Origin of the sequence: Paramesorhizobium leguminum, assembly GCF_003217235.1 — a bacterium.
Lineage (GTDB): Bacteria > Pseudomonadota > Alphaproteobacteria > Rhizobiales > Rhizobiaceae > Paramesorhizobium > Paramesorhizobium leguminum.
Map to the genome: position 1 here is coordinate 1 of NZ_QJTF01000004.1, position 56,517 is coordinate 56,517.

At 60.5% G+C, this 56,517-nt stretch carries 55 protein-coding genes and 2 pseudogenes (1 of these 57 only partly in view); 35 read left to right on the forward strand and 22 right to left on the reverse strand.

Annotated elements, in window-relative coordinates:
* Window positions 1-133 precede the first annotated feature (133 nt).
* The 3 genes from dnaK to C7477_RS04330 form a co-directional block, all read right to left on the reverse strand.
* On the reverse strand, window positions 134-2,044 hold the full coding sequence (dnaK, locus tag C7477_RS04320) for a molecular chaperone DnaK (protein WP_110749411.1): 1,911 nt from the start codon (window positions 2,042-2,044) through the stop codon (window positions 134-136).
* Window positions 2,045-2,239: 195 nt separating this feature from the next.
* Complete coding sequence (locus C7477_RS04325; RefSeq protein ID WP_110749413.1) at window positions 2,240-3,226, reverse strand: Gfo/Idh/MocA family protein; 987 nt, start codon at window positions 3,224-3,226, stop codon at window positions 2,240-2,242.
* A gap of 86 nt (window positions 3,227-3,312) precedes the next feature.
* Window positions 3,313-4,197, reverse strand: a complete 885-nt coding sequence (locus C7477_RS04330) for a LysR family transcriptional regulator (RefSeq protein WP_110749415.1) — start codon at window positions 4,195-4,197, stop codon at window positions 3,313-3,315.
* 96 nt (window positions 4,198-4,293) lie between these two features.
* On the opposite strand from C7477_RS04330, the gene C7477_RS04335 reads away from it, so the two are divergent.
* Entirely contained in the window at window positions 4,294-5,298 is a 1,005-nt protein-coding gene (locus C7477_RS04335) for an aldo/keto reductase (protein WP_110749417.1), read from the forward strand.
* A gap of 166 nt (window positions 5,299-5,464) precedes the next feature.
* Here the strand turns inward: C7477_RS04335 and C7477_RS04340 are convergent, their stop codons facing one another.
* The 8 genes from C7477_RS04340 to C7477_RS18720 all read right to left on the reverse strand — a co-directional run bounded on the left by C7477_RS04340 (window position 5,465) and on the right by C7477_RS18720 (window position 12,629).
* Window positions 5,465-6,214, reverse strand: coding sequence for an ABC transporter permease (locus C7477_RS04340; protein ID WP_110749420.1), 750 nt, complete (start codon window positions 6,212-6,214; stop codon window positions 5,465-5,467).
* The gene (locus C7477_RS04345; protein ID WP_110749422.1) at window positions 6,211-7,146 is read right to left on the reverse strand and encodes an ABC transporter ATP-binding protein; all 936 of its coding nucleotides are present in this window, start codon (window positions 7,144-7,146) and stop codon (window positions 6,211-6,213) included. The genes C7477_RS04340 and C7477_RS04345 overlap by 4 nt, the downstream gene beginning before the upstream one ends.
* Window positions 7,143-8,309: an ABC transporter permease gene (locus C7477_RS04350; RefSeq protein ID WP_110749424.1), complete on the reverse strand. Its 1,167-nt coding sequence runs from the start codon at window positions 8,307-8,309 to the stop codon at window positions 7,143-7,145. Before C7477_RS04350 ends, C7477_RS04345 begins: the two co-directional genes overlap by 4 nt.
* 37 nt (window positions 8,310-8,346) lie before the next feature.
* Window positions 8,347-9,270 (reverse strand): glycine betaine ABC transporter substrate-binding protein OsmF, encoded by a 924-nt coding sequence (gene osmF, locus C7477_RS04355; RefSeq protein WP_110749426.1) that lies wholly within the window; start codon window positions 9,268-9,270, stop codon window positions 8,347-8,349.
* Window positions 9,271-9,435: 165 nt separating this feature from the next.
* A complete protein-coding gene (locus C7477_RS04360; RefSeq protein WP_110749776.1) occupies window positions 9,436-10,551 on the reverse strand; it encodes an ABC transporter substrate-binding protein in 1,116 nt (371 codons plus the stop codon).
* A 20-nt stretch (window positions 10,552-10,571) separates the two neighbouring features.
* Window positions 10,572-11,726, reverse strand: a complete 1,155-nt coding sequence (locus C7477_RS04365) for a CaiB/BaiF CoA transferase family protein (protein WP_110749428.1) — start codon at window positions 11,724-11,726, stop codon at window positions 10,572-10,574.
* A 160-nt stretch (window positions 11,727-11,886) separates the two neighbouring features.
* Entirely contained in the window at window positions 11,887-12,174 is a 288-nt protein-coding gene (locus tag C7477_RS04370) for a hypothetical protein (protein ID WP_146226070.1), read from the reverse strand.
* Window positions 12,175-12,422: 248 nt separating this feature from the next.
* The gene (locus C7477_RS18720) at window positions 12,423-12,629 is read right to left on the reverse strand and encodes a hypothetical protein (protein ID WP_146226071.1); all 207 of its coding nucleotides are present in this window, start codon (window positions 12,627-12,629) and stop codon (window positions 12,423-12,425) included.
* A 44-nt stretch (window positions 12,630-12,673) separates the two neighbouring features.
* On the opposite strand from C7477_RS18720, the gene dnaJ reads away from it, so the two are divergent.
* On the forward strand, window positions 12,674-13,804 hold the full coding sequence (dnaJ, locus tag C7477_RS04375; RefSeq protein ID WP_110749432.1) for a molecular chaperone DnaJ: 1,131 nt from the start codon (window positions 12,674-12,676) through the stop codon (window positions 13,802-13,804).
* 46 nt (window positions 13,805-13,850) lie between these two features.
* Here the strand turns inward: dnaJ and C7477_RS04380 are convergent, their stop codons facing one another.
* On the reverse strand, window positions 13,851-14,483 hold the full coding sequence (locus tag C7477_RS04380; protein ID WP_110749434.1) for a UdgX family uracil-DNA binding protein: 633 nt from the start codon (window positions 14,481-14,483) through the stop codon (window positions 13,851-13,853).
* A 181-nt stretch (window positions 14,484-14,664) separates the two neighbouring features.
* Here C7477_RS04380 and pmtA point away from each other — a divergent pair, with 181 nt between their 5' ends.
* The 3 genes and pseudogenes from pmtA (at window position 14,665) to pyrF (ending at window position 16,661) form a co-directional block, all read left to right on the forward strand.
* Window positions 14,665-15,264: a phospholipid N-methyltransferase PmtA gene (gene pmtA, locus C7477_RS04385; protein ID WP_110749436.1), complete on the forward strand. Its 600-nt coding sequence runs from the start codon at window positions 14,665-14,667 to the stop codon at window positions 15,262-15,264.
* A gap of 24 nt (window positions 15,265-15,288) precedes the next feature.
* Window positions 15,289-15,855, forward strand: a pseudogene (locus C7477_RS04390) (histidine phosphatase family protein); the annotation flags it as partial.
* A 104-nt stretch (window positions 15,856-15,959) separates the two neighbouring features.
* Window positions 15,960-16,661 (forward strand): orotidine-5'-phosphate decarboxylase, encoded by a 702-nt coding sequence (pyrF, locus tag C7477_RS04395; protein ID WP_110749778.1) that lies wholly within the window; start codon window positions 15,960-15,962, stop codon window positions 16,659-16,661.
* Here the strand turns inward: pyrF and C7477_RS04400 are convergent.
* From C7477_RS04400 to C7477_RS04415, 4 genes are all read right to left on the reverse strand, one after another.
* A complete protein-coding gene (locus C7477_RS04400; RefSeq protein ID WP_110749440.1) occupies window positions 16,658-17,527 on the reverse strand; it encodes an SMP-30/gluconolactonase/LRE family protein in 870 nt (289 codons plus the stop codon). The two genes, pyrF and C7477_RS04400, sit on opposite strands and share 4 nt — an antisense overlap.
* Window positions 17,524-18,168 carry a 2-dehydro-3-deoxy-6-phosphogalactonate aldolase gene (locus C7477_RS04405; protein ID WP_110749442.1) on the reverse strand — a complete coding sequence of 215 codons (645 nt, stop codon included), beginning with the start codon at window positions 18,166-18,168 and terminating at the stop codon, window positions 17,524-17,526. Before C7477_RS04405 ends, C7477_RS04400 begins: the two co-directional genes overlap by 4 nt.
* Window positions 18,169-18,241: 73 nt before the next feature.
* A complete protein-coding gene (locus tag C7477_RS04410) occupies window positions 18,242-19,174 on the reverse strand; it encodes a 2-dehydro-3-deoxygalactonokinase (protein WP_245411720.1) in 933 nt (310 codons plus the stop codon).
* Entirely contained in the window at window positions 19,171-19,938 is a 768-nt protein-coding gene (locus tag C7477_RS04415) for an SDR family NAD(P)-dependent oxidoreductase (RefSeq protein WP_110749446.1), read from the reverse strand. Before C7477_RS04415 ends, C7477_RS04410 begins: the two co-directional genes overlap by 4 nt.
* Before the next feature lie 336 nt (window positions 19,939-20,274).
* Here C7477_RS04415 and gshB point away from each other — a divergent pair, with 336 nt between their 5' ends.
* Together gshB and C7477_RS04425 are read left to right on the forward strand one after the other, a co-directional pair.
* The gene (gshB, locus tag C7477_RS04420) at window positions 20,275-21,222 is read left to right on the forward strand and encodes a glutathione synthase (protein ID WP_110749448.1); all 948 of its coding nucleotides are present in this window, start codon (window positions 20,275-20,277) and stop codon (window positions 21,220-21,222) included.
* Window positions 21,223-21,303: 81 nt separating this feature from the next.
* Entirely contained in the window at window positions 21,304-22,836 is a 1,533-nt protein-coding gene (locus C7477_RS04425; protein ID WP_110749450.1) for a YifB family Mg chelatase-like AAA ATPase, read from the forward strand.
* Between the two features lie 111 nt (window positions 22,837-22,947).
* Here C7477_RS04425 and C7477_RS04430 read toward each other — a convergent pair whose 3' ends face one another.
* On the reverse strand, window positions 22,948-23,466 hold the full coding sequence (locus C7477_RS04430) for a transglutaminase-like cysteine peptidase (RefSeq protein WP_245411727.1): 519 nt from the start codon (window positions 23,464-23,466) through the stop codon (window positions 22,948-22,950).
* A 233-nt stretch (window positions 23,467-23,699) separates the two neighbouring features.
* Window positions 23,700-24,938: a polyhydroxyalkanoate depolymerase gene (locus tag C7477_RS04435; RefSeq protein ID WP_110749454.1), complete on the reverse strand. Its 1,239-nt coding sequence runs from the start codon at window positions 24,936-24,938 to the stop codon at window positions 23,700-23,702.
* Window positions 24,939-25,227: 289 nt separating this feature from the next.
* Between C7477_RS04435 and C7477_RS04440 the strand changes: the two are divergent.
* Together C7477_RS04440 and C7477_RS04445 are read left to right on the forward strand one after the other, a co-directional pair.
* Window positions 25,228-26,316 (forward strand): annotated as a pseudogene (locus tag C7477_RS04440) (peptidase C39 family protein); the annotation flags it as partial.
* Window positions 26,317-26,552: 236 nt separating this feature from the next.
* Window positions 26,553-28,013 (forward strand): RimK family protein, encoded by a 1,461-nt coding sequence (locus C7477_RS04445; protein ID WP_110749456.1) that lies wholly within the window; start codon window positions 26,553-26,555, stop codon window positions 28,011-28,013.
* A 98-nt stretch (window positions 28,014-28,111) separates the two neighbouring features.
* On the opposite strand, the gene C7477_RS04450 is transcribed toward C7477_RS04445, so the two are convergent.
* The gene (locus tag C7477_RS04450; RefSeq protein ID WP_110749458.1) at window positions 28,112-28,483 is read right to left on the reverse strand and encodes a septal ring lytic transglycosylase RlpA family protein; all 372 of its coding nucleotides are present in this window, start codon (window positions 28,481-28,483) and stop codon (window positions 28,112-28,114) included.
* 460 nt (window positions 28,484-28,943) lie between these two features.
* On the opposite strand from C7477_RS04450, the gene C7477_RS04455 reads away from it, so the two are divergent.
* The 9 genes from C7477_RS04455 (at window position 28,944) to C7477_RS04495 (ending at window position 38,275) form a co-directional block, all read left to right on the forward strand.
* Window positions 28,944-29,360, forward strand: a complete 417-nt coding sequence (locus tag C7477_RS04455; protein ID WP_110749783.1) for a YbaN family protein — start codon at window positions 28,944-28,946, stop codon at window positions 29,358-29,360.
* 10 nt (window positions 29,361-29,370) lie between these two features.
* Entirely contained in the window at window positions 29,371-30,675 is a 1,305-nt protein-coding gene (gene guaD / locus C7477_RS04460) for a guanine deaminase (RefSeq protein WP_110749461.1), read from the forward strand.
* A gap of 185 nt (window positions 30,676-30,860) precedes the next feature.
* Window positions 30,861-31,907: a PstS family phosphate ABC transporter substrate-binding protein gene (locus tag C7477_RS04465; protein WP_110749463.1), complete on the forward strand. Its 1,047-nt coding sequence runs from the start codon at window positions 30,861-30,863 to the stop codon at window positions 31,905-31,907.
* Between the two features lie 75 nt (window positions 31,908-31,982).
* Complete coding sequence (gene pstC / locus C7477_RS04470) at window positions 31,983-33,449, forward strand: phosphate ABC transporter permease subunit PstC (protein WP_110749465.1); 1,467 nt, start codon at window positions 31,983-31,985, stop codon at window positions 33,447-33,449.
* Window positions 33,446-34,765: a phosphate ABC transporter permease PstA gene (pstA, locus tag C7477_RS04475; RefSeq protein ID WP_110749467.1), complete on the forward strand. Its 1,320-nt coding sequence runs from the start codon at window positions 33,446-33,448 to the stop codon at window positions 34,763-34,765. Before pstC ends, pstA begins: the two co-directional genes overlap by 4 nt.
* 64 nt (window positions 34,766-34,829) lie before the next feature.
* Window positions 34,830-35,603: a phosphate ABC transporter ATP-binding protein PstB gene (gene pstB / locus C7477_RS04480; protein ID WP_245411721.1), complete on the forward strand. Its 774-nt coding sequence runs from the start codon at window positions 34,830-34,832 to the stop codon at window positions 35,601-35,603.
* Between the two features lie 110 nt (window positions 35,604-35,713).
* A complete protein-coding gene (gene phoU / locus C7477_RS04485; protein ID WP_110749785.1) occupies window positions 35,714-36,436 on the forward strand; it encodes a phosphate signaling complex protein PhoU in 723 nt (240 codons plus the stop codon).
* A 26-nt stretch (window positions 36,437-36,462) separates the two neighbouring features.
* Window positions 36,463-37,149, forward strand: a complete 687-nt coding sequence (gene phoB / locus C7477_RS04490) for a phosphate regulon transcriptional regulator PhoB (protein ID WP_110749471.1) — start codon at window positions 36,463-36,465, stop codon at window positions 37,147-37,149.
* 145 nt (window positions 37,150-37,294) lie between these two features.
* Entirely contained in the window at window positions 37,295-38,275 is a 981-nt protein-coding gene (locus C7477_RS04495; RefSeq protein ID WP_181418352.1) for a cell wall hydrolase, read from the forward strand.
* A 7-nt stretch (window positions 38,276-38,282) separates the two neighbouring features.
* On the opposite strand, the gene C7477_RS04500 is transcribed toward C7477_RS04495, so the two are convergent.
* Window positions 38,283-39,179 carry a LysR family transcriptional regulator gene (locus tag C7477_RS04500; RefSeq protein ID WP_110749473.1) on the reverse strand — a complete coding sequence of 299 codons (897 nt, stop codon included), beginning with the start codon at window positions 39,177-39,179 and terminating at the stop codon, window positions 38,283-38,285.
* Window positions 39,180-39,274: 95 nt separating this feature from the next.
* On the opposite strand from C7477_RS04500, the gene C7477_RS04505 reads away from it, so the two are divergent.
* Window positions 39,275-40,024, forward strand: coding sequence for an SDR family NAD(P)-dependent oxidoreductase (locus C7477_RS04505; protein ID WP_110749476.1), 750 nt, complete (start codon window positions 39,275-39,277; stop codon window positions 40,022-40,024).
* Between the two features lie 10 nt (window positions 40,025-40,034).
* On the opposite strand, the gene C7477_RS04510 is transcribed toward C7477_RS04505, so the two are convergent.
* Window positions 40,035-40,301 (reverse strand): hypothetical protein, encoded by a 267-nt coding sequence (locus tag C7477_RS04510; RefSeq protein WP_110749478.1) that lies wholly within the window; start codon window positions 40,299-40,301, stop codon window positions 40,035-40,037.
* Between the two features lie 66 nt (window positions 40,302-40,367).
* Between C7477_RS04510 and C7477_RS04515 the strand changes: the two genes are divergently transcribed.
* Window positions 40,368-41,624: an aminopeptidase gene (locus C7477_RS04515; RefSeq protein WP_110749480.1), complete on the forward strand. Its 1,257-nt coding sequence runs from the start codon at window positions 40,368-40,370 to the stop codon at window positions 41,622-41,624.
* A 98-nt stretch (window positions 41,625-41,722) separates the two neighbouring features.
* On the opposite strand, the gene C7477_RS04520 is transcribed toward C7477_RS04515, so the two are convergent.
* A complete protein-coding gene (locus C7477_RS04520; RefSeq protein ID WP_110749483.1) occupies window positions 41,723-42,019 on the reverse strand; it encodes a DUF982 domain-containing protein in 297 nt (98 codons plus the stop codon).
* A 243-nt stretch (window positions 42,020-42,262) separates the two neighbouring features.
* Between C7477_RS04520 and otsB the strand changes: the two genes are divergently transcribed.
* The 15 genes from otsB to C7477_RS04595 form a co-directional block, all read left to right on the forward strand.
* Window positions 42,263-43,096 carry a trehalose-phosphatase gene (gene otsB / locus C7477_RS04525; RefSeq protein ID WP_245411722.1) on the forward strand — a complete coding sequence of 278 codons (834 nt, stop codon included), beginning with the start codon at window positions 42,263-42,265 and terminating at the stop codon, window positions 43,094-43,096.
* Window positions 43,093-44,535, forward strand: a complete 1,443-nt coding sequence (otsA, locus tag C7477_RS04530; RefSeq protein WP_110749485.1) for an alpha,alpha-trehalose-phosphate synthase (UDP-forming) — start codon at window positions 43,093-43,095, stop codon at window positions 44,533-44,535. Before otsB ends, otsA begins: the two co-directional genes overlap by 4 nt.
* 30 nt (window positions 44,536-44,565) lie before the next feature.
* Window positions 44,566-45,264: a tRNA (adenosine(37)-N6)-threonylcarbamoyltransferase complex dimerization subunit type 1 TsaB gene (gene tsaB / locus C7477_RS04535; protein WP_110749486.1), complete on the forward strand. Its 699-nt coding sequence runs from the start codon at window positions 44,566-44,568 to the stop codon at window positions 45,262-45,264.
* On the forward strand, window positions 45,261-45,767 hold the full coding sequence (gene rimI, locus C7477_RS04540) for a ribosomal protein S18-alanine N-acetyltransferase (protein WP_110749488.1): 507 nt from the start codon (window positions 45,261-45,263) through the stop codon (window positions 45,765-45,767). The genes tsaB and rimI overlap by 4 nt, the downstream gene beginning before the upstream one ends.
* Window positions 45,764-46,567, forward strand: a complete 804-nt coding sequence (olsA, locus tag C7477_RS04545; protein ID WP_110749490.1) for a lyso-ornithine lipid O-acyltransferase — start codon at window positions 45,764-45,766, stop codon at window positions 46,565-46,567. The genes rimI and olsA overlap by 4 nt, the downstream gene beginning before the upstream one ends.
* 46 nt (window positions 46,568-46,613) lie before the next feature.
* Entirely contained in the window at window positions 46,614-48,056 is a 1,443-nt protein-coding gene (gene miaB, locus C7477_RS04550) for a tRNA (N6-isopentenyl adenosine(37)-C2)-methylthiotransferase MiaB (RefSeq protein ID WP_110749492.1), read from the forward strand.
* Window positions 48,057-48,066: 10 nt separating this feature from the next.
* Window positions 48,067-49,095 carry a PhoH family protein gene (locus C7477_RS04555; protein ID WP_425373510.1) on the forward strand — a complete coding sequence of 343 codons (1,029 nt, stop codon included), beginning with the start codon at window positions 48,067-48,069 and terminating at the stop codon, window positions 49,093-49,095.
* 43 nt (window positions 49,096-49,138) lie between these two features.
* Window positions 49,139-49,633, forward strand: coding sequence for an rRNA maturation RNase YbeY (ybeY, locus tag C7477_RS04560; protein ID WP_110749793.1), 495 nt, complete (start codon window positions 49,139-49,141; stop codon window positions 49,631-49,633).
* Complete coding sequence (locus C7477_RS04565) at window positions 49,626-50,642, forward strand: hemolysin family protein (protein ID WP_110749494.1); 1,017 nt, start codon at window positions 49,626-49,628, stop codon at window positions 50,640-50,642. Before ybeY ends, C7477_RS04565 begins: the two co-directional genes overlap by 8 nt.
* A 136-nt stretch (window positions 50,643-50,778) precedes the next feature.
* Window positions 50,779-52,377, forward strand: coding sequence for an apolipoprotein N-acyltransferase (gene lnt / locus C7477_RS04570; RefSeq protein WP_110749497.1), 1,599 nt, complete (start codon window positions 50,779-50,781; stop codon window positions 52,375-52,377).
* A gap of 143 nt (window positions 52,378-52,520) precedes the next feature.
* Window positions 52,521-52,934, forward strand: coding sequence for a helix-turn-helix domain-containing protein (locus C7477_RS04575; protein WP_110749499.1), 414 nt, complete (start codon window positions 52,521-52,523; stop codon window positions 52,932-52,934).
* A gap of 154 nt (window positions 52,935-53,088) precedes the next feature.
* Window positions 53,089-54,360: a methionine adenosyltransferase gene (gene metK / locus C7477_RS04580; RefSeq protein WP_110749795.1), complete on the forward strand. Its 1,272-nt coding sequence runs from the start codon at window positions 53,089-53,091 to the stop codon at window positions 54,358-54,360.
* A 7-nt stretch (window positions 54,361-54,367) separates the two neighbouring features.
* Window positions 54,368-55,069, forward strand: a complete 702-nt coding sequence (gene trmB, locus C7477_RS04585; RefSeq protein WP_110749797.1) for a tRNA (guanine(46)-N(7))-methyltransferase TrmB — start codon at window positions 54,368-54,370, stop codon at window positions 55,067-55,069.
* A gap of 188 nt (window positions 55,070-55,257) precedes the next feature.
* Window positions 55,258-56,169 (forward strand): Bug family tripartite tricarboxylate transporter substrate binding protein, encoded by a 912-nt coding sequence (locus C7477_RS04590; protein ID WP_110749799.1) that lies wholly within the window; start codon window positions 55,258-55,260, stop codon window positions 56,167-56,169.
* Window positions 56,166-56,517, forward strand: the 5' portion of a protein-coding gene (locus C7477_RS04595; RefSeq protein ID WP_110749502.1) for a tripartite tricarboxylate transporter TctB family protein. It continues 134 nt past the right edge of the window; only the first 352 of its 486 coding nucleotides appear in the window; it begins with the start codon at window positions 56,166-56,168; its stop codon lies beyond the right edge, outside the window. Before C7477_RS04590 ends, C7477_RS04595 begins: the two co-directional genes overlap by 4 nt.

Sequence of the window (56,517 nt, forward strand, 5' to 3'; positions counted from 1 at the left end):
CGATAAAATTCCACAACAGAATGCTTGAAAGCAGTGCTGTGCCTGGACATGAAAAACCCCCGAAGGTTGACATCCAACTTTCGGGGGTCAGTTCAGCGAGGCCGGGCTTTCATGGTTTTAAGATCGCGCGTTGTTATGCGGATTTCTTCTTGTCGTCGTCGATTTCCTCGTAATCAGCATCGACCACATCGTCATCCGACTTGTCGGAGGCTGCGGCTTCTTCGCCGCCTTCCGAAGCTTGAGCGGACTCATACATGGCCTGGCCAAGCTTCATCGAGACTTCCGCAAGCGTCTGCGTCTTCGCCTTGATGTCCTCGGCGTCGTCGCCTTCCAGCGCTGTCTTCAGCGAGGCGAGCGCATCCTCGATCGACTTCTTGTCATCCGCGGAAACCTTGTCGCCATAATCCTTGAGCGACTTTTCCGTCGAATGCGCAAGCGCTTCGCCCTGGTTCTTGGCCTCGACCGTCTCGCGGCGCTTCTTGTCGGCTTCGGCATTCGCCTCGGCGTCCTTGACCATCTTTTCGATGTCCGCGTCGGAAAGGCCACCCGATGCCTGGATACGGATCTGGTGCTCCTTGCCCGTGCCCTTGTCCTTGGCCGAGACGTTGACGATGCCGTTAGCGTCGATGTCGAAGGTCACCTCGATCTGCGGTACGCCGCGCGGTGCGGGCGGGATGCCGACGAGATCGAACTGGCCGAGCATCTTGTTGTCCGCCGCCATCTCGCGCTCGCCCTGGAAGACGCGGATCGTCACGGCGGACTGGTTGTCCTCAGCCGTGGAGAAGGTCTGCGACTTCTTGGTCGGGATCGTCGTGTTGCGGTCGATCAGGCGGGTGAACACGCCGCCCAGCGTCTCGATGCCCAGCGACAGCGGGGTCACGTCGAGAAGCAGCACGTCCTTGACGTCGCCCTGTAGCACGCCAGCCTGGATCGCGGCGCCGATGGCGACCACTTCATCCGGGTTGACGCCCTTGTGCGGCTCCTTGCCGAAGAAGGCCTTCACCACTTCCTGCACCTTGGGCATGCGCGTCATGCCGCCGACGAGAATGACCTCGTCGATTTCGGCTGCCTTGAGGCCGGCATCCTTGAGCGCTGCCTTGCAGGGCTCGATGGTGCGCTGGATCAGATCATCCACCAGGCTTTCGAACTTGGCGCGGGTGAGCTTCATCGTCAGGTGCTTCGGACCGCTGGCATCCGCCGTGATGAACGGCAGGTTGATTTCGGTCTGCTGCGCGGAGGAGAGCTCGATCTTGGCCTTTTCCGCAGCTTCCTTGAGGCGCTGCAGGGCAAGCTTGTCGTTCTTGAGATCGATGCCCTGTTCCTTCTTGAACTCAGCCGCCAGATATTCGACCAGACGCATGTCGAAATCCTCGCCGCCGAGGAAGGTATCGCCATTGGTTGACTTCACCTCGAACACGCCGTCGCCGATTTCAAGAACCGAGACGTCGAAGGTACCGCCGCCAAGGTCATAGACAGCGATCGTCTTGCCTTCCTTCTTTTCAAGCCCGTAGGCGAGAGCGGCAGCGGTCGGCTCGTTGATGATGCGCAGCACTTCGAGGCCGGCGATCTTGCCCGCGTCCTTGGTTGCCTGGCGCTGGGCGTCGTTGAAATAGGCGGGAACCGTGATGACGGCCTGTTCGACCTTTTCGCCAAGATAGGCTTCGGCGGTTTCCTTCATCTTCTGAAGGATCATCGCGGAAATCTGCGAAGGCGAATATTTCTTGCCGTGCACCTCGACCCAGGCATCGCCATTGTCACCCTTGACGATCTTGTAAGGCACAAGGTCCTTGTCCTTCTTGACCATCGGGTCGTCATAGCGGCGGCCGATCAGGCGCTTGACGGCGAACAGCGTTCCCTCCGGATTGGTCACGCCCTGACGCTTGGCGGGCTGACCCACCAGGATTTCGTCGCTATCCGTAAACGCCACGATCGAAGGCGTGGTGCGCGCGCCCTCGGCATTTTCGATGACCTTCGCGTTTTTGCCATCCATGACGGCGACGCAGGAGTTGGTCGTTCCCAGATCGATACCAATTACTTTTGCCATATCACGTTCTCCATTCAGCAGGCTGCCGGGACCTCTGCCGAGCGTTCCATTCAGCAGCCCCTACGGGGTTTAAACAGCACGTGGGCCCGTTGCCCGGAAACCAGCACGCCGCACGCGGCGTATATAAGTAGGGCGGTTTTTCCCTGCAAGCCGCGAAGCCGCGACGGGCGGTAAAAACCTTGGGATTGGGTAGACTTAGATATCTTCCCAGCCGCAGCTTTCTCCCGCACGATAGATGGCATCGATAAATTTTTGGTTTTCAAGCGAATTTTCCAATGTGAAGACCGGTACGTCTTCGCCCGCCACAGCCTTGGCGAAGTTCTGCGCTTGAAGCTGGTAGTGGTTAACGTCCTGGAAATTCCATTCGCGCGCTTCCGTGTGACTGGCATCGTGGAGCGTTATACGGGCGTGGCCGTATTTGCCGGTATTGAAGGGCGCATGGACCTCGATGAAGCCCTTGTCGCCATGGAAAACCATGGACTGGCGCTGCGCCATCTGGGTGGAAACGTAAAAGCTAAGATCGAATCCTTCGAATTCCGCCGTGACATTGGCATAGCGGTCAGTACCGAAATCCGGGTCACGCTCGACCGTTGCCCGCACGCGCTTGGGTTCCAGCCCCGTGCTCATACGGGTGGCGACAACAGGATAAACGCCGATATCGGGCAGCGCCCCGCCGCCGAGCGCCGGTTGATTGCGCATATTGCCGGGATCCTTGTTGAAATAGGTGAAGGCGCCCTGCACATGGCGGAGCGCACCGATGGCGCCGGAAGCGATCAATTCGCGCACCTTGATCCATTGCGGGTGATGATAGACCATGAACGCCTCGGCGATCAGAACATTGTGAGCATCGCGCGCGCTGATCAGCGCTGCGATTTCGCTTGCATGAAGCGCGATCGGCTTTTCGCACAGCACATGCTTCCCCGCTTCCGCCGCCTTTATCGCCCATTCCACATGCTGGGAGGTCGGCAGCGGAATATAGACGCCGTCGATGGTTTCGGAGGCGAGCATTTCCTCATACGAGCCCAAAGCATGCGGCGCGCCGAACCGATCAGCCACGGCGCGGGCCTTGGCGATATCGCGGCTGGCGATCGCCGTCACCACGCCGTTATCTGCCGCGCAAAGCGCTGGAATCACTTGGCTAACGCCGATTTTTGCCGTCGAAAGAACACCCCAGCGGAACATGGCAACTCCTCAATGTTTGTTTGGGGCAAGCTATCCACCGACATGACAAAAAGAAAGGCTGGACAAAATGAAAGGCTGGAGGCCACTCAGGATTTGTAGAAATCGATGAAGGCGCGCAGCGCCGGGCGCATCCGCCTGCGGCTGGGATAATAGAGATAAAAGCCGGGGAAGGGCGCGCACCAATCCTCCAGCACCCGCACCAGTCGGCCATCGGCAACGGCGTCGGCCACATGAAGATCGAACAGGAACGCCAGACCGGCGCCCTGAAGCGCGGCTTCGAGGGCGAGCCTGTCATCATTGAGGATCAGGGGGCCATTGACTGCCATGTCGATGGTTTCATCGCCTTTTTCGAATTCCCAGCGATAAATGCGGCCGGATGAAAAGCGATGGTTGATGCAGCGGTGGTGTATGAGATCCGATGGATGCTGCGGAATGCCATGTCGTGCGAAATAGGCGGGCGTGGCGACGACCGCGCCGCATATCGACGGCCCGAAACGCACAGCCACCATGTCGCGCTCAAGACTTTCATTGAGCCTTATTCCAGCATCGAAGCCTTCGGCGACGATATCGACGAAATTATCCTCGATGCAGATATCGAGCGTGACATCGGGATACGTTTCGCAGAATTCGCCGAAGCGCTGCGCCACCATAAGATGACCGACCGCTCGCGGCACGCTCAGCCGCAGCGTGCCGGCGACGGTATCCTTCATTTCCACTGCAGCGCCGAGCGCCAGTTCGATTTCGCTGAGCGCCGGTGACAGGCGCTCGAGAAGCCGTCTGCCCGCCTCCGTCGGCGCGACGCTGCGAGTCGTGCGCGCAAGCAGCGCCACACCGAGACTTTCCTCCAGTGTTGAGATGGCATGGCTGACGGCGGATGGCGCGATCTGCAGTTCCCTGGCTGCGGCGCGAAAGCTGCCATGCGCGGCGACGGAGGCGAGAACGGCGAGTTGTGAGAGCTGGTTTCGGTTCATTGTTCTAAATTATAGAACGGCCCGTAAAATTAAAGCGATATTATCGAATAGTGCCTACAACCCTATCTATGGCATCCCATCCAAAGGAGCTTCCAGATGAAAACACGCAAACTTGGGCAAGAACTCACTGTATCCGCTGTCGGCCTCGGCTGCATGGGCATGAGCTTCGCTTATGGCGGGCAGGAGGAGAAGGATGCGATCCGGACATTACACCGGGCGGTGGAAATCGACGTCACCTTTTTCGATACGGCGGAAGTCTACGGACCCTTCGAAAACGAGAAACTCGTCGGCAAGGCATTGAAAGACGTGCGCGACCGCGTCGTCATCGCCACCAAATTCGGCTTCAGGATCGACCCATCTGGAAGCGGTATTGTCGGCCTCGGCAGGCGTCAGGAACTCGATAGCCGGCCGGAAAATGTGAAGGCGGTCGCCGAGGCATCGCTCAAGCGGCTTGGCATCGATGTGATCGATCTCTTCTACCAGCACCGCGTCGACCCGAACGTGCCGATCGAAGAGACCGTCGGCGCCATGGCCGAACTGGTACGGGAAGGCAAGGTGCGGACGCTTGGGCTTTCGGAAGCAAGCGCGGCCACCATCCGCCGCGCCCATGCGGTGCATCCTATCGCCGCCGTGCAGAGCGAATATTCGCTGTGGACCCGCGATCCGGAGGAAGAAGTCCTCGCCACCTGCCGCGAGCTTGGCATCGGCTTCGTGCCCTACAGCCCGCTTGGACGTGGACTCCTGACCGGCACGATCCGCAAGGCGGACGAACTTGGCGCGGATGACTGGCGCAAGACCCAGCCACGCTTCCAGGCTGAAAATCTGGCGGCCAATGTGGCGCTTGTCGATACGCTGGAGGAAATCGCAAAAGAGAAGGGCGTAACGACGGCACAGCTCGCGCTCGCATGGGTTCTGCACCAGGGCGATTTCATCGTGCCGATTCCCGGCGCGCGCAAGATCAAGCATCTGGAAGAAAACGCGGTGGCGGCCGATATCGTACTCGACAGCGCCGAAATCGCCCGGATCGGCGAGGCGCTCTCACCGTCGCGCGTAGCGGGCAAGCGCTATGCGGAAGCGATGCTGGCGCTGGTGGATAAGTAACTCTGGATACCTCCTTCCCCCTTGCGGGGAAGGTGGCCGCGTAGCGGACGGATGGGGGTGGTAAAGGCAGCGCGCTGTGATCGTCTGTTAGAGTGCAAACGTCACCACCCCCACCCGACCCTACGGGCCACCCTTCCCGCAAGGGGGAGGGAAGGGGCCGTGCCTATTATTTCCCCACCAACCCCATTCTCCGCGCCAGCCTGCGCTCGATTGCCGAAAGTCCGTCGTAAATAAGCACTGCCAGTACCCCGACGATCAACCCACCCTGCAGGATGAAGGCGAGGTTGTTGGAGATGAGGCCGGCGATGATGACCTCGCCCAGCGTCTTTGCCGCCACCGTGGACCCGATGGTGGCGGTGGAAAGGCTGATCACTACGGAAAGCCGGATGCCAGCCAGAATAACGGGAAGCGCCAGCGGCAGCTCGACCTTGAAAAGCCTCTGGCGCTCGTTCATGCCCATGCCCTTGGCCGCCTCCATCACGGTGCCGGGCAAATTGGTGAGGCCGGTTAGCGCGTTCTCGAAAATCGGCAGCAGCCCATAGAGGAACAGCGCGATCAGCGTCGGCTTGGCGCCGAAGCCGATGGCTGGGACCGCAAGCGCCAGCACGGCGACAGGCGGAAAAGTCTGGCCCACATTGACGAGGCTGCGCGACAGGGGCAGGAATTCCGCGCCGATGGGCCTCGTGACGAGGATTGCCAGCGCCAGTGCCACAAAAATGGCGGCAAGCGTGGCGGCGAGGACGATGCCAAGATGCTCGAGCGTCAGCATCAGGAGGCTGCCCTGATTGTAGATCGCAGGCGCGCCGTTTTCCGTCAGCGGCTGCAGAACCGGCTCGAACCAATGCGGCCGCAGGAGAAAGACCACCAGCAAAGCGAGCACGCAAAGCCGTAGGACAAGCGGCAGGGAAAGCCTCATGCCGGCCTCGCCGCGCGCTTGACAAGGCCCTGCACGGTGACACGCCCGATGCGTTTGCCATCTGCCTCCACCGGCAGCGCTTCGCGCCCGGACCAGAGCAGTTCTGCGAGAGCGTCGCGCTGCGTCGCCGCGGCCGGCAAAGCCGGGCCCTTCGCTGTTCCCGGCTCCACCGCATCGCGAATTTGGTTCAGCGACAACAGCCGGAAGGCCCTGTCGCCCGCGCCGACCAGCGTTTCGACGAAGGGCGTGGCGGGCTTTTTGAGGATTTGCGCCGGCGTCGCATATTGAATCAGTTTGCCCTCATCCATGACGGCGATGCGGTCGCCCAGAAGAATGGCTTCCTCCATGTCGTGGGTGACGAGGATGATGGTGGTGCCGAACCGTTTGTTGATGGCGAGAATGTCTTCTTGCGCCTTGGCCCGGATCACCGGATCGAGCGCGCCGAAGGGCTCGTCCATGAGAAGCACGTTCGGCTCCGCCGCCAGCGCACGCGCGACGCCCACGCGCTGTTGCTGGCCGCCCGAAAGCTCGCGCGGGTAGCGCGGGCCGAAAGTGGCGGGATCGAGCTGGAACAGTTCCAGAAGCTCGCCCACCCGCGCGGCTATGCGGGCCTTGTCCCAGCCGAGCAGGTCAGGCACGGTGGCGATATTCTGCGCCACCGTGCGATGCGGGAAGAGCCCGTTGCCCTGGATGGCATAGCCGATATGGCGGCGCAGCTCATAGGCCGGCACGTCTCTATTGTCGCGGCCATCGAGCTTGATTACGCCTGAGGTCGGCTCGACCAGGCGGTTGATCATGCGCAGCAGCGTGGTCTTGCCGGACCCTGAGGTGCCGACGACCGCGGTGATGGTGCGCGGCTCGACCACGAAGGACACATCCTTCACGACTTCCTCGTCGCCATAGCGCTTCGTTATGTTTTCGATCTCGATCATGCGGACACCTTTCGGCTGCCGTTGAATGTGCTCATTTCGGTAATGGCATCGAGTATGACGGCGGCGGCAAAGGCGAGCGCCACGGTGGGCACCGCGCCAAGCAGCACCAGATCCATCGCCGTCTGGCCGATGCCCTGAAAGACGAAGACCCCGAAACCGCCGCCGCCGATGAGCGCGGCGATGGTGGCAAGGCCGATATTCTGCACCAGCACGATCCTTATCCCGGTCAGGATGACCGGAAAGGCGAGCGGAAACTCGATCTGGAAGAGGCGCTGCCAGGTGGTCATGCCCATGCCGCGCGCCGCTTCGTTCGCCGCCGGCGGCACGCCTGCAAGCCCCGCCACGGTGTTCGCCACCACGGGGAGGAGCGAATAGAGGAACAGCGCTATAAAGGCGGGCGGCGCGCCGATGCCGCGAATGCCAATGGCGCTTGCGCCCGGCACATGCAGGGCGATCCAGCCGAGCGGCGCGATCAGGAGACCGAAAAGCGCGATGGATGGGATCGTCTGGATGATGTTGAGGACGTTCAGCACCGCGTCACGCAGCACCGGCACGCGGTGGCAGAGAATGCCGAGCGGTATGCCCACCGTCACCGCCGCCGCGAGCGAGCCGAGCGCCAGTTCCAGATGCGTGGCGCCCTCGGTCCAGAAACTGTCGGCGCGGTTGGCATATTCCTTGAGGATCGACAGGCCGTTCCAGCTGCCTGAAAGAAGAATCGCGCCAAGCGCCAGCGCGGCGAGCCCGAGCGCGCCGACGCGTGCGGCGGGCCGCAGGTCGAGCCGGGCCAGGCTATCGGTGATGAGCAGCGTAAAGGCGAAGCTCAGGAGCCAGAAGCCGGAGGCGGGCGAAACGCGGGCGTACGTGTTGCCGTCCGGCGTCAGATGACCGGGAGTAAGACCGATGAGGACGAGTAGCGCGACAAGCGCTGCAACCCCTGCTGCCAGCCGCCATAAAATGCCAAAACGCATGAGGCCGATGAGCGTGGCCGTGCCGAGAACGCAAACCAGCGTGATTGCCGCCCATACTGGAAGGGCCTCGAAGATCGTTCGTCCCTCGCCGGCAACGATCCGGTTGGCGCGGAAGGTGGCGAAGGGCAGGAGGATGCCGCACATCGCGATTATGGCGATGACGACGCCGAGTTTGTCGAGGCCGATGCGTCCCATGCCTCCCTCCCCAAATAGCGCCTCGCTGACCACGAAATTACTTCACGAAACCGTTCTTCGTGAGGAAATCCGTTGCCACGGCCTTTGCCGGTTCGCCGCCTACCTGGACGCGTCCGTTCAGACCCTGCAGGGTGACGAGATCGAGCTTTTCGAACACCGGCTTAAGCAGCGTTTCGATTTGCGGATATTTCTTCAACACTGCCTCACGGATGATCGGCGTCGGCTGGTAGACGGGCTGAACGTGCTTGTCGTCCTGGAGGACGGCGAGGCCGGATTCCGCAATGCCGCCATCGGTGCCATAAACCATCGCGGCGTTGGCGCCACTGGTCTTGTTGGCGGCGGCTGCGATGGTTGCCGCCGTATCACCGCCTGAGAGGGTGATGAGCTGGTCCGGCTTCAACGTGAAACCGTAGGCCGTCTGGAAAGCAGGCAATGCCCCGGCGGAATTGACGAACTCCGAGGACGCGGCAAGCACGATATCGCCGCCACCGGCGACATATTTGCCGAAATCGCTGAAGGTGACGATCTTGTTCGGCTCCGCGACGTCCTTCCGCAGCGCGACGCCCCAGGTGTTATTGGCGGGCGACGGCGTCAGCCAGACGATCTTGTTGGCGTCGAAATCGAGCTTCTTGGCTTCGGCATAGGCTTGGCCTGCATCTTTCCAGAGCGGATCGCCGGCCTTTTCGAAGAAGAACGCGGCATTGCCGGTATATTCAGGATAGATGTCGATCTCGCCGGCTATCAGCGCCTTGCGCATCACCGGCGTCGTTCCGAGCTGGATGCGGTCCGTGACGGGAACGTCGCCGGCCTTGAGCACGGCAAGGATGATATTGCCCAGCACGCCGCCTTCCGTATCGATCTTGGAGGAAACGACGACCTGCGCGTTCGCGGAAGCGGTGGCAAGCCCGAGGCCCAGAACTGCGCCGAGCGCGGCTTTAAGAAAGAAATTCCGATAGGACATGTCCGTATTCCCTTTGTTCCGGTGCGGACTGGGGAGGAACCATCGATATGAGCCAAAGGGAAGTACCCCGACCCTATCCTACTGACATCCGGTGTCTGGAGCATGATCGGATAAGATCATGCGGTAAACCAAACGGAGCGTCCCATTGAAACCTTTCAGAATGCTTTAGGTTGCAAAACTCCGCGCAAACAGCCGGTTCAGGTCGGTTATGACAGCGCGAGCGCTCTCTCCGAGCAACAACCCTTCGTTAAGCCGGTCGGACGCCACCTGCTGAAAGGCCATGAAACCATCGTGGCGCGGGCGCAGCCAGGCGCCTTCCAGCGTCTTGCGCGTGGCCGTGTAGAAATCGCTTGTCGCCGCGTTCACCACTTGGTCTTCCCATGCGGCGGCGTGACCGGGCTGTCCACCGGAAGCGGCGTAGAGGCCGCGCTGGACATCGCCGCCGGCAATCCAGTAGGCAAAATCGATGGCTTCGCGCTGGTTTTTAGAGAAAGCCGAAACGGCTATGCCAGTGCCGCCAAGCGCCGAGCCGACCGGGCCGGCGTCGCCCGCGGCGGGAATATCGCCAAAGCGGATGGTGGCCGGACGAAAGCCGGGAATGGCGTAATTGACATAGCCATAGATCAGCGGCGAGCAGGCGAAGGGCGAGTTTTCTTCCGCCATCTTTTCCAGAACGGCAATCGGGTCCATCTCGAAGCAGAAGGGATCGACCAACGCCGCGATCTCCCGCAGCATCTCGAACACGGTACATCCGTCTTCAACACCGATAAGTTCGCCCGGGCCGTCGCTGGCGCAGGGATGGCCGAGATTGCCGCTCAAGGTGAAGAAGCTCATCAGCGAATGCGGCGGTCTGAGCGGCAGAAGCACGCGGCCCTGCCGCGCCAGTTCCAGCACCTCGCTCCATTGGGTAGGCGCCGTCTCCAACATATCCGGACGCCAGGCCTGAACCTGCGTCGCCGCGTCGATGGGAAAGGCCCATTGCCGGCCTTGCCAATGATAGCTCGGAAAGGATTTGCCGACACTTGCCTTGGCGAGCGCAGCCATATCCATCTCGCGCCCCGGAATATCGAGCGGCGCAAGGCATCCTTCAGCCGTTATCTGGCCGACATGCGGATGATCGATGACGATGAGATCATAGGCCTTCGCCAGTTCCTCGACCGGGAAGCTCTCGAAATCCTGCAGCGAACGCTTGTCCCATTCGATCGCAACGCCTGTCTTCTCCTGCCACAGCCGGGAACAGGCGACCATCGGATCGTAGCCGCGCGGGTGGCTCCAGGTCATGCCCTTTAAAATCACGTCGCTCACAGCCCGAACTCCTCAAGGATTGCCGCGCTATGCTCGCCGATCTTCGGCGCCGCGCGGGTGAAGCTTGGCCGCATGCCGTCGATCCGGAGCGGAGAACGCGTGGTGTGGATGGTGACATCGTCATCCCGCTTTACGGTTTGCAGCATGTCGAGAACCTTGAATCCGTCGCTGTCCATCAATTCATTCCAGTCGAGCACCTTGGCGCACCAGATATCGGCAGGCTCGAGAATGGCGAGCCATTCCTCCACCGTCTTCGTGGTGATTTTCGCCGCAATCTTCGCCTTGATCGCGTCGCGTTCGGAAAACCAACTCTTCGGATCGTCGCGATAAGGCGCTAGCTCGTCCATCTCCAAGAGATCGGCGAGCTTCGGGATCGGCGTCATTGCGATGGCAAGAAAGCCATCGGCGGCGGGATAGACGCCGTAGGGCGCCGAGAGGTAGGCATGGGCGCTTCTGAAATCGGAGCGTTTCGGCTTCCGCCTGCCATCGTTGAGGTGGGTGGTCAGCACCTCGAACTGCAGATCGATCAACGCCTCCATCAGGCTCGTCTCGACATGGGCGCCCTTGCCGGTGATGCCGCGGCGGACCAGGGCGGCGAGGATGCCTTGCGCAGCCGCGGCGCCGGCCAGCATGTCGCCGAGGGGCAGACCAAAGGGCACCGGCCCCAGGCCCTCGTCACCGTTGAGCCACATCACGCCGGAGCGCGACTGCGCCAGGAGGTCCTGTCCCGGCCGCTTCACCCATGGCCCTTCCGCGCCATAGCCGCTGATCGACGCATAGACGAGGCGCGGATTGAACTGGCTGACGGATTTATAATCAAGACCGAGCCGCTCGATGACGCCGGGGCGGAAATTCTGGATGAGCACGTCGGCCTTTTGCAAGATCTTGCGCAGTCTCGCCAAATCCTCCGCGTTCTTCAAATCTATCGCCAAGCTCTCCTTGGCCCGGTTGATGGCGTGGAAAATGGTGGAATCCCCGCCGATCTCGGTATCGCTCAAATAGAGCCGGCGCGAGAGATCGCCGCCATCGGGCCGCTCGATCTTGATGACGCGCGCGCCCAGATCCATCAGTCGCAGCGAGCAGTATGGCCCGGAGAGGAACTGGCTCATGTCGACGATGAGTAGCCCCGCCAGCGGCAGGTCGTTTGTCATTGGATGGCTTCTCCTCCGATCCCCAATTATAAATAGTATTTTCACATATGAGTTTTGTTGGCAATACCCCTACATGATCCTGATCATGCGGGGTTAGAAACCAATGAGAGCGGCAAAGGGATGAATTTGCCGTTCTCATTGGGAATTCGCAACGATTGGATTAGTTTTGTCCGTTTCTCGGAGAGGCATCGCTAAAGCGCCGGGCGGCTGGATTGCCCACCGGGGCCTGGATATATTCATTCGGATTGTCGGACAAAGAAGGCGTTGAAACGCCGATATCGCTGGTCGCCGTATAGTCGGTTGCGGGCTCGACCGTGGTGTCGGCGTCGGTTTGCGCGGTAGGATAGTCCGGACCGTCGCTCGTATCTTCGAAATAAGGGTTCTCGGCGAAAGCCACGCTGGCATTCAAAGCCAGGGCAGCAACGGTAAGAAGAAAAGTTTTCATCATGCATATCCTTGAGTCTGCGACGGAACCATTTCGCGTCGTCGGGCCGGGAAGGTGCCATGTATTCCTGAATAATAGGAAGTAAAAATAGCCTAAGTACTTGTATTTCTTGATGTTAAGTTAAGTAAAAAATGCCAGGTGACGTACAATAATATATAAATTGAATATAAATACTCAGCAGTATCGGGGTATTTTGGAATTGTCATTATTTATATTTATTTGAGCTGCAAAGTACGATGCGATTTTCTATTTTAATAAGATCGCTGCGGAATATAAGCTGCCTTACCTGCCGTTTCAGAACGGTTCAGGCCATTCTTGAGGGGGGAGCCAAAAATAGTCCGGCTCAGAATTTCCGTTTGGCTATGGCGTTCGGCCAAGAGAACCCCTAAATAGCAGGCTGGAGCATTGCGGTCAGGTTCAGTGCCTGACATCCGTATTTTACCGGAAACGAAAGCCATGGGACTCGTGTCCGCATGAATATTGCTATTGGGATGACTGGTTTATGAAGGCTGACTATTACGAGACGCTCGGCGTACAGAAGGGTGCGGATGAAAAGGCCCTGAAAAGCGCGTTCCGCAAGCTTGCCATGCAGTTCCATCCGGACAAGAATCCCGGGGACCATGAGGCTGAACGCAAGTTCAAGGAAATCGGTGAGGCTTACGAGACGTTGAAGGACCCGCAAAAGCGGGCGGCCTATGACCGTTTCGGACATGCCGCTTTCGAGCATGGCGGCGGCGGCTTCGGCGCCCACGGTTTTGGCGCGGCCGGCGGTTTTGCCGATATTTTCGAGGATATTTTCGGCGAGATGATGGGCGGCGCGCGTCAGCGCCGTGGTTCGGGCCGCGAACGCGGCGGCGATCTTCGCTACAATATGGAAATCACGCTGGAGGAAGCTTATTCGGGCAAGACCGCGCAGATCCGGGTGCCGACCTCCATCGTCTGCGAGGATTGTTCGGGGAACGGCGCGAAGCCCGGCACACAGCCCGCGACCTGTACGATGTGCGGCGGCGCGGGACGCGTACGCGCGGCGCAGGGATTCTTCTCGATCGAGCGGACTTGCCCGACGTGCAACGGGCGTGGCCAGATCATCAAGGACCCTTGCGGCAAATGTTCCGGCCAGGGCCGTGTCGTCCAGGAGCGCTCGCTTTCCGTCAACATACCAGCCGGAATCGAGGACGGTACACGCATCCGTCTCACCGGCGAGGGCGAGGCGGGAATGCGCGGCGGCCCAGCGGGTGATCTCTATATTTTCCTGTCCGTCAAACCGCATGAATTCTTCCAGCGCGATGGCGCCGATCTCTACTGCAAGGTACCGATCTCGATGACCACGGCGTCGCTCGGCGGCCAGTTCGAGGTATCCACGCTCGATGGCACCCAGACCCGCGTGAAAATCCCCGAAGGCACGCAGAACGGCAAGCAGTTCCGCATGAAGGGCAAGGGAATGCCCGTCTTGCGCCAGCCGGCCATGGGCGATCTGTTCATCCAGATCGACATCGAGACCCCGCAGAACCTGACCCGCCGGCAGCGCGAGCTTCTGGAGGAATTCGAGAAAATATCCTCGAAAGAGAACAGCCCGCAATCGACAGGTTTCTTCTCCCGGATGAAGGAGTTCTTCGAGGGGATCAGCGAATAGCATGGTCCCAAAAAGTTGCAGACTTTTTGGATAAGGCTATGCGGGATTAGCCAAGAGCTTTTTCCTTCATCAGCGCTTTCACCTTGCGCATATCCTCAACGAAGCGCCGGCGTTCGGCGTGCCTGTCCATGGGGTCGGGGATTCGCAGCAGATAGGAGGGATGGACGGTGACCAGGACCGGCCAGCCTTTGTCGCTCTGCATGGTTGCGCCACGGAATTTCATGATGGGCACCGGCTTTCCCACCAGCGCTCGCGCCGCGGTGGCGCCGAGCGCGACAGTTACGGCTGGCTGGATTAGCGCCAGTTCCTGATCGAGCCACCAGCGGCAGGCGCTGATTTCGCCGGCATTGGGCTTGGAATGAATACGACGCTTCCCGCGCAACTGAAACTTGAAATGCTTCACCGCGTTGGTGACATAGGTTTTCTTCCGTTCAATGCCCACTTCTTCAAGGATAGCATCGAACAGCCGGCCAGCCGGCCCGACGAAAGGCCGTCCTTCGATGTCTTCCCTGTCGCCCGGCTGCTCCGCGACAAACATCACGGACGCTTCGTTACTCCCTTCACCGAATACGGTCTGGGTGGCATGTCTGTAGAGATCGCAGCGGGTGCAGCTTTCCGCCTCTTCCCGTATCTCGTCCAGGGTGGCAAGCCTGACCTCTGTCGCAACATCTGAAACCATGATAAACCTCGGTAACCCTCAAGCGGCGCGAAGCCAAAAGGTTCCGAACTGCTGGTAAAAGCTTAGCGGCTTTCCACCTTCCGAATAGAACTGCTCCGTCGGAGTTGCTCCCATGAGGCTTTGCTTTTGTCGTGCAATGCGTCATAAATCTTGCCCATAACGACATCCGGGAGAGGACGCCATGGCGGGACCGTTTGCCAAGAAGCTTGCCGAGAAGTTCGATGAGGAGATCCGTTTCTTCAAGGGCTGGATTGATGGTCCCAAGGCCGTCGGCGCGATCCTGCCGACAAGTTCCGTCACCGCGCGGCGCATGGCGAGTGTCGTCAATCCCCATTCCGGTCTGCCCGTTCTTGAACTGGGACCGGGAACAGGGGTCATCACCCGGGCGATCCTTCAGCGCGGCGTGAAGCCGGAAAGCCTTTATTGCGTGGAGTATTCGGAAGATTTCGCCCGCCGCCTGTGTGCGGACTTGCCGGATATCAATATTATCCAGGGCGATGCCTTCGATCTTGACAGCACGCTCGGCAACCATAGGGACGTTGTGTTCGATAGCGTGATCTGCGCCGTGCCGCTTTTGAATTTCCCGCTTGAGAAGCGGTTGGCGCTTCTGGAAGACCTTCTTCGCCGAATTCCCGAAGGTCGCCCGGTGATGCAGATCACCTATAGCCCGCTTCCGGCAATACCGGCGGGACGGGGAAAATATGTCGTCGAGCCCTATGATTTCGTTATCCGCAACGTTCCGCCTGCGCGGCTGTGGGTTTATAAACGCGGCCACAGCTGATCCTGCTTCTCGTGAGGCTCCGTGATGCGTGGCTATTACATCACCCATCCCCAGATCGTCATGGACCCGGCCCTCCCCGTCCCGCAATGGGGTTTGTCCGGGACGGGGAGGGCGCGGCTTGAGGCCATATGCGACAGAGCGTGGGTGCTTTCGCTTACGCGGATTTTCTCCAGCGACGAGAAGAAGGCTGTCGAGACCGCGGAGATTTTGGCCGGCTGCTCCGGCTGCCCGATAGAGATCAATGCCAGGATGGGCGAAAACGACCGCTCGTCTACCGGCTTCCTGCCGCCGCATGAATTCGAAAAGGCCGCCGGCCGGTTCTTTGCTGAACCTGAATTGAGCTTCCGTGGATGGGAGCGGGCGGTGGACGCCCAGTCCCGCATTGTTGGCGCGGTCAATTCCGCGCTTGCCCGTTATCCCTTGGGTGGACCGGTGGCTTTTGTCGGCCATGGTGGCGTCGGTACGCTCCTGAAGTGCCATCTCGCCGGTAATCCGATCACGCGCGATCGCGACCAGCCGCCCGGCGGTGGAAATATCTTCGCCTTCCGGCTTTCCGACCGGGCGCTGTTGTGCGATTGGGAGCCTATGGAGCAAATCCAGGAAAAGTGCGAAGCGGTTTTCCCGGGAAAAACAGGAACTGTTTTCCCAGCGGATTTGCGCAATAACGAACCTAAAGACAATCAGCGGTGATTTTCATGGATGAGAATGCAGTGCGCGACCGGCTGATCGTCGGCCTCGATGTGCCGACGGTGAAGGAAGCCGAAGCCGTGGTTGCCGCTCTGGGCGACACGGTGAGCTTCTACAAAATCGGCTACCAGCTCGCCTTTGCGGGCGGCCTCGATTTTGCCGGCGAACTCGTCCGGTCGGGCAAAAAAGTCTTTCTCGACATGAAGCTGCTCGATATCGACAACACCGTCGCCAAGGGCGTCGAGAACATCGCGGGGATGGGGGTCTCCATGCTGACGCTGCACGCCTACCCCAAGGCGATGCGCGCCGCCGTCGAAGCCGCGAAGGGCTCCGATCTCTGCCTGCTCGGCGTCACGGTGCTGACTTCCATGGATGGCGCCGATCTTGCCGAGGCCGGTTATAGGGACGACCCGCAGACGCTGGTCCTGAGGCGCGCCAAACAGGCCCGCGATGCCGGCATGGGTGGCATCGTCTGCGCGGCGACCGAAGCTGCCGCCGTGCGCGCCGTCATCGGCCCCGATATGGCGGTCGTGACCCCCGGCATCCGCCCTGTCGGGGCCGATAAGGGGGACCAGAAGCGGGTCATGACCCCGGGACAAGCGTTGCAGGCCGGGGCAAGTCACCTCGTCGTCGCACGTCCCATCGTGGCGGCCCCGGACAGGCAAGCCGCCGCCCGCGCCATACTGACGGAGATGATGACGGCGGTTTAAAGCCTTACAGGCGGATCGAACACACCCTTTACGGCGATATCAAGAAGCAGCGGTCGTCCAGCATTCGGGTCGGCGGCGCGCTCGCTTTCGCTCATGCCTTCATAAGCGGTGGTGACGAGAAGCCGGTCGGCATTGGGGCCGACGAAGGCTGGGCAGGAGGGCTGTCGTGTAGGCACGGCAACGGAGCGGATCAGCTTGCCTTCCTGGGAATAGGCGTGCACTGCGCCCGCACTCCAGCAAGCATTCCATAGAACGCCGTCCGCATCCACTACCGACCCGTCTATCCCGCCCTCTTCCGTACGATGATGGAAGATGGCCTTTGCGCCAACCGGCAATCCGGTTTCCGGGTCCGTTTCGACGCGCCACAGGATATTCTTGTCGGTATCGGCGAAATAAGCGATCCGCCCGTTTGGCGAGAAAGAAATCGAATTGGTGATGGTGATGCCGGTGAAAAGCCGGCGCACTTCGCCCTCGCGATACCACCAGATCGAGCCGGCACCCTCTTCGGCTTTTTTGCCCATGGTGCCCAGCCAGAACGCGCCGGAGGGATGCACACGGGCATCGTTGGAACGGGTGGCCAGATTGTCGGCTTCAATGGCCTTGTGCAGCGTCAGCGCGCCGCTTTTGCGGTCGCGGATGTAGAGGCCGTTTTCGGTCCAGACGAGTTGGCGCCCGGCGTCGATGACGGCAAGCGCGCTCGCCTTCATGCCAAGATCTTGCACCTTGGTCTCGCCATCCGGCCAGCTTTTTTCCAGAAGCTGTCCCGCCAGGATGTTGAACCACCAGACGGTGCCGGTCAGAGGATTGTAGCCCGGCCCTTCGCCAAGCTCGCAGACGAAGTCGGAAAAGACGGTGGCGTTCGTCATGCGTAGGTCTTTCCATAGAAGACCGAATCGTAACCGGAGATCGCCATCCAGGCCCGCTCCGCCACATCGGATGTCGTCATGCCGGGCTTATAGAGGCTGGAGCCGAGACCGAAGGTGCGGATGCCCACATCCGCATAGGCTGCGAACTCGCCTTCGGTGACGCCGCCCACCGCGCCGATGACCGTGCCCTTCGGTAGAATGGTGCTGATCGCCTTGATGCCGTTGGGTCCCAGTACGCTGGCTGGGAAAAATTTCAGCCCCGATGCCCCGGCTTTCAGCGCCGCAAGCGCTTCCGTCGGCGTTAAGACGCCGGGCATCGTCACCATGCCAGCTGTCGAGGCGGCGGCGATGACACCCGCATCGACATTGGGGCTCACCATCAGCCGGCCACCCGCGTCGTTGAGCCTGATGACGTCGGCTTGCTCGAGTACGGTGCCTGCCCCCACCAGCACATGCGCCGGCAGCGCCTTCGCCATCATCTCGATGGAGCGGAAGGCATCCGGCGAATTGAGCGGCACCTCGATGGCCTCGAAACCCGCCTCGACCAGCGCATGGCCGATAGCTAGAGCCTCTTCCGGTTTGATCCCGCGCAATATGGCGATGAGATCGCGCTTGAATTTCGGCCAGGCGACAGTGGTCATGACATTATCTCCCTATGAGGCGTTCGGAGCATGGTCCCGAAAAGTTGCAGACTTTTCGGATAAGATCATGCCGCTAAAGCAAAAACCATAACCCGGTTGCGGCGGCGTGTAAGCCTTTTCTCACCGCATCGTCGGCATCGACCGTTTCGCAATCGAAACCCGCCGCTTGAAGCGCCTTGCGATAAAGCCGCTCCATGCGACCGGATGCAACCAGTTGCACGGTCTTGATATCTGCGGGCGCCTTGCTGCGGGCGTCGCTGGCTTCTGAGCCGATCACCATGCCGGAAAGCCGCGCGGCGGCTGCATCCTGGGTCAAGCCATTCAGGAGCATTCCCGCCCGGATTTCAAAGAGGCTGCCTAGCAGGCTGAAACCGGGGACAAGTGCCGTCGTAAGGCCTGCGGTAAATTCCGGATGATCCACATCGACGCCCTCGGCGACAGCGCCGATGGAATGACGCAGGATCGACTGGCCGGCGAGGAGCGCGTAGAGTTCACCCGTCAGATATGTCGAGAAGCGCGATACTCTGCCGTCTTCGACATATACCCATTTGGAATGAGTTCCGGGCATGGCGACGAGGCCGGAAAAACCCGGCTTGCCATGGACGAGGCCCAGAAGCTGAGTTTCCTCGCCGCGCATCACATTGGGCCGCTCGCCCTGCTGCGCCAGCCCCGGCACGATGCGGATATCGCGGCTCACATCGGGGATACGCGCGGCGGCGGCGAGAATGGTCGCGGGGTTGGCGGGCACATGCACATAGGGCGCCTCGACCCAGCCTTGCCTTGATCCCGCCATGCCGCAGATGACGACCGGCAGATCACCCGGCGCGCCAAGCGATGCAAGATGGCCTTCGAGCACTTGCGAAAAGCCCTTTGCGCGCGAGGCGTCGAGTCCGTCATCGGCGCGCTTTTCCGCGAGCACGTTGCCCGCCCGGTCCATGAGCCAGAGCCGAAAGCGGCTCGTGCCCCAGTCGGCCCCGGCGAAAGCGGGCTCTTGGCCTTGGCTCACAGATAGCCTCCATCGACGATCAGCGTCTGCGCGGTCAGCATACGGGCGGCATCGGAAGCGAGGAAGAGGCATGGGCCCACCATGTCGTCCGGCTGGATCTCCTCCTTGAGGGACTGCTTGCCGATATGGGCCTTCATTCCTTCCGGCGTTGCCCAGAGTTCCTTCTGGCGCTCGGTCATCACCCATCCAGGCGCAATCGCGTTGACGCGGATCTTATCGATGCCGAGCTTGCCGGCAAGCCCCTTGGTCAGGCCGATGACGCCCGCTTTCGCTGCGGTGTAGACCGGCAGATCGCCCTGGTTCATCATGAAGGAGACGGAGGTGAAGTTGACGATCGCGCCGCCGCCGGCCTTTTTCATGCCCGGAAGCACAGCCTGCACCGCGAAGAACTGCGGGCGCAGATTGATCGACTGATTCAGGTTCCAATAGTCTTCCGTCACGGCTTCGATTTCGTGGCGGTCGTCCCATGCGGCATTGTTGATGAGCACGGTGATGGCGCCGTGCGCCGCTTCAGCCTCCGCAACCGCCTTGCGCAGCGCGTCGATGTCGCGCAGATCCGTGTTCAGGTAGAGCGGGCGGTTGCCATATTTCTGTTCGAGCTGCTCGACGAGCGCCAGGGATGGCGCTTCCGCGATATCGATGAAGGCGACCCTCGCCCCTTGGCGGACGAAGCCCTCCGTCAGCGAGGCGCCGATGCCGGAGCCGCCGCCGGTGATGAGGACGGAACGATCCTTCAGGTCGGGAAATACGGTCGATGGCAGCATGAGATTATCCTCCCGGGAAGCAGGGCTGTTACCCGCATGATCCCAAAAAATTGCAGACTTTTTGGATAAGATCATGCGGCTAGTGAATATAAAATTGTTTTGCCTTCTGGCTGGCCGGTGGCTTAGCGGAATTCAGCCGAACCGTATAGTATGATGAATAAAATTTCCTGTTATCGCGGATAGCATGATCCCGAAAAGTTGCAGACTTTTCGGGTAAGATCATGCTCCAAACAAAGATCAGGGCGTGATGCCGTTTGATTGCATCACGCACGGGCCCATGACAGTTTGGCGTCCTGTTTTCAACCGTAGCGAATCGCTGAGGGTATCGAGGCAATCATGGCAATGAAAATCGCGGTCCAGATGGACCATATCCGTTCCATCCGGATCGCTGGCGACACCACTTTCGCGCTGTCTCTGGAAGCGGCAAGGCGAGGTCACGAACTTTATCATTATACGCCGGACCACCTGTCGATGCGTGACGGCATCGTCACCGCCGTGATCGAGCCGCTGCAGGTGCGCGATGTGGAGGGCGATCATTTCACGCTTGGAAAGCCGGAGCGCCGAAATCTCCAGGAAATGGACGTGGTGCTGCTTCGCCAGGACCCGCCCTTCGACATGAACTACATCACCACGACACATCTTCTGGAGCGCATTCACCCGAAGACACTGGTGGTCAACGATCCGGCATGGGTGCGCAACAGCCCGGAAAAAATCTTCGTTACCGAATTCCCGGATTTGATGCCGGAAACGCTGATCACCAAGGACCCGGAGGAGGTGGCGGCTTTCCGGCGTGAGTTCGGCGATATCATCATCAAGCCGCTTTACGGCAATGGCGGCGCCGGTGTGTTCCATCTGCAGAACGCCGACCGCAACCTCGCCTCGCTGCTTGAGATGTTCGCGCAGATGTACCGGGAGCCATTCATCGCGCAGCGCTACCTGAAGGACGTGCGCGCCGGCGACAAGCGCATCATCCTGATCGACGGCGAGCCGGTCGGCGCGATCAACCGCGTGCCTGCCGAGCACGACGCCCGCTCCAACATGCATGTCGGCGGCAAGGCGGAAGCATCCGTATTGACGGAGCGCGACTTGGAGATTTGCGCCCGCATCGGCCCTGCCTTGCGCGAGCGCGGCTTCATCCTCGTCGGCATCGATGTCATCGGTGACTATCTGACCGAAATCAACGTCACCTCGCCCACCGGCATTCGTGAGATCAAGCGTTTCGGCGGCGCGGATGTGGCCGCGCTTTTCTGGGATTGCGTCGAGGCCAAGCGGCAGAACATATAAATAAACTGTTCTGCAAACGTTCTTGCTGTTGCCCCTGAACCGTGCTTATCTGCGTGATAGGCAGGGTCGGGGGACAAGAGCATGGTATCGCGGGTCAGCACCGTAGCGTTTCAGGGGATCGAGGCGGTCCCCGTCGATGTTCAGGTGATGATCGCGCCGGGCAAGATGGGCATGTCCATCGTCGGTCTGCCCGACAAGGCGGTGGCGGAAAGCCGCGAGCGGGTGCAGGCGGCACTTCATGCCTCCGGCCTCTCCATGCCGGCCAAGAAGGTGACGATCAATCTCGCCCCCGCCGATCTGCCCAAGGAGGGCTCCCATTACGATCTGCCGATCGCGGTTGGCCTGATGGCGGCGCTCGGCGCGCTTCCCGGCGACGCGCTGCAAGCCTTCGTGGTGCTGGGCGAACTCTCGCTGGATGGCACCACCAGCGCTGTCGCCGGCGTTCTGCCCGCCGCCATTGGCGCCAATCGCCAGGACAAGGGATTGATCTGTCCCCATGCCTGCGGGCCAGAAGCGGCGTGGGCTGGCGCCGAGATCGACATTCTGGCGCCGCGCAGCCTGATCGCGCTCGCCAACCATTTCCGCGGCACGCAGGTTCTGTCCCGCCCCGAACCGGCGATGCGCCAGCGCGCGGATGATTTGCCCGATCTCGCCGATATCAAGGGACAGGAGACAGCGAAACGCGCGCTCGAAGTGGCGGCTGCGGGCAATCATAATTTGATTCTGGTTGGGCCGCCGGGGTCAGGCAAGTCGATGCTGGCGCAGCGCCTGCCCTCCATCCTGCCGCCGCTTTCGCCACGCGAATTGCTGGATGTCTCGATGATCGCCTCCATTGCAGGCGAACTCGCCGGCGGTAAGCTTTCGGATCGCAGACCCTTCCGCTCACCACATCATTCGGCTTCCATGGCCGCGATGGTCGGCGGCGGTTTCAGGGCGCGGCCCGGCGAAGTATCGCTTGCCCACAATGGCGTGCTCTTCCTCGACGAATTTCCGGAGTTCACGCCGCAGGTGCTCGATTCGCTGCGCCAGCCTCTGGAAACCGGCGAATGCATGATCGCCCGTGTCAACCACCGCATCAGCTATCCCGCGCAGATACAGCTTATTGCTGCGATGAACCCATGCCGCTGCGGCATGGCGGGTGAGCCGGGGCACCGTTGCGCGCGGGGGCCACGCTGCCAGGCGGATTATCAGGCGCGCATTTCCGGGCCGCTGCTGGACCGTATCGATTTGCGCATCGAGGTTCCCGCCGTCTCCGCCGCCGATCTCATCCGCCCGTCGCAGACCGAAGCGAGCCGCGTCGTGGCGGAGCGGGTGGCGCGGGCGCGCGCGATCCAGAAGCGCCGTTACGAGGCCTTGGGACTTGCCCATGTCTCAACCAATGCGCATTGCTCCGCCGCCCTGATAGAACAGATCGCCGCGCCAGACGCCGGCGGCTTGGCCCTGTTGCAGAATGCCAGCGAGCAGATGAAATTTTCCGCTCGCGCCTATCATCGGATTTTGAAAGTAGCACGTACGCTTGCCGATCTCGACGGAGTGGAAAAGGTCGGCCGCCTGCATCTCGCCGAGGCGATTTCCTACCGCATGAGCGGGGACAGGACCATGGCGGTGGCTTAGTTAAGGCAATAGGGCAGTAGGGCAGTAGGGCAATATGTTTTGATTATTACCCAATTTTTCGAGCAAATCCCTTTCCAGGAATAAGCCACAAAAACATACTGCCCTACTGCCCTATTTCTCCACCGAACCAACCAGCAGATTGCTCGGCGCTTCGATGCTGACCCAGCGGCCGCTATGGTTCGCCGCCTGGCGCTTGAGGTAGGAATAGCTCGTCTCGGACCAGATTTTGATCTCGTCGGCGAGGTTGTCGAGGACGAAATCGCCCCGGTCGGTGCGAACGGTCAGCACCGCATGGCCTTCACCGTCACGCTTGCGAACGACCGTGATCAGCAGGTCGGAAAGCGGAATGCCCGCCTGCGCCAGCTCGCGGCGCTTCAGAAGAACATAGTCCTCGCAATCGCCGAAGAGCGTGGGATAGGCCCAATATTCTTCCTTGCCGTAGATCTCCTTGTCGGTCAGCGGCTTGATCCGCTCATTGACTGACGCATTGATGGCCACGAGCCGCTCCCATGTAGCGCGGGTAAGCGTCAGCGGCGCGCTGTCAGCTGATCGGGTGGCGCATTCCAGCGGCAGGCGCTTGCACAATTCATAGTGGCCGATGGGCTGGGAGGTCAGCCCGCCGATGCGCATGAAATCATCGGAAGCTGCCGATGCTTTTGCGGCGAATGAAAAGAGAGCGCCAAGAATGATCGCCGCACACAACACGCCCCTCGACATACACAACACTCCGCCGCAACGCTTAATCGTTAACGAAACGTTAAGAGTTGAAACGGAGGTGAGTCAATTCGTAAACCTTGAACTCAACCGCTCAATTCGACTTATGGTTACCGCGCGAGGAGTTTCAAGTTCGCAACCTGAAGGCGTTAATGCTGGGGCCGGTCGTTCGCCCGGATGAAACGGACGATGCGCGGCGCAATCTCGGTGCGAAAACGGGAGCCGTTGAACACGCCATAATGTCCGACTCTTGGCTGCACATAATGCATTCGGCGCGCTTCCGGAATGTTGACGCAGAGTGTTTGCGCCGCTTGGGTCTGGCCAAGGCCGGATATGTCGTCGTTCTCGCCTTCCACCGTCAGGAGCGCCGTCTTGCGAATGGCGGAAGGATCGACGCTTTCGCCGCGATGTTTCATTTCGCCCTTGGGGAGATCGTGGCGAATGAACACGGTTTCGACGGTTTGCAAATAGAACTCCGCCGGCATGTCCATTACTGCAAGGAATTCATCATAGAATTCGCGATGTTTTTCGGCGGAATCGCCATCTTCCTTCACCAGATGGAAGAAGAAGTCTTTGTGCGCGGTGAAATGCTGGTCGAGATTCATGCTCATGAAGCCGGACAATTGCAGAAAGCCGGGATAAACCGGACGCATGACGCCGGGGTGCGGCCATGGTACGGGCATGATGACGTGATCGCGGAACCAGCCGATGTCCTTTTCCGCCGCCATTTTGTTGACGGCGGTCGGGTTGATGCGGGTGTCTATCGGGCCGCCCATGAGCGTCATCGAGGAGGGAGAAAACGGGTCGCCTTGGCCCTCCATCATCGCCACCGCCGCCAGCACCGGCACTGATGGCTGGCAGACGGCGATGACATGGGAGTTCTCGCCCACCGCGTGAAACATTTCGATGAGATAGTCGATGTAATCGTCCAGATCGAACCGGCCTTGCTCAAGCGGCGCCATGCGGGCGTCAAGCCAGTCGGTGATATGCACGTCCCCGTGCGGCAGCAGCGCTTCCACAGTGCCGCGCAGCAGTGTCGCGTAATGGCCGGAGAGCGGCGCGACCAGCAGAATTTTCGGGTCCGCCTGCCGTCCCTCCGGCAAATCACGCCGGAAACGGATGAGATTGCAGAACGGTTTCCGCCAGACGATCTCTTCACTTACCGCTATCCGCTCACCGTCGATCTGAGTGTCCGTCAGGTTGAAGGCCGGTTTGTCGTAACGCCGCGTCGTGCGCTCGAAAAGCTCCATCAGCGCTGCCATCGAGCGGCCATAGGAGCTTTGCGAAAGCGGATTGAGGGGATTTTCGAAAAACAATTTGGCAGCATCCGCCAGCGCCCGGTAGGGCTGCAATGCCGCATGGTTGAATTCGAAAAACTGATAGTACATTTCTCATGCCCGATAGTAATTTTAAGTATAAAAATACACAACGTACTCTATACTTAAGTGAATGCCCCGTCTGGAGCATAGAGGAATACGAGGATATTGCAATGCACGCATTCTTGAGAGGTCCCGCCCCGCGCGGTTTAGCGCCACAATCCCGCCAATGTCCTCATGCTTGCCTTTGAGGAGTGGATCAGCCAATGCTGCAGGTAACGGAATAGCTATTGCTTTGTCCGCGCGCCACGGCACCGTCACGGTGCTCCGCTCCAAAGGCCAACACCCCAAAGGCCAGAAAATGACAGGCGCTGCCACGCGCAAGGCCACTCCCGATGACATTGAGGCGCTTTTGCGCATAGAAGAGCGTTGCTTCACGGGTGACCGCATTTCGCGGCGCTCCTTTCGGGTGCTGATCCCTCGTCCTACGGCGGAAACCATCGTTGCGGAAGAAAACGGCCGTCTTATCGGCTACGCGATGATCCTCTTTCGCAAGGGAACGGCTCTGGCCCGGCTTTACTCGCTCGCCGTCGACCCGGAAGCGAAATCTCGTGGTATAGGCGCCCTACTGCTCGAGGCCGCCGAGCAGGCTGCTTTCGATCATGACCGGCTGTTGCTGCGTCTGGAGGTTCGGGAAGACAATGCGCGCGCCATCGCGCTTTACAGACGCAAGGGCTATCGTCCGCTCGGACGTTGCCTTGACTATTATACCGACCATACCGATGCCCTGCGCTTCGAGAAAACGCTGCGTGGTGACACGCCGCTATCGGCCAGTGTGCCCTATTACGAGCAGACGACGGATTTCACCTGCGGCGCGGCCTGCCTGATGATGGCGCTCGCCGCCCATCTGCCTTCGGTCAAGCTCGATCCGGTGCTGGAGATACGTCTGTGGCGCGAGGCGACCACCGTCTACATGCAGTCGGGGCTGGGCGGCTGCGAGCCCTTCGGCCTTGCGGTCGCGGCGCATGAACATGGGCTGAAATCATCGGTTGCCGTATCCACGGGCGACATCCTGTTTCTGGAATCCGTGCGCGATCCGGAAAAGCGCATGGTGATGGAGTTGGCCCAGACGGATTTTCGTCGCCGCGCCAAGGCTTATGGCATCGGCGTGAGCCAGCGCGGCTTCACCATGCAGGATCTGCGATCCACCCTGGAGCGCGGCGCTTGTGCCATTGTTCTCGTCAGTGGCTACCATATGTTCGGCAAGAAAGTGCCGCATTGGGTTCTCGCCCATGGCGATGACGGGCGCCATATCAAAATTCATGATCCCTGGGTGGAGGACGAGGTCGGCGAGACAGTCGCCGACGCCGCCAATGTGCCGGTTCCGTATGATATCTTCGATCGCATGGCGCGGTTCGGCAAAAGCGGCCTGCGCGCGGCGGTCTTTCTCGAGCATGATCCCGATAAAGTTGCAGACTTTTCGCACAAGATCTTGCGGCGCCAAAAGCATGATCCCGACAAAGTTGCAGACTTTTCGGACAAGATCATGCGGCGCCAAAAGCATGATCACGATAAAGTTGCAGACTTTTCGGGCAAGATCATGCGGCGCCAAAAGCATGATCCCGACAAAGTTGCAGACTTTTCGGACAAGATCATGCGGCGCCAAAAAGAGAAAAGGACCTGACGATGCCGATCTGTGTTATTCTCGTCGGGCGTCTGTCCGATATCGATAATGGCGCGACCCCCCACAAGGTCATGACCACTCGGGATTATCTCGCCCATCCGGCGCTTTTCAGCGGTCAGCGCCCGCGCATCATCAACCTGTCCCGCAACTACGCCTATCAGAGCCGTGGCTATTACGCCTCGCTTCTGGCCGAGGCGCGCGGCCACCGGGTCATCCCTTCGGTCGAGACCATGATCGATCTCTCCGAGCGGCGGCTTTATGAAAACGCCATTCCGGAGCTGGAGGATGCGCTGAACAAGGCCGTCGCGCCGCATCCGGAACAGGCGCCTTCCACCATACGCGTCTATTTCGGCTATGCGCTCAATCACCAGATGGAGCGCTTCGGCCGGCTTCTGTTCGACTGGTTCCGCGCGCCGGCGCTGGAAGTTTCGGTGGAGCCGGGCGAATGGGTGAAAATCCGCAAGATCGCCTTCGCCAATCTGGCAAAGCTCGATGAATTGGAGAAGGCGCATTTCAACCATGCGCTCGCCCGCTATACGCAGCGCGAATGGCGGGCCGCGCCACAGAAAACGCCGGCGCGCTACAGCTTCGCCACCCTTTGCAATCCGCATGAGGCGATGCCGCCCTCGACGGTTTCGTCGCTCAAGCACTGGGCGCGCATCGCCGGGCGCCTCGGCGTCGATGTCGAGCCGATTGGCCGGAAGGATTTGTCGCGTCTCGCCAATTACGATGCGCTGTTCATCCGCGAGACGACGTCGATCTCCAATCACACCTATCGTTTCGCCCGCCGTGCCCAGCAGGAGGGAATGCCCGTCATAGATGATCCGGTCTCGATGATCCGCTGTACCAACAAGGTCTACCTGAACGAGCTGATGAAGGCCAATTCCGTGCCCGTGCCGCCGACAGTGATGATTGCCGGCGACGAGGATCTGACGCGCGCCGCCGATCTATTGGGCTTCCCCATGGTCATCAAGATCCCGGATTCCTCTTTCTCCCGCGGGGTCAAGAAGGTCGCCTCCTGTGAGGAGCTGAAGGCGCTGGCGACGGAATGGCTTGAGGACAGCGATCTCCTGATCGCGCAGAAATACATGCCCACCAAATTCGACTGGCGCGTCGGCGTGCTCGATGGCAAGCCACTTTTCGCCTGCCAATATCTGATGGCGAAACACCATTGGCAGATTGTCAATCACGACACCGGCGGCAAGCCGCTCGAAGGCGGCTTCCGCTCTTTCACACTCGCCGAAGCACCGCCATCCATCATAGAGACGGGTCTCAAGGCCGCGCGCTGCATAGGCAACGGCCTTTATGGCGTCGATCTCAAGGAAACCGATGACGGCGCGGTCGTCATCGAGGTGAACGACAATCCGAACCTCGAGCATGGCGTGGAGGATGCCGCAGAGAAGGACGAGGTCTGGCTCAGCCTGACACGCTGGTTCATCGATCGGCTGGAGCGGGGGAGATAGTGAAATAGTGAAATAGTGGTAGGTTTCACTGCTCACTGCTCACTGCTCACTGCTCACTGCTCACTGCTCACTGCTCACTGCTCACTGCTCACTAAATTCTATCCCGCGCGGCGCATCCCCACCGTACTGATACAGACATTCGTGTGTCCGGCGCCGATGAAGCCGAGACGGCTTGCTGCGCCCTTGGAAAGATCGAGGATGCGTCCCCGGATGAAAGGGCCGCGATCGTTGATGCGCACGACGAGGGATTTGCCGTTTCGCTCATTCGTGACCTTGACCTTCGTGCCCAACGGCAGGGTGCGGTGCGCCGCTGTCATCGCTGATGGGTTCATCCGTTCGCCGGATGCCGTGCGCGAATGGAGCGCATACCAGGAAGCGCCGCCGCATTGCGCCGAGGCGCCGACCGCGGTTGCGGAAATAATGCCGGCCGTTGCCGCGGCCATAAATATCGCCCGTAGTTGAAAGTTCATATCTATTCACTTGTTCAGTTTCTTGAAAAGCTTCCGAAAGATTTCTCCCCTGGAAGGCCAAGCTTTGATGAAGTGAAAATGTGGCGATAAAAGGTTTCACGTATGGTTACACTGGGATTAACTATTGTGAACTCTAAGGAAAATTATCCTAATCTTAAGTATATCTGCAGTTAAAATTTCATTACTCGCAAATTATCTTCTTGATGCTTGCTGAGGTTGCCGGTGATTCTACTGTGCAATCCTGTTGTTCGGGCGATACGCGCGGGGGTTGCCAAGTTGCGATCCCGCATTCCAAAACAAATTTGGTGCTCACGCGTCCGTGATCGGCTCCGGGGCTGGAAAACATTATTTGCATCCCAAGTTCTTGGAGGGCGGGAGAAGCTCGCATTTTTTCCGCGCGAAGCACCGGTTTTCGCTCTATAGAGCATCCTGTTCCGTGCGAAGGGAGCTCGAAGCCGCGATGGGAGCGAACATTGAGGGCGAGACCAAGGGGAGGGCAACGCCTCCTCATGCACCCGGCGCCCTGCGCTGGGTCTATTTCGCCTTGGGTGCGCTGATGCTGGCGCTCGGTCTCATCGGGGCCGTCCTGCCCGTCATGCCGTCGACGGTTTTCCTCATTTTTGCGGCATGGTTTTTCGGGCGTTCCTCGCCCCGGCTGGAAAACTGGATGCTCGCTCACCACACCTTCGGTCCTGTCTTGCGCGGCTGGCGAGACCATGGCGCAATCCCGAGGCGCGCCAAGGTGATGGCCTGCGCCGGCATGGCGGCTGGTTATGCGCTGTTCTGGTGGGGTGCTCGCCCAGGCTGGCCGGTCGCGGCAGGCGTGGCGCTCTTCATGATCGCCTCAACCGCTTTTGTTATCTCCCGGCCAGATTGAGAGTTAAGACATGACTGAATTGCTGATCCGTGGCCGTATCCTGACATTCGTCGACGAACCGCGCGATATCGCCGATACGGCATCCTACCGCTACCTCGAAGACGGCGCCCTTCTGGTGCGCGATGGCCGGATCGCGGCGATGGGCGACCATGCGGATGTAGCCCCAACGGCCGGCCCGGACACGCCTGTCGTCGACCATCGGCCCAATCTGGTGTTGGCTGGTCTCATCGACGCGCATATTCATTTTCCGCAAATGCAGGCGGTCGCCTCCTATGCCGCCCAACTTCTCGAATGGCTCAATACATATACCTTCATCGAGGAGCAGAAATTCGCCGACGAACAGCACGCCGAGTTCATCGCAGAGCGCTTCATGGATGAAATCCTGCGCCACGGCACGACAACCGTCGCCGCCTATTGCACGGTGCATCCGCAGAGCGTGGATGCTTTCTTCCGCGCCGCGCAAGCCCGTAATATGTGCGTGATCGGCGGCAAGGTCATGATGGACCGCAACGCTCCGCCGGCGCTCTGCGACGCGCCACAGTCGTCCTATGACGACACCAAGGCGTTGATCGCCCGCTGGCACGGCAGGGGCCGGCTGCACTATGCCATCACCCCGCGCTTCGCCATCACCTCCTCGCCGGAACAGATGGAGATGGCCGCAGCGCTCGTGCGCGAGCATCCGGAAGCTTATGTCCAGACGCATCTTTCCGAAAATCGCGAGGAAATCGCGCTCACCCGCTCGCTTTATCCGGATGCGCCTGACTATACCGGCATTTACGAGCATTACGGCCTGCTTGGCCGCAAGACCCTGCTGGGCCACTGCATCCACCTCTCCGAACGCGAGATGAAGGCGCTGGCGGGAACCGGCACGGTCGCTGTTTTCTGCCCGACGTCGAATCTCTTTCTGGGCAGCGGCCTGTTCGACCGGGAAAAGCTTGCGGAAAACGGCGTGCGTATCGCGGTCGCCACCGATATCGGTGGCGGTACCAGCTTCTCGATGCTGAAGACGATGGACGAGGCCTACAAGGTCCTGCAACTGCGCGGCCAGCGCCTTTCCCCGCTCCATTCCTTCTACATGATGACGCTCGGCAACGCCCGCGCCCTGTCACTGGAAGAACGGATCGGTACGCTGAGACCGGGAACCGATGCCGACATCACCATTCTGGACAGCCGCGCCACGCCGGCCATGCGCTTGCGTATGAACACGGCCCGTACGCTCACCGAGGAATTGTTCCTTCTCCAGACCATGGGCGACGATCGCGCCGTGGCTGAGGTCTATGTAGCAGGCAAGCCGATGAAGACCGCGCTTCGATAAAGGGTGGCGCAAAAATTCCCGCAATCGCCGGAACTCGCAAAATATTGGGAAAACTGCCGGAATCCGGGAACCCTGACGGGATGCTACAGTTCTGTAACATTGCTGTCATATCACTGTAATATAGATTCCGTAGAGGGCTAGCGACGCCGCCCGCGTCACCCAACTTCTCAACAGGAGCTGCTCCTATGAACAAGATGATTTATACGACCGCTGCGCTGGCGATTGCCGCCGCCGTGTCGGTGTCCGCCGCTCAGGCTCGCGACCAGATTCAGGTGGCAGGTTCCTCGACGGTTCTGCCCTATGCCAAGATCGTTGCCGAGACCTTCGGCGAGACCTATCCGAACTTCAAGACGCCTGTCGTCGAGTCCGGCGGTTCGGGCGCCGGCATCAAGGAATTCTGCAAGGGCGTCGGCGAAAACACCATCGACATCGCCAATGCGTCACGCGCCATGAAGGGCAGCGAGCTGAAGTCCTGCGTCGACGCCGGCGTCAAGGATGTGCAGGAAGTCCGCATCGGCTATGACGGCATCGTGTTCGCCACCGACATCAAAGGTCCGAACTGGAACCTGACGCCGAAGGATGTCTATACCGCTCTCGCCGCCAAGGTCGTCGTCGACGGCAAGCTGGTCGACAATCCGAACACCAAGTGGAGCCAGGTCAACAAGGACCTGCCGGATTGGGATATCGCCGCCTACATTCCGGGCGAAAAGCACGGTACGCGTGAAGTTTTCGAAGAAAAGCTTCTGGCCGAAGGTTGCAAGGAAGCCGGCGCTGCTGAAGCTATGAAGACCAGCGGCATGGACGAAAAGGCCGTAGGCAAGGCCTGCGTGCAGGTCCGCAAGGACGGCAAGGCTGTCGATATCGATGGCGATTACAGCGAAACGCTCGCTCGCATCTCGTCGAACAAGACCGGCGTCGGCGTATTCGGCCTCGCTTTCTACGAAAACAATGCCGACAAGCTGAAGGTCGCCACCGTCGAGGGCGTCACCCCGACCGTCGAGACCATCTCCAGCGGCAAGTATCCGGTTTCGCGCCCGCTGTTCTTCTATGTGAAGAAGGCTCACATCGGCGTCATTCCAGGCCTGAAGGAATATGTCGATTTCTTCCTTTCCGACCAGATGATCGGACCTGACGGCCCGCTTGCCGATTACGGCCTCGTCGCCGCGCCGGAAGCCGAGCGTGTAGCACAGCGCGCCGCGTTCGACGCCGGCAAGACGATGCAGGCCAAGTAAGGCTAGCCGCACAAATCGGGCACAGGTGGAAATGCCTGTGCCCGAATCTCAAGTTTGGGCCACCGGGGAAATCTGATGTCCGTATTGCTGGTTCTGCTCATTGTCTTCGGAATAGGCCTCGTCGGGTTCTTCGTCGGGCGCCAGCGCGCACGCGCCAAGGAAACCGTAGGCATCAAGGTCCATTCTCGCGCCCATTATCATGGCTGGTGGGTGTTTCTGGTAACGGTGCTGCCCGCGCTCCTGTTTATCGTTCTCTGGACTGCCGGTTCGTCCATCTATCTCGAACATTCCGCCGAGGCGAGCCTTCCGCCGCAAACGGCGACAAGCGCGCTTGCCAGCCGCGGTCTTGCGCTCGACATGGTCAAGAGCCTCGCCGCCGGGCTTGAGCGCCTCGACCCCACCGAACGCCAGAACCTGCCGCAATCCTACACTGATTTGCGCGCCCTTCTGGGAACCAAGGGTGTCGCGCTTGCCTCCGAGGGGCAGGATTACATGCTCCCGATCGCCGAACGCTGGGAAAGCCAGGCGATCACGGCGCGCCATCTTGGCGCAGGCATCGCCTTCGCGCTTGCCGTCGCCGGCTTGATTTTCGGCCTCTCCGGCATTCATCCCCGCGCCCGCGCCCGCAATAATGTCGAGCGGATCGTGCTCTGGGGCCTGCTCGCCGCGTCCACCATCGCGATCCTGACCACGGTCGGCATCATCTTCTCGATGCTGTTCCAGACGATAAAATTCTTCCAGGACGTCTCGCCGTGGAATTTCTTCTTCGGCACCGTCTGGGATCCGCGTTTCGCGGATGCGGGTTCGGGCGGCGCAGAAGGCCAGTTCGGTCTCATCCCGCTGCTTGCCGGCACGCTCTATATCGCCCTCGTCGCCATGCTGGTGGCGGTTCCCATTGGCCTCTTCGCGGCCATCTATATGGCTGAATACGCGACGCCTCGTGTGCGCGCTATCGTCAAGCCTTTGCTGGAAATCCTCGCCGGCATCCCCACCATCGTCTACGGCTTCTTCGCGCTCATCACGGTCGGCCCATTCCTTCGCGATATGAGCGCGGCGATTTCCGGCGGCCCGGCCTTCATCATGTCGCAGAGTGTTCTGACGGCGGGCCTCGTCATGGGCATCATGTTGATCCCCTTCGTCTCGTCGCTTTCCGATGATATCATCACCGCTGTTCCGGGCGCCATGCGCGACGGTTCGCTGGGTCTCGGCGCCACGCGGTCGGAAACCGTCAAGCGCGTCATCCTCCCCGCCGCGCTTCCGGGCATCGTCGGCGCGCTGCTTTTGACAGCGTCACGCGCCATCGGCGAGACGATGATCGTGGTGCTTGCGGCAGGCGTCGCGGCCAGGCTCAACATAAATCCGTTCGACGCGATGACCACCATCACGGTCAAGATCGTCAATCAGCTGACCGGCGATCTCGAGTTCGACTCGCCGCAGACACTGGTCGCCTTCGCGCTCGGCCTCACCCTTTTCTTCCTTACGCTCGCGATGAACATCTTCGCCCTCTATATCGTGCGCAAGTACCGGGAGCAGTACGAATGACTGACGCAACGTACAATTCGAGTGCTGCCGCGACAGGACGCCCTGTGCGGCGTGACATCGGCATCAAGCGCCGCTACGCAGCGGAACGCCGCTTCCGTCTCTATGGTATTATTGCCATCGCCATCGGTATTTTCTTCCTGTTCGCGCTGCTCTCCTCGGTTATCTCCAATGGCTATACCGCCTTCTGGCAGACGACCATCGAGCTGCCGGTCAAGCTGGATGAGAAAATCATCGACCCCAGCAATCAGCGGGCGACTAACCCGAATGTGCTGATGACGGCCAATTATCCGGTGGTCGTGCGCAATGCCCTTGCCGAAAAGCTGGGTGTGGCCGCAACAGACAGGCCGGCCATGAGGGAGGTGAGCAAGTTCTTCTCCGATGGCGTGCGCAACCAGCTTCGGGAGATGGTGGTAGCCAATCCGTCGCTGATCGGCACGACGCAGACGATTCCCGTGCTCGCCAGTGGTGATATCGACTCGGCCTTCAAGGGGCAGATCGATTTGAGCGTTGACCAGGCCAACCGCAAGGTCTCCGACCAGCAGGTTGGCTGGATGAAAAAGCTCGCCGACGAAGGCGTGATGAAGGAAAAGTTCAACACCGGCCTCTTCACCTACGGCGCATCGAGCCGTCCGGAAACCGCCGGCCTTGGCGTGGCCCTGATCGGCTCCCTCTATATGATGCTGATCGTGCTGGTGCTTGCACTCCCCATCGGCGTCGCGGCCTCCATCTATCTGGAAGAATATGCAAAGAAGAACCGTCTCACCGACCTGATCGAAGTCAACATCAATAATCTGGCGGCGGTACCGTCCATCGTCTACGGCCTGCTCGGGCTGGCGGTGTTCATCAATCTGGTCGGCCTGCCGCGCTCGGCCTCGCTGGTCGGCGGCCTGGTGCTGACGCTGATGACCCTGCCGACGATCATCATCGCCACCCGTGCCGCATTGCGCGCCGTGCCTCCATCGATCCGCGCCGCCGCGCTGGGGCTTGGCGCGTCCAAGACGCAGATGGTGTTCCACCATGTACTGCCGCTCGCCGCCCCCGGCATCCTGACCGGCACGATCATCGGCCTCGCCCATGCCTTGGGCGAAACCGCGCCGCTGCTCCTGATCGGCATGGTCGCCTTCGTCGTGGGCTATCCCACAACGCCGATGGACCCGGCCACTGCATTGCCGGTGCAGATCTATATGTGGGCCAATGAGGCGGAGCGGGCCTTTGTCGAGCGCACGTCAGGCGCTATCATCGTGCTGCTTCTGTTCCTGGCGGTCATGAATATCGGTGCCATCATCTTGCGTCGCCGCTTCGAGCGTCGCTGGTAAACGGGAGACAAGACACATGAATCTGATGACCGAACGATCTCTCGAGAAAGCGGTAGGAGACAAGATGAACACTGTTGTCAACACGACCAAGATGAAGGGCGATAAGGTTTCTGTCTTCTACGGCTCCAAGCAGGCCCTTTTCGATGTCGATCTCGACATTCCCGAAAAGATGGTGACGGCGCTGATCGGTCCGTCCGGCTGCGGCAAGTCCACATTCCTGCGTTCATTGAACCGCATGAACGATACCATCGAGGGATGCCGTGTCGCCGGCAAGATCACGCTTGACGGCGAGGATATCTACGATCCCAAGATCGACGTTGTAGAGCTTCGCGCCCGCGTCGGCATGGTCTTCCAGAAGCCCAACCCGTTCCCGAAAACGATCTATGAGAACGTCGCCTACGGCCCGCGCATTCATGGCCTCGCCAAGAACCGGCACGAAATTGATGAAATCGTAGAAAGCAGCTTGCGTCGGGCCAGCCTTTTCGAAGAGGTCAAGGACCGTCTTCATGAAGCCGGCACAGGGCTTTCCGGCGGCCAGCAGCAGCGCCTCTGCATCGCCCGCGCCATCGCGGTCAGCCCTGAGGTTATCCTGATGGATGAGCCCTGTTCCGCGCTCGATCCCATCGCCACGGCGAAGGTGGAAGAGCTGATCGACGAATTGCGGCAGAACTATACGATCGTCATCGTCACCCACTCGATGCAGCAGGCGGCCCGCGTATCGCAGAAGACCGCGATGTTCCACTTAGGCAATCTGGTCGAAGTGGGCGACACCGAGATGATGTTCACGACGCCCAAGGAAAAGCGCACCCAGGACTATATTACCGGGCGCTTCGGATAATTTCCCAGAGCATGATCCCAAAAAGTTGCAGACTTTTTGGATAAGATCATGCGGCTAAAGAATAAGGCGGCTCACCCCGGACCGTTGCGGTTCGAGATAGGATGAACAAAATGCAGTCCCAACACACCGTCCGCTCTTATGACGACGAGTTGAAGTTTCTGGCCCACAAGATCGCCGAGATGGGTGGCCATGCCGAACGCATGGTCGAGCAGTCGGTGATGGCCATCGTCAATGCCGACAACGCGCTTGCCCAGCGCGTTATCTCGGACGACCTGATCCTCGATGCGGGCGAGCGCGAGATCGATGACCGGGCGATCACCATCATCGCCAAGCGTCAGCCCATGGCCGTCGATTTGCGCGAGATCATCGGCGCCATCCGCATCTCTTCAGATTTGGAGCGCGTCGGCGATCTCGGCAAGAACATCGCCAAGCGCGTCGCCGCCGTGTCCGACACGCGCCAGTCGATCAAGGTCTATCGCGGGCTCCAGACGCTCGCCGAGCTGGCATTGACGCAGCTGAAGGATGTGCTGGATGCTTTCGCCTCCCGCTCGGTGCAGCAGATCAACATCGTGCGCGACCGCGACGACGAGATCGACGCCATGTACACCTCGCTGTTCCGCGAGCTCCTGACCTATATGATGGAAGATCCGCGCAACATCTCCGCCTGCACGCATCTTCTCTTTTGCGCCAAGAATATCGAGCGCATCGGAGATCATGCGACCAACATTGCCGAGACGGTCTATTACATCGTCACCGGCCAGCAGATGCCGCCAGATCGCCCGAAGGAAGATCTGAGCCACGGCATCGTCGTTGACGAAGCCAAGCGTTCGTAAGCGTCAGCTGGTTGGGAGTTGGTGAAATGGCACACGCGCCAAAAGTGGCTGTCGTCGAGGACGAAGAGGCGCTGAGTGTCCTGCTTCGCTATAACCTCGAAGCGGAAGGCTATCTGGTGGATACGATCCTGCGCGGCGACGAGGCGGAAATCGCGCTGCGCGAGAACGTGCCGGATCTGTTGATTCTCGACTGGATGCTTCCGGGCGTTTCCGGCATCGAACTCTGCCGCCGCCTGCGCCAGCGGGTGGAGACGGAACGCCTGCCGATCATCATGCTGACCGCACGGGGCGAAGAAAGCGAACGCGTACGCGGTCTTGGCGTCGGCGCGGATGATTATGTCGTCAAGCCGTTCTCGACGCCGGAACTCCTCGCCCGCGTCAAGGCGATGCTGCGCCGCGCCAATCCCAGCCTCCTGTCGCATGTCCTGAAAGTCGGCGATCTGGTGCTCGACCGCGAGCAGCACCGCGTCTACCGCAAGGAGCGCGAAATCCGCCTGGGGCCGACCGAGTTCCGGCTTCTGGAATATTTCATGATGTCGCCGGGCCGCGTCTTCTCGCGCAGCCAGTTGCTGGATGGCGTCTGGGGTCCGGATATCTATGTCGATGACCGTACGGTCGATGTGCATGTCGGGCGTTTGCGCAAGGCCATCAATACGGGCCGTGCCGCCGACCCGATTCGCACGGTGCGCGGCGCCGGTTACTCGTTCGGTTGATCTCGTGACGGTTGCATGAAATAAGGCAAATAAACCAAATACTCTCGCCAGAACTATTAACAAATAGTTAGCGATCACGAAACATTTCTTCGCTTTAACATCAGTTTTTCTTGTCGCCTTTCTTTGGCCCAAAACATCCTCCCTCATTGCTCGCTCTGTTGAGGGGTCCAAGCATGAGATTGAGCTTTTGAAGAGCGCTAACTGGAAAATCCTGGCCGTGGCCGGTGCGCTGGCCGCGCCTGTCATGATGGCGGGATGCACCACGTCCAAGAGTGTCGATGCCGGCAAAACGGCCAAGGGAGCGGTCGCCCGGACGAGTTCGGCCCAGAGCTCTGGATATACGAGCTACGGATATACGGCTGGCGGCAAAAAGACCTATGCCTATACTGCCCGGGACAAGGAATGCCTCAAGCGGGCGATGTATTTCGAATCGAACCGCTCCAGCAAGGACGGTTTCCTTGCGGTGGGAACCGTGGTGATGAATCGCCTCGTCTCGGGCAAATATCCCGATACGATCTGCGGTGTCGTTGGCCAGAAGAACCAGTTCGCGCCCGGCGTGCTCTCCCGCCAGTTAAAATCCGTGCCGGAAATCGATACCGCGGCGGATGCTGTTCTCAAAGGCGAGCGGCATCCCAAGGTCAGGAATGCCATGTTCTTCCATACCGCCGGGCTGAAATTCCCCTATCGCAACATGCACTATGTGCTGGTTGCCGGCGGCAATGCGTTTTATGAGAAGCGCCGCCGCGACGGTACGCTTGAAACGCCGGTCCTGGAAGCGCCGCGCCTCATTGCGGCAGCTGATGTGCTGAACCCACCTGCTGCCATGCCCGCCGAAACCCGCCCGCAGGCGGTGCCGGTCCCGGCGGCTAATCCGATCGACCGGACAGTGGTTGCCAGCATCGCGCCGGGCGAGGGCTTCGGTCCCCGCGCCAAGGGCGACCGCGTGACGCGCGACGCTACGGCGCGATACGAGACGGTTGCCTGGCAGACCGGCACGGCCCCGGTGCGCGCGGAAACCTCAAGGGTATCTACGCAAACGGAACTCGGCTATGATTCAAGCCGCAAGCCCGTCGATGCCATAGGCGAACTGCTCCTCTCGCAGGACCGGCCCGAGCCGGTTTATTAATAAGTCATTACATCGCCACGATGGCCTTGGCCTCGGCGGCGATGTAGTCGCAAAAGAGCTTCACCCGCAGCGGAACGGTGCGTCCGAAGGCGTGAAGCGCGTTGAGCGGAAGCCGGGGGAGGGCGATCCGCGGCGCTACATCCACCAGCGTCCCGGCTTCCAATTCCTCCGCCACCAGGCAGCGCATGAGATAGGCCGCGCCAAGCCCGCTCCGCGCCGCCTCGATCAAGGTCGTAGCCGAATCGCAATCGATGCGCCCCGTGGGAATGAACGCCGACCCGTCGGCCAGCCGCACCGGCAGAGGGATACCATCCATCGCATAGCGGGCGAAGGGGAGGCGTTTGAGCGCTTCTGCCGAGTCCGGCCTTTCCCAATGGTCGAGGAACGCGGGCGACGCCACGATCACCATCGGCAGGTCGGTCAGGGGGCGCACGATAAGGTCGCCCTCGGTCGGATGGCCCACGCGCAGCACGACATCGTAATCCTCGCGGACGAGATTGACGAAGCGGTCCGTCAGTCCAATATCGAGATGAAGGTGCGGATAGGCCGAGGCAAAGCCGGCAAGGAGACGCGGCAGCAGCAGCCGCGCCAGTTCGCCGGGCATGGAAATTCGCAGCCGTCCGGAGAGCGTCGGTCCGGCCCCGATAATCTCATCGCTTGAATCGAGTTCTCGCAGGAGCGGCGCCACGCGTTCGAAGAAAGCCTGGCCGTCCTGCGTCAGCGTCAGGGCGCGGGTGGAGCGGAGGAACAGCCGTGTCCCGATTCTCCTTTCCAGCCGCGCCACGCTTTTCGAGATTGCGGATGGCGTCGTGGAAAGATCGCGCGCGGCAGCGCTGAAGGACCCGGCATCGACCGTCCGCACGAAAGCCAGCAGGCCGGATGTCTCGTTCAATAGGTTCGGCATTCATATCCTTCAGGCACAAATCATGTGCCGGACAATGGTCTAACGGCATGAGCCGCGCGGCTTTATCTCCACCCCAACCGAAACGGAGATAAGCAATGCACCAGCTCAAAGACAAGGTCGCCGTCATCACCGGCGGCAATAGCGGCATCGGCAAGGCAACCGCACGCCTGTTCGCGGAAGAAGGCGCACAGGTCGTCATCACGGGCCGTCGGCAGGAAATCATCGACGAGGCGATCAGGGAAATCGGCCACAGCGCTATAGGCATCGTCGGCGATGTCGCCGATCTCGCGCACCATCAGACACTGGCCGAGACCGTGAAGCGCCTGTTCGGCGGGCTCGATATCTATGTGGCCAATGCCGCCATCATCAATCTCACCCCCTCCAGCAACGTGACGCCGGAAGAGTATGACAGCCACTTCGCCGTCAACACGCGCGGCGTCTTCTTCGGCGTGCAGACAATCGAGCCGCTGATCCGCGATGGCGGCAGCATCATCTTGACCAGTTCGCTGGCGGCGACCAAGGTGCTTCCTGACCACGCCGTCTATGCCGGCTCGAAAGCCGCTATAGCCACCTTCGCAAAGAACTGGGCGATCGAGTTCAAGCCCCGCCGGATTCGCGTCAATGTCCTCAGCCCTGGACCGGTTGAAACCGCGATTCTCGGCAAGCTCGGAATATCGGATGCCGACCGCCCGGCCTTTGAGGATCACATGGCTTCGCTGATTCCGGCGGGGCGTCTAGGCCGCCCGGAGGAACTGGCGCGCGCCGCGCTCTTTCTCGCCTCAGACGCCGCAAGCTTCGTCAACGGCATCGAGCTTCACGTCGATGGCGGCATGACGCTGGCTTGAAAGGGATGAATTAAGGATGCCGCGTCCGCACCGGTACCGGCTGATAGATCACCATCGGCGGTCCGAATGGCTCATAAAAAGGCTCGTTGAAGGCCGCGCGCCGCGCCGCGCGCCGGTCGAGATCGAGCTGCAGCAGACAATTGGCAAGCGCGTCGGTCTGCGCGCGAAAGCCATAGGACCGGCAGGTCTGCGTGTCGGCGGCGCGGCGCTCTTCCGGCGTCATTGTCGTGCACCCGGCAAGGGCGGCGAGGAAAACGAGAGCATAAAACGTCTTCATGATTTGCCTTTCGCATTCCCCAGTGAATATAACATTCTCCGTCCATTTTTTAAAATCGGGTGCGCTATGACCACACATTCTCGCGATGTTTCCGCAATTATCGATCCCGTCAAGCTTGACCGGCTGGCCGAAGTGGCCGTCAAGGTCGGCTTGCAATTGCAGCCCGGGCAGGATCTCGTCATGACGGCGCCCATTGCCGCCCTCCCGCTTGTGCGCCGCATTGCCGAGCACGCCTATAAGGCAGGGGCTGGGCTGGTGACGCCCTTCTTTGCCGATGAGGAACTGACGCTGGCCCGCTATCGCTTCGCGCCGGACGCAAGCTTCGACCGTGCCTCCGGCTGGCTCTACGAGGGCATGGCCAAGGCTTATGCGAACGGCGCGGCGCGCCTCGCCATCGCCGGCGACAATCCGCTGCTGCTCTCCTCGCAGGACCCGGAAAAGGTCGCCCGCGCCAACAAGGCCAACTCCATCGCCTATCAGCCGGCGCTGGAGAAGATCGCCAATTTCGACATCAACTGGAACATCGTTTCCTATCCCAATCCATCCTGGGCGAAGCAGGTCTTCCCCGACGATCCTGAGGACGTGGCAACTGCGAAGCTCGCCAATGCCATCTTCGCCGCCTCGCGCGTCGATGTTGAAGATCCGATAGGGGCTTGGGCCACGCATAATGCCACGCTGCGTCGCCGCAGCGATTGGCTCAATGGACATGCGTTTCATGCATTGCATTTCACCGGTCCGGGTACCGACCTGACGGTGGGCCTTGCCGACGAGCATCGGTGGTCTGGCGGCGCCTCGACCGCCAAGAACGGCGTCACCTGCAATCCGAACATCCCCACCGAGGAAGTGTTCACCACGCCGCACGCCCGCCGCGTGGAGGGCTATGTCACCAGCACCAAGCCACTGTCGCATCAGGGCACACTGATCGAGAACATCTCCGTGCGCTTCGAGGAAGGCCGCATCGTCGAGGCGAAGGCAAGCCGGGGCGAGGCGGTTCTGAATAAAGTGCTGGACACTGACGAGGGCGCCCGGCGATTGGGCGAGGTGGCGCTGGTGCCTCATTCCTCCCCGATCTCCAAGAGCGGTCTCTTGTTCTACAACACCCTGTTCGATGAAAACGCCGCCAGCCACATCGCGCTCGGCCAGTGCTACTCGAAGTGCTTCATCAACCCTTCGCTTTCGCCGGAAGAAGTCGCCGCGCTGGGCGGCAACAAGAGCTTGATCCACATCGACTGGATGATCGGTTCCGGCAAGATCGATGTCGACGGCATCGCCAAGGATGGCAGCCGGGTGCCGGTCATGCGCAGCGGCGAATGGGCTGCATAACTCAGGCCGGTAATAAACGCTAATAACGTGAAAAAGCCCGGAAAGCGCGTCGCTTTCCGGGCTTTTCGTTCGGAAATCACGGTTTCCGTCAGAATCCATCAGAACCCATGTGACGCGCGTCCATGGCCGGCATGATTGTGGGCAGACGCGGGCGGCGGGATAAGGCCTGCTTCCTGCGCTGCATGGAGGAAGGCGCGCCGCGCCTTGGCGACGGGCCTTAGCCCGTCAAGGGCATCGAGGCAGGTCTGGAGCGCCTGCCGGTAGGTGCGGCCTTGCTCGCGGTTGCGCCAATAGGTCTTGAGGCACTCCACGGCCTCCCAGGCGCTTGCCACGACGCGGCTGCGCGCATCGCCAATGTAGATGATCACGGGTACGGGGAAAACTTTGTCGTCCATGGATATAACTCCACTTTCTTTTTATGCGTGTCTTGGGATGGAGGCCTCCCGTTTGGCGGAAGGTCGCTCTGCCCAACCCGGCAACAAACGGATGAAACCTTCGCTGGTTCCATCAGATAGGAAGAAAATTTGCCGGTGTAAGACGGAGCGGGAGATTTTTTAGCTCTTCGAAAAAATATAATAATAACAAAATATTGCCTGGCTACGGTTGCCTTCCGGGTCGCCTGGCCTAGCTTTATAGTGATGACCGCTTCGCTGACAGACCGCGCCTTTCCTCAAGCGCTGCCCGGCGCTGATATGCTTGGTGACTGGGCTGTTTTCCTCGATATCGATGGAACGCTTCTCGACATCGCCGAAAGCCCCGAGGCCATCCGCGTTCCCGATGGCCTTTCCCGCGATCTCGCCGTTCTTGCGGAAAAGCTCGACGGCGCACTGGTGCTGGTGACGGGCCGTTCCATATCGTTCGTTGACACGATCTTTCCCGATACGCGGTTTCCCGTCGCTGGCCTGCACGGCGCCGAGCGGCGCGATGCGGCCGGTCGCGTGAGCCGGGTCGAGCCGACGGCGGACTTTCTGCGCGCAAAAGAAGAGCTGCAAAAGCGGGCGGCGCGCTGGCCGCATGTAATCGTTGAGGACAAGCAAGCCGCAATCGCTGTCCATTACCGCCAAGTGCCGCAATTCGAGAAGGACATGCGGCGGCTCATGGACGAGATAGCTGCAATCGCCGGCCCGGGTTGGACCCTCCAGCAGGGCAAGATGGTCGTGGAACTGCGTCCGGCAGTCCATGACAAGGGCCATGCGCTTGAAACCTTCATGGCCATTCCGCCGTTTGTCACAAGGCGTCCGCTCGCCTTCGGCGACGATGTGACGGATGAGGCAATGTTCAAGGCTGCCAATGCCCGCGGTGGCTTCTCGGTCAGGATTGGCCAGGAGCAAGTCCAGGAAAAGTGTGAAGCGGCTTTTCGTCCGGACTTGCGTGAGAATGTCGAGGAAAAGCCTACCGCCGCGACGTTTTATCTGCGCTCGCCCGCGATCCTGCGAGCATGGCTAAGGAAAATAGCGAGGGAGACATTATGAGCCGGCTTGTCGTTATATCGAACAGAGTCCCGCTTCCGGATAAAAGCGGCGCTGCTCCAGCGGGCGGCCTCGCCGTCGCGCTTCAAGCGGCGCTTGAGGAACGCGGCGGCATCTGGATGGGCTGGTCAGGCAAGTCCACCTCAGGCCGCGAGACATCAGGCATCGACATTCGCGAGCAAGGCAAGATCACCTATGCTCTGGTTGATTTGAGCCGCAAGGATGTCGAGGAATATTATGCGGGCTTCGCCAATCGCGTTCTCTGGCCGCTATGCCATTACCGGCTTGACCTGACGGACTATGCGCGAAAGGACATGGCGGGGTATTTCCGGGTCAACCGCCTCTTCGCCCAGCAACTGGCGCCGCTCATCAAGCCGGATGACGTGATCTGGGTGCATGATTATCACTTGATCCCGCTTGCCGCCGAATTGCGCCAGATGGGGCTGAAAAACCGCATCGGCTTTTTCCTGCATATTCCCTGGCCGCCGGCGGATGTGCTCTTCACGCTTCCCGTCCACGAGACGATCATGCGCGGCCTTGCCTCGTATGATTTGGTCGGCTTCCAGACCCGCCACGATGCCGAAAATTTCGCCGGATGCCTGAAACGCGAAGGCATCGGCAAGGAACTGGGCCAAGGGCTTTTCGAGGCCTATGGCCATGTCTTCCGGGCTGACGTATTCCCGATCAGCATCGAGACCGCAGCCTTCGCCGAAGCCGCCCGTACCTCGCGGCGCCATGCCCTCGTCGGGCGTATGCGACAGAGCCTGGCAGGCCGTGACCTCATCATCGGCGTCGACCGCCTCGATTATTCCAAGGGTATCACCAACCGCATCGAGGCCTTCGAGCGCTTTATCGTCAACAACCCCGACAGCCGGGGCAGGGTGACATTCCTGCAGGTCACGCCGAAATCGCGTTCCGAAGTGCCGGAATATGGCGACATGCAGCGCATGGTGGCGGAGCTGGCCGGGCGGGTGAACGGCGCGCTCAGTACGGTCGACTGGACACCGATCCGCTATGTTAACCGCTCCATCGGCCGAAGTGTGCTGGCCGGCCTCTACCGCATGGCGCAAGTAGGCCTGGTGACACCGCTGCGCGATGGCATGAACCTCGTCGCCAAGGAATATGTCGCGGCGCAAGATCCGGAAAATCCGGGCGTTCTCATCCTGTCGCGCTTTGCCGGCGCCGCGCGCGAGCTTGATGGCGCGCTGCTGGTCAATCCCTACGATACCGACGCGGTGTCGGACGCCATCGCCCGCGCCCTGTCCATGCCGATCGAGGCGCGGCGTGAACGCTGGAACCAGATGATGCCGCATCTTCTGGAAAATGATGTTTCCCACTGGTGCGAGAGTTTCCTGAAGGCGCTTGCCGGGCATGGCGAGACGAAGGGCGATGAGCGGCCAGCTGAAACAAAAGGTATTTTGCAGCCAAATGATTCCATCTGACGGCAAAATGCTTTAGGCGGTTAATTCGCCATGAAGATTCTCGCCATCGATACCGCAGCCAGTTTTTGCGCCACCGCCGTCTATGATACGGACGAGCGGCGTTTGCTTGCCGCTGTCAGCGAGAATATCGGCAAGGGCCATGCCGAAGTGCTGATGGCCTATATCCAGCAGGCGCTAGATGAATCGGGAACTGTTATTGCCGAGATCGGCCGCATCGCCGTCAATGTCGGGCCGGGTTCGTTCACCGGCGTGCGCATCGGCGTTTCCGCCGCGCGCGGTTTCGCGCTGGCGCTGAATTGCCCCGCCATCGGCGTCACTGCCTTCGAGGCTTTGGCTGCGGAAGTGTGCGAGATATATCCAGGTACGCCGGGCACGCCGGTTCTGGTAGCCATCGACGCGCATCGCGATGAAATCTATGCTCAATTTTTCGGATCGGACGGCGAGGTTCTTGACGGGCCGTTTGCGGGAAGTCTGGATGATGTGCTGGAACTTCTCACGCGGAGGGGGCCGCAACCGGTGTTAACCGGATCGGCGTCAGCGCGCTTGAATGAAATGCTGGCCGGGGCGCCGCTTGCCGTCGCGGGCGAGGCGGCCACTGGCCGCATCGAAACCATTGCGCGCATCGCCGCATTGCGCGAGCCGGGAGAAGCGCCGAAGCCGCTTTACTTGCGCGGTCCTGATGCCAAGCCGCAAGTAGGCTTCGCCCTGCCAAGAAAAGCCACGCCATGATAGGCCTGTCCTTTGGCCCGTTCGCACGAAAAAATTTCGCCATCGAGCCGCTTGTCCCGGCGGACTGTCACCATTTGCATCGAATCCACGCCGAAACATTTAGCCACTTCTGGAGCGAGGACGATTTCCATGCCCTCATAGGACAGGAAACCGTCTTCGGCTTCATTGCGCGGGAGGAGGGCAGGCCGGATGATGCGGTGGGTTTCGTGCTGGCACGCCTCACGATAGACGAGGCGGAGATATTGACCATTGCGGTTTCCCCCGCCTTCCGCCGTCTGGGCGTCGGGCGCGAGCTGATGGATGCGGTGCTGCGCCATCTGCATCATGTCCGGGCGCAAACCCTCTTTCTGGAGGTCGATCAAGCCAATATCGCGGCGCAGGCGCTCTATCGCCGCCTGGGCTTCATAAAGGTTGGCGAACGCCCCGCCTATTATGAGACCGAAGCGGGCCGGTCGGCGGCGCTGATCCTGCGCCGCGATCTGGGCACCGGTACGCCCCGATGATCAACAGGCTTCGTATAGCGCTCGTATTGCTCGGGATGGCGACGCTCATGCTGGCGCTGGTGCCTATCCAGTACATCCTGCTGAAAATCGGCGCCGGCCGCGCAAGCGCGATTCCGCGCTATTTTCACCGCATCATGGCCTGGTTGCTTGGGTTCCGCATCCATGTCCATGGCGCGATGACGAAGGATCGCCCGCTCCTTCTCGTATCGAACCATATATCGTGGACCGACATTATCCTCCTTTCCACCGTTGGCGATATTTCCTTTATTGCCAAGACGGAGGTGCGCGACTGGCCGCTTTTCGGCACCCTGTCCCTTCTGCAACGTTCCGTCTTTGTCGAGCGTGACCGGCGCGGCAAGACCGGCGAGCAGGCGTCGCAGATTGCGGAAAGGCTGGTAGCCGGCGATGTCATGGTGCTGTTCGCTGAAGGCACCACATCGGACGGAAACCGCGTTCTCCCGTTCAAGACGTCGCTGTTCGGCGCGGCGTCCGCGGCGATCCGCGAAACCGGGGCTGAAACTGTCGCGGTGCAGCCGGTCGCAATCGTCTATACAAAATTGCATGGCATCCCGATGGGCCGCTTTCATCGCCCCGTCGCCTCCTGGCCGGGCGATGTCGAATTGATGCCGCATCTGAAAGGCATTTTGAGAGAAGGCGCGATCGATGTCGATATTCGCTTCGGCGAACCGGTCGTCATCGCCAAGGGCACGGACCGCAAGCAGCTTGCCCGCACTATGGAAGACCGGGTCCGCGCCATGCTCCTGACCTCGCTGATGGGGCGCGGGATGGACGAGCGATAAATGAGCCCTATTCTCAATTGCGTTGAAACGCGTTAAAACTCAGCCGATGAATGAAACAAGCGCCACTGATAATCTTGAAATAGCCAGCGCGCCGGCCATAAACCCGCGCAAGGTTTTCGTTAAAACCTATGGCTGCCAGATGAATGTCTATGACAGCCAGCGTATGGCCGACAGCCTCGCTGAACAGGGCTATGTGGCGACGCAAACGCCTGAAGACGCCGATCTGGTGCTGCTCAACACCTGCCATATCCGCGAGAAGGCGTCGGAGAAGCTTTATTCAGCGTTGGGCCGTCTGCGCAAGATCAAGGACGAGCGCGCCGCGGATGGCCGCGATATGCTGATCGGCGTTGCCGGCTGCGTGGCGCAGGCCGAGGGCGAAGAGATCATTCGCCGCGCGCCGTCCGTCGATCTCGTCATCGGCCCGCAGACCTATCACCGCCTGCCGCAGGCACTCGCCCGCGTCGGTCGTGGCGAGAAGGTGGTCGAGACGGAATACGCCATCGAGGACAAGTTCGAGCATCTGCCCGCCCCGAAGAAGGAGCAGGTGAAGAGCCGTGGCGTCTCCGCCTTCCTCACCGTTCAGGAAGGCTGCGACAAGTTCTGCACCTTCTGCGTCGTCCCCTATACGCGCGGCTCTGAGGTTTCGCGCCCCGTCTCGCAGATCGTCGCCGAAGCCGAAAAGCTCGCCGCCGCCGGCGTGCGCGAGCTGACCCTTCTGGGCCAGAACGTCAATGCCTGGCATGGCAAAGGTGAGGGCGGTCGCGAGTTGGGACTGGGCGAACTTTTGTTCCGGTTGGCGGAAATCCCCGGTATTGCCCGGCTGCGTTATACCACCAGCCACCCGCGCGACATGGACGAGGCATTGATCGCCGCCCATCGTGATCTGGACCAGTTAATGCCTTATCTGCATTTGCCGGTGCAGGCGGGGTCCGACCGCATCCTCAAGGCGATGAACCGCAGGCATACCGCCGCCGATTACCTGCGCCTCGTCGAGCGCATCCGCGCCGCCCGGCCCGACATCGCCCTTTCCGGCGATTTCATCGTCGGCTTTCCTGGGGAAACCGAGGAAGATTTCGAGGCGACGATGCAGCTGGTGCGCGACGTCACCTATGCGCAGGCCTATTCGTTCAAATATTCGCCGCGTCCCGGAACGCCGGGCGCCGATTTGCCTGGTCATGTCGATGAGGCGGTCAAGGACGAGAGGCTGCAGCGGCTCCAGGCGCTCCTGACTGAACAGCAATATGCTTTCCAGCGCAGCATGATCGGAAAGCGCATGGATGTGTTGCTTGAAAAGCCCGGTCGCCTGCCCGGTCAGATGGTTGGCCGATCGCCCTGGCTTCTACCGGTAATTGTTGGTGAAAACCCGGGAGAAATCGGCAACATTGTCGATGTACGAATCATCGCCACCGGAACCAACAGCCTTATGGCCGAGATGGTGGCGGCGAAACGGCAAGCGAACGCCCCTTTGGCACTTGAAACTCAATCATGAGGAGAGCCGGTTGAACGCCACCGATAAAGTGAAGGCAGCCCCCGCAGGGGCTTCGGACATGGCGCATATCGTACTGACATTCGATAACAACCGGCTGGCCAGCGCGCTCTTCGGCCAGTTCGATGAAAACCTTGCCCGCGTCGAGCAGAAGCTCGGCGTCGATGTGCGATCGAAAGGCAATCAGCTTTCGATCCGCGGTGAACCGGGCGCGACCGAGCAGGCACGCCGCGCCCTCGATCATCTCTATGGTCTCGTGCAGAAGGGGCATGAGGTGACCGCGTCCGATGTCGATGGCGCGATCCGCATGGCAGTCGCTGCCGACGATCAGCTGACACTGCCAACGATGGAGAAGAAGGGCAAGCAAACGGCGGCGCAGATATCGACGCGCAAGAAGACCATCTTTGCCCGTACGCCGACGCAGGATGCCTATATGCGGGCGCTGGATCGCTCCGAGCTGGTCTTCGGCGTTGGTCCCGCCGGAACGGGCAAGACCTATCTCGCCGTCGCCCATGCCGCCATGCTGCTGGAGCGTGGTCTCGTGGAGCGCATCGTCCTTTCGCGCCCCGCCGTGGAAGCGGGCGAGCGGCTGGGCTTCCTGCCCGGCGACATGAAGGAGAAGGTCGATCCCTACCTCCGTCCGCTTTACGATGCGCTTTACGACATGATGCCGGCGGAAAAAGTCGAGCGGGCGCTCGCGGCGGGCGTTATCGAGATCGCGCCGCTCGCCTTCATGCGCGGACGCACGTTGGCCCACGCCGCCGTCATCCTCGACGAGGCGCAGAACACCACATCCATGCAGATGAAGATGTTTTTGACTCGTCTGGGCGAGAACGCCCGCATGATCGTCACCGGCGATCCGAGCCAGATCGACCTGCCGCCGGGCCAGAAATCCGGCCTTGTCGATGCGCTGCGCATTCTCGACGGCGTCCCCGGCATCGTCACCGTGCGCTTCACCGAAAAGGACGTCGTGCGCCATCCCCTCGTCGCGGCCATTGTCGTTGCCTGGGACAAGGACGCCAAGGGACACGCGAAGACATGACCACGCATTCAGGGAATGGCCGGATTTGATCGATATCGACATAATGATCGAGGCGGAAGGCTGGCCGGAGGAGGCAGCGTTGCGCCAACTCGCAGAACGCGCCGTTCTCGCTTCATGGGAAACGCTTGAGCTAGGCGCGCCCGGCGAGGGGGAGACGGAACTCAGCATCGTCTTCACGGATGATGCCGCCATCCAGCGGCTCAATGCGGAATGGCGCGGCAAGGACAAGCCGACCAATGTGCTCTCCTTTCCGGCTTTTCCAGTTGAAGCAGGCGAGCGGCCCGGACCGATGCTGGGCGATATTGTCATAGCGCGTGAGACTGTCGCGCGCGAGGCGGCTCTGGAAATCAAGCCGTTCGATCACCATCTGACCCATTTGATTGTCCACGGACTTCTGCATCTTCTCGGGTATGACCATGAGAACGATGAGGAGGCCGAGGAAATGGAGGGCTGGGAGCGCCGGATTCTTCATGCGCTTTCCATCCCTGACCCCTATAATGTATCGCTGAAAGACGATGAACCCATTGACAATGCCTGATCCGACAGACCCGTCTTCTTCTGCCGCCGAGGCATCGCGGGCAAACGACACCGACGAGCAAAGTACGCAGCGGCCGTCACCGGCTGAAAAGCGCTCCATCTTTGCAGGCATCTTTCCCTTCTTGCGCGGCCGGCAGGCCAGCTCGCTCCGCGAGGATCTGGCGGAAGCACTCTCGGACAAGGAGAACACCGATCCGGCGTTCTCGCCCGAGGAACGTTCGATGCTCCATAACATCCTGCAATTGCAGGAGGTGCGCGTCGAGGACGTGATGATCCCGCGCTCCGACATCGAGGCGGTGGAGATCGAGACCCCGCTTGGGCAGTTGCTTGAACTTTTTGAGCAGTCCGGCCATTCGCGTATGCCGGTTTATTGCGAGACGCTCGACGATCCGCGCGGCATGGTCCATATCCGCGATGTGCTGAACCACATCACCCGACTGGGACGCCGGGAGAACGGTAGCGCATCGAAGCCTGATCTGAGCCGCGTCGATCTCGACAAGACCATCGGCGAGCTGAATCTGACGCGCAAGGTGCTGTTCGCGCCGCCATCGATGCAGGCAAGCACTCTCATGGCGCGGATGCAGGCGAGCCACATCCAGATGGCGCTGGTCATCGACGAATATGGCGGGACCGATGGGCTGGTTTCGCTGGAGGATATCGTCGAGATGGTCGTCGGCGATATCGAGGACGAGCATGACGATGAGGAAGAGATGATCGTCGAGGAGCCCGGCGGCGCGTTCGTCGTTGATGCTCGCGCCGATCTTGAGGAACTGGCGGAGCGGATCGGCCCCACATTCGTCGTGGGCGAGCACGGCGAGGATGTCGATACGGTTGGCGGTTTGATCTTCTCGATGCTTGGCCGCATTCCCTTGCGTGGCGAGGTGGTCGAGGCGCTGCCGGATTACGGATTCCATGTGCTGGAGGCCGACCGCCGCCGCATCCGCAAGGTGCGCATCGTGCCGCTCGATGACGCGGAACGGGAAGCCAATGGCGCTGCCGGGGGTATATGAGCGCGGCTTACGCCGTTACAGCGTCGTGCGCTCTTCAGACGCACAAAGGACGCTGTAAGTTATCGAATCTACGCATCGGGCTCTCCGAAAATCGGTTTCGATTTTCTGGCCGATGCTGTAGCGGGAGCGAGGCTGGATGAGGGGGATTACGCAGTTTTCCGGCTGGATCATATTGCTGAGCGGCTGGCGTCGCGCGCTCATGGCCTTTCTCGCCGGGGCGCTCGCGACGCTCGCTCTGCCGCCCTATGATTTCTTCGCCGTCTGCCTGATAGCCTTCCCTGTCCTCGTATGGCTGATCGACGGCGCTGTCGATACTGCCAATGGCGGTTTCATGCGCCGCGTCCTGCCCTCGGCAGTGGTTGGCTGGTGGTTCGGCTTTGGCTATTTCCTGGCAGGCCTCTGGTGGATTGGCGCGGCGCTTTTGGTTGACGCTCAAAATTTCGCCTGGGCATTGCCGCTCGCGGTCGTAGGCCTGCCGGCATTCCTTGCTCTTTTCTATGCGCTCGCCGTGCTTATCGCCCGCTGTCTTTGGTCGGATGGGCTAGGACGCATCTTCGCGCTGGCCTTCGGCTTCGGTGTCGCGGAATGGCTGCGCTCTTTCGTGCTGACGGGGTTTCCGTGGAACGCCATCGGCTATGCGGCCATGCCCACTCCGATGTTGATGCAGTCGGATGGCGTGGTCGGCCTTTTCGCCATGAATGCGCTTGCTGTTCTCGTCTTCGCCATGCCCGGGCTTCTTGCCGACAGGCGGCATCGCCGGGCTGGTCTTGTGCTTGCGCTGGTGCTCGTTGCCGCTCATGTCGGGTTCGGCTTCTACCGGCTGCATGATGCGCCGACGGTCGCCGAGGAGAGCACCGGCGTGCGTTTACGCATCGTTCAGCCTTCTATCGCGCAGGATATGAAATGGGACGACGGCGCCCGCCGCGCAATCTTTGACAAGCTTATTGCCTTGACCGGAACATCGCCGGCACCCGGCCAATCGAAACCGGCAGTCATCGTTTGGCCGGAAACCGCAATTCCCTATATTCTGACCCGTACGCCGGAAGCGTTGGTGCGCATCGGCGAGGCTTTGTCGGATGGCCAGGTATTGCTTGCCGGCGCCGTGCGCGAGGAAGAGGGTGTACCCAGTCCGCTTTATTACAACTCCATCTATGCGATCAGCGACCGGGGCGAAATCATCGGTGCGGCCGACAAGGAGCATCTTGTGCCCTTCGGTGAGTATCTGCCGCTGGAGAAATGGCTGCGCGCTTTAGGGTTGCAGGAGGTGGTCGAGATGCCCGGCGGATTCTCAGCGGCAATGAGCCGCCATTCGTTGAAGGTCAACGACCATTTGGCTTTCCTGCCACTCATTTGCTACGAGGCGATCTTTCCCGCCGGGCTCGGTTATAGCGGCCCCAGAGCGACGGCGATTCTCAACGTGACGAACGATGCATGGTATGGCGATACGCCCGGCCCCTATCAACATTTCCGCCAGGCGCAGTTGCGCGCGGTGGAGCAGGGGTTGCCACTGATTCGGGCAGCCAACAACGGATTATCGGCGGTTGTAGACCCTTATGGTCGAATCACCGATGGCCTTGCGCTCGACGCGGTGGGCATTATCGACGCTTCCCTACCGTCACCAATTGACCCGTTTTGGGGCAAGCCACCCGGATCAGTTGAAACATGGACCGTTTTGATGGTCTTGCTGGCCATTTCATGCGGTTATGCGGTGTTATCCCGCAGGCGCTTCGATTGACATCCTATTTGTCATACTATGATATGCGCTTACGACAAATGTTCTCATTTGTCCGATTACCTCTCATGCAGTAGTATTTCCGACCTGTTCGCCGCAGGACTGATGAATGCCGAAAGCGCGCAATCGGCGAGGAGCAGCATTTGATGACCGAGAACAAGAAGAAGCCTAATCCTATCGATGTTCATGTCGGAAGCCGCATCCGCTTGCGCCGCAACATGCTTGGGTATAGCCAGGAAAAGCTGGGCGAAAGTCTTGGAATTACATTTCAGCAGATTCAGAAATACGAAAAAGGGACGAATCGCGTCGGTGCGAGCCGACTCCAGGCCATTTCGTCGATTCTGAATGTACCTGTCTCGTTTTTCTTTGAGGATGCGCCCGGCAGCACGCCTCCGGGGGCGGGCAGCTTCGGCGAAGACAATGAGGCGACCTATGTCGTCGATTTTCTCAACAGCAATGAAGGCGTGCAGCTGACGCGGTCCTTCACCAAGATTTCCGATCCGAAGATCCGGCGCAAGATCATCGATCTCGTGAAGTCACTGGCTGACGACAGCGAGTAATTATTATGCCGGGAGAATGAAATTTCCCCGGCGCGCCCCGTTTGAAAAAGAATCTCCATTGACGGTTTCCGCCTATATTGGCAAAGACAAGATGGCTGTACCGGCTGTTGTTCTTTCTGCGGTGTTCCATCAGGACTTTCAAGAGGGGTTTCCCGTGCTACGCAGTTCGTATCTTTTTACCAGCGAATCTGTATCCGAAGGTCATCCGGACAAGGTTTGCGATCGCATATCCGATGAAATCGTCGACATGATTTACAAGGAGGCGCGCAAGACGGGCGTCGATCCGTGGACGGTTCGCATTGCCTGTGAAACGCTCGCCACGACAAACCGGGTCGTCATCGCCGGTGAGGTGCGCGTTCCCGAAACGCTTCTGAAAAAAGACAAGAACGGCAATGTGCTGACGGATGCCAAGGGCCATCCGCTGATCAATCCTTCCCGCTTCCGCGCCGCCGCTCGCCGCGCCATCCGAGATATCGGCTACGAGCAGGATGGCTTCCACTGGAAGACGGCCAAGATCGATGTGCTCCTCCATCCGCAATCGGCGGATATCGCGCAAGGTGTCGATAGCGCCGCCGACCGGCAGGGCGAGGAAGGTGCCGGCGATCAGGGCATCATGTTCGGCTATGCCTGCCGCGAGACGCCGGATCTTATGCCTGCGCCGATCTATTATTCTCACAAGATATTGGAACTGCTTGCTGCCGCCCGTCATAAGGGCGAAGGCGATGCCGGCAAGCTCGGCCCCGATGCCAAGAGCCAGGTAACCGTGCGCTACGTTGACGGCAAGGCCGCCGAGGTTACGCAGATCGTGCTTTCGACGCAGCATCTGGATAGCAGCTGGGATTCGAAGAAGGTGCGCGAGGTCGTCGAGCCCTATATCCGCGAAGCGTTGGGTGATCTTCCGATTGCTCATAATTGCAATTGGTATATCAACCCGACCGGCAAGTTCGTCATCGGCGGACCGGATGGCGATGCGGGCCTGACCGGGCGCAAGATCATCGTGGATACCTATGGCGGCGCGGCTCCGCATGGTGGTGGCGCGTTCTCCGGCAAGGACACCACCAAGGTGGACCGTTCGGCAGCCTACGCCGCGCGCTATCTCGCCAAGAATGTGGTTGCCGCCGGCCTTGCCGATCGCTGTACCATTCAGCTTGCCTATGCCATCGGCGTGGCTCAGCCCCTGTCTGTCTATGTCAATCTGCATGGCACCGGCAAAGTGCTGGAAGCAACGGTGGAAAGCGCGCTGCGCGACGTCATGGACCTTTCGCCCACCGGCATCCGCAAGCATCTGGACTTGAACCGCCCGATCTATGCCCGCACCTCGTCCTACGGCCATTTCGGCCGCAAGCCGGGCCGTGATGGCTCCTTCTCCTGGGAGAAGACCGATCTCGTCAAGGCGCTGAGGGATGCGGTCGCAATCGCGGCCTGATTTTCATATGACAAATGAACCTAGACGCAGGCGCGCGACCGAAGCTTTCTTCGGTCGCCGCCAGGGTAAACCTTTACGCCCATTGCAGCGCGCCACGCGCGACGATCTCCTGCCGCGCCTGAGGCTCGATCTGGCATCGCCTGCGCCGGCAAATTTGCGGGAGCTTTTCAGCGTTCCGGTGGATGGCGTACGGCTCGAAATCGGTTTCGGTGGCGGTGAGCATCTGCTGCACGAGGCGGGACGCTTTCCCGATATGGGCTTCATCGGCGTAGAGCCTTTCGTTAACGGCATGGCGAAGCTGCTTGCTGCGCTGAACGAAAATCCCCGCTCCAATCTGCGCCTTTATGATGAGGATGCGACGCTGGTCCTCGACTGGCTGCCATCAGCCTCGCTCGACGGCATCGATCTTTTTTATCCCGATCCGTGGCCGAAGAAGAAGCACTGGAAGCGCCGCTTCGTAAACGGCAAGAATCTCGACCGCTTCGCCCGCGTTCTCAAGCCCGGCGGTCGCTTCCGCTTCGCCTCGGATATCGATACATACGTCAACTGGACGCTCCAGCATTGCCGCGATCATGCGGCGTTCGAATGGCAGGCATCGTCTCCAGCCGATTGGCATACGCCCTACGAAGCCTGGCCTGGTACCCGCTACGAGGCTAAGGCGATCCGCGAAGAGCGCCGCCCCGCCTATCTCACTTTTCTGCGGTGTTAACGATCCTAATTAGGCATTGGCGTCCCGTCAGAATGTCAGATTCTCTCCGTCAGGTTGATTGACAATTCGGCCTGTGCAGGCTTGTTTGCGGCAATGGAGTTCCTTCAGCCCGATCGGTTGAAGCAAGGGAGGATTGAATAATGCATCACACGCGCAAATTTTTGCTGACTTTCGCCGCAACGGCGGCCATGGCGTTTTCCACATCGGCCTTTGCGACCGACTACAAGATCATAGCCCCGGCGGCGCCGGGCGGCGGCTGGGACCAGACGGCCCGCACCATGCAGACGGTGCTGCAGGAAGACGGCATCTCCAAGAGCGTGCAGGTGGTGAACGTGCCGGGCGCCGGCGGCACCATCGGGCTGGCGCAATTCGCCAATCAGGCCAAGGGCGACCCTTCGCAGCTGATCGTCGGCGGCTATGTCATGGTCGGCGCGATCCTGACCAACGCTTCGCCGGTAACGCTTGCCGACGTCACGCCCATCGCTCGCCTGACCGGCGAGTATGAGGCCGTGGTGGTCCCCGCTGCCTCGCCGATCAAGTCGATGAAGGATCTGGTCGAGAAGCTGAAGGCTGATCCCGGCTCAGTCTCCTGGGGTGGCGGTTCCGCCGGCGGCACCGACCACATCGCCGCAGGCCTCATCGCCAAGGCGGTGGGCGTCGATCCGACCAAGGTCAACTATATCGCCTATTCCGGCGGCGGCGAGGCGCTCGCTGCTATTCTCGGCGGACAGGTGACAGTCGGCATCTCCGGCTATGGCGAATTCGAATCGCAGATCAAGGCCGGCACGCTGCGCATCATCGGCATCTCCAGCGACAAGCCGATCAAGGGCGTCGATGCTCCGACCTTCAAGGAAGCCGGTGTCGACGTTGCCGTCCAGAATTGGCGCATGGTCGCCGCCGCGCCCGGCATCACGGCGGAGCAGAAGGCGGCAATCACGGCGGATATCGAGAAGATGGTCAAGTCTAAGCCGTGGCAGGACGCGCTCGCCGCCAAGGGCTGGCAGGATACTTTCCTCGCCGGTGAAGCCTTCGACAAGCAGCTTGCCGCCGATACCACGGCAACGACCACCATTCTGAAGGACATCGGTCTCGTCAAATGACGAAAGCAAACCTGAATAACGGCCGGGCAAAGCCGGACAAACCGGCCTTTATCATCGCCGCCGCGCTTGCTGTCGTCGCCATCGTTGTCTTCTGGAAGACGGCGACGATGGGCGGCGCGGCGAGCTATTCCCGCGTCGGGCCGACGGCTTTTCCCTATGCCATATCCGCCGGGCTCTTGATTCTGGCGGTATGGACGGCATTCGAAGCCTGGCGCGGCGACTTTCCCAAGCGCGAGCCGCAAGAGATGGCGCCCATTCTCTGGATCGTCGGCGGCTTGGCTGCGCAGATGCTTCTGTTGAACATCACCGGCTTCTCCATCGCCACGGGCATCCTCTTCGCCGCCACCG

Coding starts and splice junctions, on each gene's coding strand:
- dnaK (WP_110749411.1), bottom strand. CDS start 2,044: ATGGCAAAAGTAATTGGTATCGATCTGGGAACGACCAACTCCTGCGTC.
- C7477_RS04325 (WP_110749413.1), bottom strand. CDS start 3,226: ATGTTCCGCTGGGGTGTTCTTTCGACGGCAAAAATCGGCGTTAGCCAA.
- C7477_RS04330 (WP_110749415.1), bottom strand. CDS start 4,197: ATGAACCGAAACCAGCTCTCACAACTCGCCGTTCTCGCCTCCGTCGCC.
- C7477_RS04335 (WP_110749417.1), top strand. CDS start 4,294: ATGAAAACACGCAAACTTGGGCAAGAACTCACTGTATCCGCTGTCGGC.
- C7477_RS04340 (WP_110749420.1), bottom strand. CDS start 6,214: ATGAGGCTTTCCCTGCCGCTTGTCCTACGGCTTTGCGTGCTCGCTTTG.
- C7477_RS04345 (WP_110749422.1), bottom strand. CDS start 7,146: ATGATCGAGATCGAAAACATAACGAAGCGCTATGGCGACGAGGAAGTC.
- C7477_RS04350 (WP_110749424.1), bottom strand. CDS start 8,309: ATGGGACGCATCGGCCTCGACAAACTCGGCGTCGTCATCGCCATAATC.
- osmF (WP_110749426.1), bottom strand. CDS start 9,270: ATGTCCTATCGGAATTTCTTTCTTAAAGCCGCGCTCGGCGCAGTTCTG.
- C7477_RS04360 (WP_110749776.1), bottom strand. CDS start 10,551: ATGACCTGGAGCCACCCGCGCGGCTACGATCCGATGGTCGCCTGTTCC.
- C7477_RS04365 (WP_110749428.1), bottom strand. CDS start 11,726: ATGACAAACGACCTGCCGCTGGCGGGGCTACTCATCGTCGACATGAGC.
- C7477_RS04370 (WP_146226070.1), bottom strand. CDS start 12,174: ATGATGAAAACTTTTCTTCTTACCGTTGCTGCCCTGGCTTTGAATGCC.
- C7477_RS18720 (WP_146226071.1), bottom strand. CDS start 12,629: ATGGCTTTCGTTTCCGGTAAAATACGGATGTCAGGCACTGAACCTGAC.
- dnaJ (WP_110749432.1), top strand. CDS start 12,674: ATGAAGGCTGACTATTACGAGACGCTCGGCGTACAGAAGGGTGCGGAT.
- C7477_RS04380 (WP_110749434.1), bottom strand. CDS start 14,483: ATGGTTTCAGATGTTGCGACAGAGGTCAGGCTTGCCACCCTGGACGAG.
- pmtA (WP_110749436.1), top strand. CDS start 14,665: ATGGCGGGACCGTTTGCCAAGAAGCTTGCCGAGAAGTTCGATGAGGAG.
- pyrF (WP_110749778.1), top strand. CDS start 15,960: ATGGATGAGAATGCAGTGCGCGACCGGCTGATCGTCGGCCTCGATGTG.
- C7477_RS04400 (WP_110749440.1), bottom strand. CDS start 17,527: ATGACGAACGCCACCGTCTTTTCCGACTTCGTCTGCGAGCTTGGCGAA.
- C7477_RS04405 (WP_110749442.1), bottom strand. CDS start 18,168: ATGACCACTGTCGCCTGGCCGAAATTCAAGCGCGATCTCATCGCCATA.
- C7477_RS04415 (WP_110749446.1), bottom strand. CDS start 19,938: ATGCTGCCATCGACCGTATTTCCCGACCTGAAGGATCGTTCCGTCCTC.
- gshB (WP_110749448.1), top strand. CDS start 20,275: ATGGCAATGAAAATCGCGGTCCAGATGGACCATATCCGTTCCATCCGG.
- C7477_RS04425 (WP_110749450.1), top strand. CDS start 21,304: ATGGTATCGCGGGTCAGCACCGTAGCGTTTCAGGGGATCGAGGCGGTC.
- C7477_RS04430 (WP_245411727.1), bottom strand. CDS start 23,466: ATGCGCATCGGCGGGCTGACCTCCCAGCCCATCGGCCACTATGAATTG.
- C7477_RS04435 (WP_110749454.1), bottom strand. CDS start 24,938: ATGTACTATCAGTTTTTCGAATTCAACCATGCGGCATTGCAGCCCTAC.
- C7477_RS04445 (WP_110749456.1), top strand. CDS start 26,553: ATGCCGATCTGTGTTATTCTCGTCGGGCGTCTGTCCGATATCGATAAT.
- C7477_RS04450 (WP_110749458.1), bottom strand. CDS start 28,483: ATGAACTTTCAACTACGGGCGATATTTATGGCCGCGGCAACGGCCGGC.
- C7477_RS04455 (WP_110749783.1), top strand. CDS start 28,944: ATGGGAGCGAACATTGAGGGCGAGACCAAGGGGAGGGCAACGCCTCCT.
- guaD (WP_110749461.1), top strand. CDS start 29,371: ATGACTGAATTGCTGATCCGTGGCCGTATCCTGACATTCGTCGACGAA.
- C7477_RS04465 (WP_110749463.1), top strand. CDS start 30,861: ATGAACAAGATGATTTATACGACCGCTGCGCTGGCGATTGCCGCCGCC.
- pstC (WP_110749465.1), top strand. CDS start 31,983: ATGTCCGTATTGCTGGTTCTGCTCATTGTCTTCGGAATAGGCCTCGTC.
- pstA (WP_110749467.1), top strand. CDS start 33,446: ATGACTGACGCAACGTACAATTCGAGTGCTGCCGCGACAGGACGCCCT.
- pstB (WP_245411721.1), top strand. CDS start 34,830: ATGAACACTGTTGTCAACACGACCAAGATGAAGGGCGATAAGGTTTCT.
- phoU (WP_110749785.1), top strand. CDS start 35,714: ATGCAGTCCCAACACACCGTCCGCTCTTATGACGACGAGTTGAAGTTT.
- phoB (WP_110749471.1), top strand. CDS start 36,463: ATGGCACACGCGCCAAAAGTGGCTGTCGTCGAGGACGAAGAGGCGCTG.
- C7477_RS04500 (WP_110749473.1), bottom strand. CDS start 39,179: ATGCCGAACCTATTGAACGAGACATCCGGCCTGCTGGCTTTCGTGCGG.
- C7477_RS04505 (WP_110749476.1), top strand. CDS start 39,275: ATGCACCAGCTCAAAGACAAGGTCGCCGTCATCACCGGCGGCAATAGC.
- C7477_RS04510 (WP_110749478.1), bottom strand. CDS start 40,301: ATGAAGACGTTTTATGCTCTCGTTTTCCTCGCCGCCCTTGCCGGGTGC.
- C7477_RS04515 (WP_110749480.1), top strand. CDS start 40,368: ATGACCACACATTCTCGCGATGTTTCCGCAATTATCGATCCCGTCAAG.
- C7477_RS04520 (WP_110749483.1), bottom strand. CDS start 42,019: ATGGACGACAAAGTTTTCCCCGTACCCGTGATCATCTACATTGGCGAT.
- otsB (WP_245411722.1), top strand. CDS start 42,263: ATGACCGCTTCGCTGACAGACCGCGCCTTTCCTCAAGCGCTGCCCGGC.
- otsA (WP_110749485.1), top strand. CDS start 43,093: ATGAGCCGGCTTGTCGTTATATCGAACAGAGTCCCGCTTCCGGATAAA.
- tsaB (WP_110749486.1), top strand. CDS start 44,566: ATGAAGATTCTCGCCATCGATACCGCAGCCAGTTTTTGCGCCACCGCC.
- rimI (WP_110749488.1), top strand. CDS start 45,261: ATGATAGGCCTGTCCTTTGGCCCGTTCGCACGAAAAAATTTCGCCATC.
- olsA (WP_110749490.1), top strand. CDS start 45,764: ATGATCAACAGGCTTCGTATAGCGCTCGTATTGCTCGGGATGGCGACG.
- miaB (WP_110749492.1), top strand. CDS start 46,614: ATGAATGAAACAAGCGCCACTGATAATCTTGAAATAGCCAGCGCGCCG.
- ybeY (WP_110749793.1), top strand. CDS start 49,139: ATGATCGAGGCGGAAGGCTGGCCGGAGGAGGCAGCGTTGCGCCAACTC.
- C7477_RS04565 (WP_110749494.1), top strand. CDS start 49,626: ATGCCTGATCCGACAGACCCGTCTTCTTCTGCCGCCGAGGCATCGCGG.
- lnt (WP_110749497.1), top strand. CDS start 50,779: ATGAGGGGGATTACGCAGTTTTCCGGCTGGATCATATTGCTGAGCGGC.
- C7477_RS04575 (WP_110749499.1), top strand. CDS start 52,521: ATGACCGAGAACAAGAAGAAGCCTAATCCTATCGATGTTCATGTCGGA.
- trmB (WP_110749797.1), top strand. CDS start 54,368: ATGACAAATGAACCTAGACGCAGGCGCGCGACCGAAGCTTTCTTCGGT.
- C7477_RS04590 (WP_110749799.1), top strand. CDS start 55,258: ATGGCGTTTTCCACATCGGCCTTTGCGACCGACTACAAGATCATAGCC.